This is a genomic window from Pseudomonas fluorescens, from assembly GCF_902497895.1.
Taxonomy (GTDB): Bacteria; Pseudomonadota; Gammaproteobacteria; order Pseudomonadales; family Pseudomonadaceae; genus Aquipseudomonas; species Aquipseudomonas fluorescens_BP.
The window spans coordinates 1-57,671 of record NZ_CABVHQ010000015.1 but is presented as its reverse complement, the minus strand read 5'-3'; the positions used below and the strand labels follow the sequence as shown (position 1 = coordinate 57,671).

Here is a 57,671-nt window from a genome sequence, read left to right as displayed (position 1 = left end):
TTTTGGTGGCGTAGAGGTTTGCACTCTGCTCCTTTACCGCGCCCATGGGGTGGCCGACGATAATGGCGGCGTTTTTCGTTTTCGGGTCGAGGTCTTTCGGGGTGAACAAGTTGCCCGCAACTTTCATCCCGTATTGATTGTTGAAGGTGATCTTTTCCACCGTCACTTTGTCGCTTTTGTAGAAGTTGTCTGCACCGTTTGACATATCGGCCCCCATTGAAGAAAAAGAGGTAACAAGCAGCCCGAAGGCGAGAAAAATACCTTTCACTGGATCGTCCTTTCGGTTGAGTCGTTATTGGCTGGAGTCTTTCGCTTGGCCAGCCAATGTGGCGTTGTCGATCACGAAGCGATACTTGACGTCACCCTTGAGCATCCGCTCGTAGGCGTCGTTGATCTGATCGGCTCGAACCAGTTCGATGTCGGCGACGATGCCGTGCTCGGCGCAGAAATCCAGCATCTCCTGCGTTTCTGGGATGCCGCCGATCATCGAGCCGGCAATCGTCCGGCGCTTCATGATCAGGTTGAACACGTTGGGCGATGGATGCGGCGAGGCGGGCGCACCGACCAGCGTCAGCGCACCGTCGCGCTTGAGCAACACCAGAAAAGCATCCAGATCGTGGGGCGCTGCGACGGTATTGAGGATGAAGTCGAAGCTCTTGGCATGCGCGGCCATCTCCTGCGCGTTACGCGATATCACAACTTCGTCCGCGCCCAACTCCTTCGCCGCTTCGCGCTTGGATTCGGACGTGGTGAACGCCACGACGTAGGCGCCCATCGCATGGGCCAGTTTGATGCCCATGTGGCCCAGCCCACCGATGCCGACCACGCCGATTTTCTTACCTGGCCCGGCGTTCCAGTGACGCAGCGGGGAATACGTGGTGATGCCCGCGCACAGCAGCGGCGCGACGGCGGCCAGTTGGTGCTCGGGATGGCGGATGCGCAGGACGTAACGTTCATGCACCACGATGTTTTGCGAGTAGCCGCCGAGCGTCCAGCCAGGTGCGTCCGGGGTCGGGAAGTTGTAGGTGCCAATCATGCCGTCGCAATAGTTTTCCAGGCCGGTTTCACAGTCGTCACAGTGTTTGCAGCTGTCGACGATGCAACCGACACCAACCAGGTCGCCGACTTTGAAGTCCGCAACATGCGCGCCGACCGCCGATACACGACCCACAATTTCGTGCCCCGGTACGCAGGGAAATTGCGTGCCTGCCCACTCGGCGCGCACCTGGTGCAAATCCGAATGGCAGATACCGCAGAAGGCGATATCAATCTGAACGTCATGAGCGGCGGGGGGGCGGCGACTGATCTGCAAAGGCTCAAGGGGTTTGTCGCCCGCATGAGCGCCATAGGCTTGTACAAGCATGGGAAAGTCCTCGATGGTGTGTCGGATGAGCATTTTCCCGCTCTGACCAGACGCCATACAGTGCATTCCGCTGGATTACTTGCCTGATCCTATGAGTCTGCGTTGTTTTGCAGGACGGTTGCGAGCGGCTGGGGTAGAGTTCGGTGCGGAGGTAGTGAACGTACATGACGACCAAAGACGAAGCCAACACTCAACACCTATCACCCCAGGACGCACTCGCGCAGACCATCGGCGCGCGAGTCTTGAAACCGGGTGACTACGCAACACCGATTGCGGGCCTCGGCTTCTTTCGGCGTGAACACCCGTCGCCGCCCGTCGTTTGCATGGTCGAGCCGAGCATCATTCTCGTCGCCCAAGGCGAGAAACAGCTATGGGTCGGCGGCGAAGGTTATCCGTATGACACGTCGCGCTTTCTGGTCACCTCATTCGACTTGCCCGCCAATTCAGAGGTGCTGGCTGCAAGCCCGGAGCAGCCGTGCCTCGGGCTGACGTTCAAGCTCGATCTGCGCATACTGGCTGAGCTGATTGCGCAGAGTGACCTGCCGCCCACCCGTGAACGACCAGTGATGAAGGGGGTAGGCATCGGTACAGTGACCGCAGCCATGTTGGCGCCGTTCGGGCGATTATTGGCGCTACTCAATGAGCCGGAAGCCATTCCTGTTCTCGCCCCCTTGATCCAACGCGAGATTCACTACCGTCTTTTGCAGAGTGATCAGGCAGGCAGGCTGCGACAAATCACTTCTGTCGATGGCCAGGGTTATCGGATCGCCAAAGCCATCGATTGGCTGAAGTTGAATTACACCTCGGCCCTTCGCGTCGATGAACTTGCGGCCCGGGTACAGATGAGCACGCCGACCTTTCACCACCATTTCCGCCAGCTCACCGCGATGAGCCCGTTGCAGTACCAAAAATGGCTACGGCTAAACGAGGCGAGGCGCTTGATGCTCAACGAGCATCAGGATGTATCGAGCGCGGCGTTCAAAGTCGGCTATGAAAGCCCTTCGCAGTTCAGCCGCGAATACAGCCGACTGTTTGGAGTCGCGCCTAAACGAGATATCGCAGTGTTGCGAGGGGCAGGCTAGCGACATGGTAAGGTCATGGTTACCGATGGCCGACATGGCGTGGATCTTCAAGCGGCCGACGGGCAAGGTCTGGGCGGTTCCGGCTTCCTCGTCGGCTTCACGTACGTCGTCGAGGATTTTTTCGCAGCGTTGCAAGTAGCGTATGCCGGCTTCGGTGAGGGCGAGGCGGCGAGTGGTGCGGTTGATCAGGCGCGTGTGCAAGCGGGCTTCGAGGGCTGAAACGGCTTTGGAGACGTTGGTTGTGGTGGTGTTGAGCAGTTCCGCGGCGGCGGTGAAGCTGCCGCTTTGGGCGACGGCGATGAAAATGCGCATGCTCTGGAAGACGTCCATCTTTTCGTCTCGGGAATCAGGTGGGAAAAGTATAGGGGGCGGCCTCGGGGAGACCGGCCCTTTTTTCGTTGTCACTTTTTACGCGGAATAAAGCCAGGTACGCCGGTCTCGACCACCGAATTAAATCGAATCCGGGTGGTGATTTCTTCCTTGATCTCACGCATCGCCCGGTGCGGCAGTGTCGCAATTTCGAAGTTTTCCTGAATATGGCTTGGCGTAGCCGAAGTCGTCAGGAAAGCTGTGCCACGTTGTACCGCCCACGCCAGCGCCACTTGCGCCGGGGTTTGTTGCACATGCCGGGCGATGCTGGTGATCACCGAGTCTTCCAGTACATTAGGCTCCATCCCATGTCCCAGCGGTGCAAAAGCCAGAACAATGATCCCGTGCTGTTTGCAGAACTCCAACATCTCCCATTCCGGCAAATACGGGTGCGATTCGATTTGCACCACGGAAGGTTTGATCCGTGCAGCAGCGACGATTTCCTTCAGCGCCTCCAGCGTGATGTCCGAGAGACCGATGGACTTGCAGCGGCCTTCATCCACCAGGCTTTCAAGGGCGCGCCAAGTGTCGAGCAACGTGATTTTGCCATCGTAGATGACATGTCCGAGAGCGTCCCGTGGGTCCTGATCGTCACCGGGCTGGAAGGCGAACGGAGTGTGGATCAGGTAGCAATCGATGTAGTCGACCTGCAGCCGTTGGCAGCTCGCTTCGAACGCCGGTTTGACCCGCTCGGGGCGGTGGTTGGTGTTCCACAGTTTGGTGGTGATGAATACGTCCTCCCGGCGGATGCTGCCGGCGGCGAAAACCTGCTGGAATGCCACGCCGATCTTGTCTTCGTTGCGATAACGCTCGGCGCAGTCGAAGTGGCGGAAGCCCACTTCGAGGGCGCATTTGACTGCTTCGGTGGTGGTGCCCAGGTCGCGGAACAGCGTGCCGAATCCCACCGCGGGCATCGAACCCGCACCGTTGTTCAGCGGCAAACGTGTGTCGCGAAGTTCATCGTGAAAGGCTTCGTAGGTCATGTCTGTTCTCCAATGTCGGTCGTTACAGCGGTTGTTGATCAGTGCGATCGCGCGCGGCGAGTTTTTGCTCGAAGATGCCCACGGCATTGCCGCCCAGCGCCACGAACAGCTGCACCGTGTCGAGATAGCGCGCAGTCTTCGCGCGGATCTGCCCAAGCAGCGCCTGCTCGTAGGCGCGTTCGGCTTCGAGCACTTGCAGAATGCTGTTTGCGCCTTGGGCGTAAGCCTGTTGGTTCAAGCGAAAGCTGGTGTCGGCGGCACGCAAGGCGTCGTCCTGCGCCAGGCTTTGCTCAGCACCATGGTTGATCGCCTGCAAGGTGTCCGCGACCTGGCCGAACGACTGAATCACCGTTTGCCGGTAGCGGGCGAGGGAGGCGTGGTAACCGTCGACGGCCGCCTGACGTTCAGCCTTGAGCGTGCCGCCATTGAAGATCGGCGCCGTCAGCCCGGCGGCGAATCCCCAGAGTGCGGCGCTGCCATTACCCGACGCGGCTTGCGCCAGCGAGGCGGATAGTTCGACGCGGGGATAGAGATTGGCCGTCGCCACGCCCACTGCCGCGCTGGCGATGTGCAGTTCGGATTCGGCTTGCAGGATGTCTGGCCGGGTGCGGGCCATCTCGGAGGGCAGGCTGACCGGGATGCTCGACGGCTGGGCGAATTCGTCGAGGGTGAAGTCCGGCGCAATCCAGTCCGCCGGGCCTTTGCCGGCCAGGATCGACAACGCATGCCGCGCCGCATCACGTTGCTGGGCGAGTGGCGGCAGCAGCGTGCGGTCCTGCGCGAGGCGGGTTTCGGCCAGCGACACATCGATCTGGGTCGTAGAGCCGCTCTGACGCGCCCTCTGTACCAGATCGAGGTTTTTCGCGTCGTTGGCCAGCAGCTCCTGCACGGCCTGGATTTGCGCGTTGGCCGACGCGAGCAGCAACGCCTGGCGGGTGACATCGCCGGTCAGGGTCAGGTACGCCGCTTCATAGCGATGCTTTTGCAGATCGGTCAGCGCTTGTTGCCCTTCGACCACGCGTCTGTTGCCGCCGAACGCATCCAGATCGAACGCGACCCGTGGGCCGATGGCGTAGAAGTTCGAGACGCTCGGTTCAGGCCTGGTGTGGGTGCGTTGGCGACCGCCTGTAGCGCCGAAGTCTACCTGCGGATACAGCGCACCTTCCGCCGCCGCGACGGCAGAAGCAGCCTGGCGGATGGTCGCATCGGCGGCCACCAGTTCGAGGTTGCCATCGATGGCACGGTGCATAACCTGATCGAGTTTTGGCGAACGGAACGCCGACCACCAGTCGCCGTTGATCCGTTTGCCAATATCAAAGCGCTGGTTGCCAGGTTGCCGCTCGGCCTGTTGATCGTAGTGCTGTGACGAACTCGCGGCGGGCCGTTCAAATTCGGGGCCGACAGTGCAGGCGGACAGCATCACAACCATCGCCAGCGCAATGAAGGTGCCCGGGAACGCAGAGCGGGTGAAGCGCGTAGACGTTTTCATTTTCCAGACTCCACGAATATCAGTTGGCCGCAACAGGCTTGCGAAGGAACAACACCAGCGGACTCACCACGAGCATCGCCATCATCAGAATCTTGAACTGCCCCATGACCGCGATGAACGCAGCCTGGTGCGTGACCAGATGGTTGAGTCCCTCAAGCGCCGGCAGCGAGGTCGGCAGCGTCATGCGATACGGCGTCAGGTGGCTGACCAGCGCGGAATGCATCGCCTGGGTGTTGTTGAAGAAATAGATCTGCACCACCGCCACGCCGAGGGTGCTGCCGTAGACGCGCATCAGATTGAAGAATCCGCTGGCTTCCGGGCGCAACTTCGGGTCAATCGTGCTGAACGCGACCTTGCTCAGCGCCGGCATCAAAATGCCGAGGCCGACACCCTGGATGAACCCGGTCACCGCCACGGGCGTCCAGTCCATCAGCGGCGAGTAACCGAGCATCAGCCAGTTGGCGTACACCACTAGGGCAATGCCGGCGGCGATGAACACGCGGGTGTCGATCCAGGCAGGCGCACGGCCCATCAGCAGGAACGCGCCCACCAGCCCGATGCCGCGCGCAATGGTCAGGAAACCGGTGGTGTCCGGTGGGTAGCCGAGAATTTCATCGAGCATCGGCGAGGTCAGCGCCATGGTCGACAGCAGCACGAAACCGAGGGCGAAGAACATCACCGTCGACAGCATGAAGTTACGGTCGCCGATCAACCCCTTGCTGAGAAAATGCACCTTGGCGGTCAGCACATGGACGACGAACAGGTACAGCCCCAGCGCACAGGCCAGCGCTTCGATCCAGATTTCCGGCGAGTCGAACCAGTCCAGGCGCTCGCCACGGTCGAGGAGCATTTGCAGGGCGATCATGCCGAGGGTGAAGGTGCCGAAGCCGAAGAAGTCGAACGACGGGCGCTGATCGGCCTTGTTCTCGGCGAGCAGCAACGTCACCACCATGAAGATGTACGCCGTCAGCGGCAGGCTGAGGTAGAACATCGGGCGCCAGTCGAAATACTCGCAGATCCAGCCGCCGATGCTCGGCCCGCTGACGATGCCGAACAGCACCAGCGCCGTCCATTTCGGGCCGAACGCCGGGCGCCGTTCGGCGGGCAGCGTCTCCAGCGCAATGGCCATCGACAGCGGTGCCAGCACGCCACTGGCCAAGCCTTGAAGGATGCGCGCACCGATGAATTCCAGCGGCGTGCCGGCCAGCGTTGCGAGCCACAGACCGAGGGCGAACAACGCAAGCGCGCTCTGATAAACACGCTTCAAACCAAAGCGCCCGGCCAGCCATTGCGCGATGGGCAGGGTGATAGCGCTGGCGGCCAGATAGGCAGTGAAGATCCAGCCGGCCTGATCGTCGGTCATCGAAATACTGCCCTGAATCAGGCGCAGCGCTGCGTTCGGCAACGGCAGATTCACCGATTGCATGTAGGTCGCGAGCAGGGCAACGAACCTTAGCGAGCGCGCGTCGATTGTCTTGGCGTGAGCGGTGGCGTTCATCACGAATTACCTGCGGTCAACAACGACTTGAGCGGATGCCACCACGGCAAGCGGTGGCCGGTATCGACCTTGACCGTGGCGCTGGTGCCGGAGAACAGCGGCAGGGCAGGATCGGCCTCGTCCAGTTCAAGGCGAACCGGAACCCGTTGCACCACCTTCACCCAGTTGCCGGTCGCGTTCTCCGGCGGCAGCAGGGCAAAGTCAGCGCCGGCACCGGGGCTCATGCTGATCACGTGCGCATTGAACTGCCGGTCCGGGTAGGTATCGAGGGTGATGGTCGCTGGCTGACCGGGGCGCATGTGCGTGACTTGCGTCTCGCGGAAGTTGGCCTCGACCCAGATCTCCCGATCGGAGATCAGCGCGAACGCGGCGGCGCCGTTGTTGACGTAGTTGCCGACCTGCAGATCGTCGACCTTGGCGACGATGCCGTTGTCCGGCGCGGTAACTGTCGTGTAGGAGAGGTAGAGCAGCGCTTCGTCGAGCTGAGCCTTGGCCTCGCGCACGGCGGGGTGGCTGTCGATGGCGATGTCCGGGTTGCCGTTGAGGGCGGCGACGGCGCTGGCGATCTGTTGTTCGATTGAGGCGATGCGTTGCCGCGAGACTTTCAGATCGGTTTCGGCGCGCTCGTAGATGGCCCGGGATACGAACTCTGTAGCCATCAACGCTTTTTTGCGGGCGAACTCTTTCTGATCGTAATCGGCCGACGCCTTGGCCGATTGCAGTTCGGCCTGTTGCTGGCGGTAGTTGGCTTTGAGTCCGTCGATGCGCAGGCGCGCGGTGCCCAACCGGGCTTCGGCACGGTCAACGGCGATCTGGAACGGCTTGGGGTCGATGCGGAACAGGATTTGGCCCTTACGCACCTGTTGATTGTCATCGACAGCGATCTCGATCACTTGCCCGGAAATCCGCGCATTGATTGAGGCCTTGGCCACGCGGGCATAGGCGTTGTCAGTGGACACGAACGGCGCGTTCGCCACGTATTGGCTGTAGCCGATGACGGCGAAGAGGGCGGGAACACCTGCCATGAGCAGTGGCCTGCGCTTGTGCTTCAGGGGTTTTTCCGGCGGTGCGTCAGCCAGGTCAGGGGCTGGGTGTACGCTGGCTGGTGTTGCTGAGAGATCGAATTGCTTGGTCATGATCGAATCCACCCTTAACCGGGAAATCGGGCCGACCTGTGCGCGATCGCCTGCGGCCCCGACGTCATTAATTGCTGTGAGTAATCAAATCCGTGCGCGGTGGGGGAGGATCGCTCCGTACCGCTGTTTCGTCGTTGTCAGACCCGATTTGAGCTGCGCTGCCGATCAAGGAACTTCTGGTTCCTTAATTTTGTGCGATGGTGTAAGAATATGAGCGACCCTATCTTCATGCAAGGAATTTGTACGACATGGCACAAAATAAAACGACAGAAGGAAAAGGCCGCGGCCGTCCTCGCGCGTATGACCCGCAGACAGCGCTGCAACAGGCGCTCGGGGTGTTCTGGAGCACCGGCTATTCCGGCGCTTCGCTGGGCAGTATTGCCAGTGCTGCGGGAATGAATCGCCCGAGCCTGTACGCTGCGTTCGGCGATAAACACGCCCTCTATATCAAGGCGCTCGACCAGTATTGGGAAACGGCTCACAGCGCCATGCGGGCCGCGTTAACCGACAGCAGCCTGACACTGGAGCACGCGCTGACCCGTTTTTATGAAGGGCAACTGGCGATCTATTTCTCGGGCGATGGGCAGCCGCGTGGCTGTTTTGCGATTGGCACAGCGACCACTGAGGCCGTCGAGGATCCGGAGATCCGCAATATGCTGTCTGCGCGGCTTGGCCAGCTCGATGCCGATCTCGAAGCGCGCCTGCAAACCGCGATTGATGCCGGCGAACTGAAGCCCGGTACCGATCCGGCAGCACTTGCAGTGCTCGCCTCCTCGCTGCTGCATAGCATTTCGATTCGCGCGCGGGCGGGTAAGTCCCGCGAAGAGTTGAGCGGCCTTGCGCGCAATGCCGTCAACGTCATCTGCGGTTGAGATGGGTCATGGAAGGGCTTGAAGACATTCTGGCTGAAGGTCTGTCAGTGGTTTTTTGCGGGATCAATCCCGGCCTGCTGGCTGCGGCCCGGGGGCATCATTTTGCGGGGCGGGGAAATCGCTTCTGGCGGACGCTGCATCTGGCCGGGTTCACTCCCGAAGAAGTGCGGCCTGAAAACGACCGGTCAATCCTTGAGTACCAATGTGGATTGACCGCCGTGGTCGCACGGCCGACAGCGCGGGCTGATCAATTGTCCGCCCAGGAATTCACCGCAGCCGCTGTGAGTTTTGAGCAAAAGATTGCCCGCTATGCACCGCTCCATGTGGCGTTTCTCGGAAAAGCGGCCTATGTCGGATTGTCCGGGCAGAAGGTTATTCAGTGGGGGCGTCAGGCCCAGACGTTCTGCGGTGCAGCCGTCTGGGTGCTGCCCAACCCCAGTGGGCGAAATCTTGCGTTTGCACTGGAGCAATTGGTGGCGGCGTATCGACAGCTATATCGGGCTGCATGTCTGCAGACGAATCCAGGCTTTGACCCAACGCTGTAGGCTTTGCGGCCCCTGAATGAACGACCGCTATTGGCCGACTGCTGCCTGTCGCGAAGGGCAGCTATCGGCCCACAAGCGTGAAAATCCATCGCTAGTCACTGCGATGCTGCAAGCGATCCAGGTGGCTAAAGATCTAATAAGATGACCTAGTCTCCCGTGCGTGCTGTCTTGTGTTTTTTTGGTGGTTCGCAAGTCTTTGCGTCCTGGCTGAGTTGATAGCTTAAGGTTTTGTCGCGTCGCATTAACGTCACTTTGTGTCACTATCTGGCGAGCATGTAGTTATTTCCGTCGACTTCGAGCACTTTCGCGCCATAAAAAAACGGCCGGTTAAGGCCGTAAAGCGGGATGCAACAGGCGTATTACGTTTAAAGACGATTATTGTGCGCTCGAGATAAAACGGCCATTTGAGTCTTCGCGCTGCCAGCCGCCGCCCAATGCTTTGAATGTGGCCACTGCAGCGCGAGCCGATTCAGTTTGTGCTTGGGCTCTACCATCAGATGCCGCTAAAAGGTTTTCATCGGCGTCCAATACTTCTATCAGACTGACCACGCCTTTTTCATACGCGGTAAACGACGTCGCTCGTGCTTTCGCATAAGCAGACTCGCCCTGGGCTAACTTTTCGGATTGCTGCTCGCGGTTGATCATTGCCGAAAAAGCGGTTTCGACATCCTCGCAGGCTCGCAGTACTGACTGGCGGTAAACGGCTAACGCTTCGGCTTCTTGACCCTTCGCCAAGTCAATTTGGGCGTTGATGCGGCCAAAATCGAATAGCCTCCAGCGTAGTCCCAGGACCGCCGAGGCCTGACTGGCACCGTTGCTGAAAAGATTCCCGCTGGATACCGATGTAGCGCTGCCTAGCAGCGCACCCACAGAAAACTTGGGGTAGTACTCGGAGATGGCTTCGCCGATGCGAGCATTCGATGCCGCCAGTCGACGCTCAGCGACGATCAAATCTGGACGCCGACGCAGCAGATCGGCCGGAGAGCCTATGTCGGCGAGGCTTGGCACATCAGGGATGCGCGCCGACTTAATCAATTGCGCGCTGTAAGTACCCGGCGGTTTGCCTAACAGGACATCCAGCGCGTTCATCGCAGCTGCAAGGCCAGCCTGCAGTACCGGCACGGTTGCCTGTGCTTGATTCAGCGACCCTTGGGTCTGGTTCAACTGTAGTTCAGCAGCTAATCCTTTTGCATACAGGTGCTCGATGGTGGTGAGCAGTTGTTGTCGCGTGTCTACTTGCTTTCGGGCGATTTCCAGGCGTGCTTGCAGGCCACGGATGCTGATGTAAAGGTCTGCAGTCTGCGCTACCACCGCGAGGCGTGTGGCAACCGCTCCGGCTTGGGAGGCCTGATAATCGGCGAAGGCTGCCTCTTTGCCTCGGCGTAGTCCGCCAAATACGTCCAGTTCCCAACCTGCATTCAGATTCGCCTCATAGGCGCTACCGTAGCGATTATAGGATGGGTCTGAACTCAATACTTGGCCCAACGGTGTCTCCACGGACTGCCGGGCTCTGGCCGCTTGGCCATTGACTGTAGCCGATGGCAAAAGCGCTGCGTTAGCTGCCCCCAAACCCGCGTGAGCCTGCTCGATCCTTGCTGTTGCTTGAGCTAAATCGAGATTTTGTTCAAGTGCTCGATTGATCAGCTGACTGAGTACGGGGTCATTGAACGCGTTCCACCAAGCGGCGAGATCAGTTGGTGCTGCATCAACTTGGTGTGCTTTAGGTGTTTGCGCTAAAAAATACTCAGGCAATTCCGCACCGGGCTCTGAATAGTCAGGGCCCACTGCGCAACCCGCAACCATCCCGAACCACAGCAAGACCGCAAAACGAGGAGGGTGCATGTGATACCTTCGGAATGATTGATTTGTGACCATATTACAATTTGGTCACAAGTTGTCAACTACCTTCAGGGTGCGTAAGCTGCTCGCATGAACCAACCATCAGTTTCTACGCCCAGCGCCCGTGGCCCAGCCGATCACGACATCCGAGACCAGATTGTCGCGGCGGCCAACGAACATTTCAGTCAATACGGTTACAGCAAGACAACAGTCTCCGACCTGGCCAAAGCCATCGGTTTTTCCAAGGCTTACATCTACAAGTTCTTTGATTCCAAGCAGGCGATTGGTGAGGCTATTTGTAGAAATTGTCTGTCGGAAATCGTTGCGGCTGTTGAGCAGGCCACCAATGTTGAGGGTATCTCAGCGACTGAGCGCTTTCGACGGTTGGTCAAAACCCTGATCGCCAAGGGTGTAGACCTGTTTTTTAATGACCGAAAACTTTATGACATCGCGGCGTTCGCCGCTTCGGAAAGCTGGCCCAGCTCACGAGTCTATGACGCGCGGATCAAGAGCTTCGTGCTGCAGATCGTGCGAGAGGGGCGGGAACTCGGTGAGTTTGAGCGCAAGACACCGTTGGACGAGACAGTGGAATCGATTCATCTCGCTCTACGGCCCTTCATCAATCCTTTGCTGTTGCAGTACAACCTGGATGTTGTTGAAGAGGCTCCTGGGCTCATTTCCAACCTGATTCTACGCGGTCTGATGCCTTAAAAGGCTTGGCTGCTGGATCCGTTGCGCATCCGCAGCCGCATGCATATCTGAAAAATCAGATCACAAACCCCTCTGTGTTGCTCTGATCAGCAAGGCAACTTTCAATTGCCTGAATAGTGACCATTGACATATTTGGTCACTTGAATAAGCATGGTGCATCCGCTTCCAAGAGGTCTCTATGATCCAGCGCCGCCACATGCGATTCATTTTCATTGGCTTATTGCCGTTTGCCTTAGCCGCATGCAACGAGGCCATACCTCCAGATCCTCGCCTCCAAGTGCCCTTGGTGCGCATCGCGGTGGTTCAACCCTCCGCGCCTGCAGATCGCGTCTTCACCGGTATCGTCGCAGCTCGAGTTCAGAGCGATCTCGGATTTCGAGTTCCTGGGAAAGTGCTGGAACGTTTGGTGGACACTGGGCAGAGCGTCAAGCGCGGGCAGCCACTCATGCGAATCGATGCTAATGATCTGGCGCTGACCGCGCGGGCGCAGCAGGAAGCGGTGCTGGCCGCCATGGCCCGATCCCGGCAGACCTCCGATGATGAGCTTCGCTACCGTGATTTGGTGTCTGTTGGTGCTGTATCTGCTTCAGCTTACGCAGGGATCAAAGCGGCTGCCGACTCGGCGAAAGCGCAGCTTAACGCGGCCAAAGCCCAGGCTGATGTGGCGAGAAACTCCACCGGCTATTCGACGTTGCTGGCTGATGCTGACGGGGTTGTTGTGGACACCTTGGCAGAGCCGGGGCAGGTGATAGGCGCAGGTCAGGTAGTGGTACGTGTTGCCCATTCCGGGCAGCGCGAGGCGGTGATCCAGTTGCCTGAAACGCTACGTCCTGCGTTAGGGTCGTCGGCGACGGTTGAACTTTATGGGCAAAACCAACGTGCAGGCAGCGCGCGTTTACGCCAGTTGTCCGATTCGGCTGACCGGCAAACCCGTACATTTGAGGCGCGCTATGTGTTGGAGGGCGCGCTTGCTAATGCCATCCTGGGTTCGACCATCTCAGTTGCTATAGACGGTACGCCTGTCGCCAATTCCAATGAATTACAAGTGCCTATCGCTGCCCTCTACGACGCGGGTAAAGGTCCTGGTGTCTGGGCCGTTGGAGGCGAGCCTGAGCAGGTGACGTGGCGCCCTGTCACGATCCTCAGCCTAAGCAATGCAGAAACTGCTCGAGTTACGGGCAACCTCCAGATCGACGATCGTATCGTTGCGCTGGGCGCGCATCTGTTAAGTGAAGGGGAGCGGGTCAGGTCTCAAACGGCAGTCAGCGCCCAAGCACCGGTGGCCGAGGTGCGCCGATGATCGGGTTCAATCTGTCCGCACTGGCGGTGCGTGAGCGTTCGATCACGCTGTTTTTGATTCTGCTGATTTCCGTAGGTGGGCTGTATGCCTTCTTCAAACTGGGGCGCGCGGAAGACCCTGCCTTCACCATCAAACAAATGACGGTGGTTACTGCCTGGCCTGGGGCGACTGCTCAGGAGATGCAGGACCAGGTGGTTGAAAAGCTGGAAAAGCGCATGCAGGAACTGCGTTGGTACGACCGGACCGAGACCTTTACCCGGCCAGGCTTGGCTTTCACCACAGTTTATCTGCTCGACGGCACGCCGCCCTCCGCCGTCCCGGAGGAGTTTTACCAGGCGCGCAAGAAAATCCTTGATGAGGAGAAGGGGTTGCCGTCCGGGGTGATCGGCCCGATGGTCAATGATGAGTATGCCGATGTCACCTTCGCTCTATATGCGCTAAAGGCCAAGGGCGAACCGCAGCGCTTGCTGGTGCGCGAGGCCGAGGTCTTGCGCCAGCGTCTGCTGCATGTGGCGGGAGTGAAGAAGGTCAATATCATCGGTGAGCAGTCCGAGCGCATTTTTGTCGAATTTTCATACGAGCGTCTGGCGACACTGGGTGTTTCCGCACGAGATATCTTCAGTGCGATGAACGCGCAGAACATGATGACTCCGGCCGGTTCGGTTGAGGCGAAGGGCCCACAGGTTTTCATCCGACTGGATGGTGCGTTTGATGACTTGCAGAAGATTCGAGATACGCCGTTGGTAGTGCAGGGCAGAACCCTCAAATTATCCGATGTGGCTGAGGTCAAGCGTGGTTATGAGGACCCCTCTACGTTCTCGGTGCGCAACAACGGAGAGCCGGCATTATTGCTCGGCGTAGTGATGCGCGATGGCTGGAACGGCCTTGATTTAGGTAAGGCGCTCGACGCCGAGACAACGTCGATCAATGAGCAAATGCCTTTAGGCATGACGCTGACCAAGGTCACCGATCAGGCGGTGAATATTGGCGGATCCGTCAACGAGTTCATGGTCAAATTTTTCGCGGCGCTAGGGGTGGTGTTGCTGGTGTGCTTCCTCAGCATGGGATGGCGAGTCGGCATCGTCGTCGCTGCGGCGGTGCCGTTGACTCTGGCTGCGGTGTTCATTGTCATGGCTGCCACAGGTAAAGACTTTGACCGGATTACGCTGGGATCGTTGATTCTGGCGCTGGGGCTACTTGTGGACGATGCAATCATTGCCATTGAAATGATGGTGGTGAAGATGGAGGAGGGCTACGACCGCATCAAAGCCTCCGCCTATGCCTGGAGCCATACGGCAGCCCCCATGTTGTCGGGCACGCTGGTCACTGCCATAGGCTTTATGCCCAACGGTTTTGCCAAATCTACGGCCGGTGAATACACCGCCAATATGTTCTGGATCGTCGGCATTGCGCTCATTACCTCCTGGGTGGTGGCAGTGGTGTTCACACCTTACCTGGGCGTCAAACTGCTGCCGCAGATCAAGGTGCCTGAGGGGGGGCATGCAGCGATTTACGGTACACCGAATTACCTGCGTTTCAGGCGTCTGTTGGGGGCGGTCATTCGCCGTAAAGGCCTTGTGGCGATATCCGTCGTGGCCTTGTTCATTGTGGCGATTCTTGGCATGGGCTTGGTGAAGAAACAGTTCTTCCCTACATCAGACCGGCCCGAGGTGCTGGTTGAGGTGCAGATGCCGTACGGGACGTCGATCGAGCAAACCGATGCGGCGGCGGCCAAGGTCGAGGCGTGGTTGGCAAAACAACCGGAGGCTCGGATAGTTACCGCCTACATTGGTCAGGGCGCGCCACGCTTCTATCTGGCGATGGCACCTGAGTTACCCGATCCTTCGTTTGCAAAAATCGTCGTGCTGACGGCGAGCCAGGAAGAGCGCGAGGCGCTCAAAATCCGGCTGCGGCAAGCCGCGGCTGATGGTTTGGCGCCTGAAGCACGGGTGCGTGTAACACAGTTGGTGTTCGGTCCTTATTCGCCGTACCCGGTGGCCTTTCGTGTTATGGGAGCGGACCGGACAGTGTTGCGCGATATCGCCGCACAGGTGCGCGAGGTCATGGCTGCTAGTCCGATGATGAGAACCGTCAACACAGACATGGGCGAGCGCGCTCCGGCACTCCATCTCACACTGGATCAGGACCGTTTGCAGGCATTTGGCTTGACCTCCACTGATGTTGCTCAGCAGCTGCAGTTCCTGTTGACCGGAGCGCCTGTCACCCAAGTGCGTGAAGACATCCGTTCGGTCCAGGTGGTCGCTCGGTCTGCGGGAAACACACGTCTGGATCCTTCAAAAATTGACGCCTTCACGCTGACCGGTGCTCAGGGTCAACGGGTATCGCTGTCTCAGGTTGGGACGGTGGATGCACGCATGGAAGAGCCCATTCTGCGGCGGCGTGACCGTACTCCGACCATCACCGTACGCGGTGATGTGGCTGAAGGTCTTCAGCCACCAGATGTCTCCAGCGCCGTGATGAAGCAACTGCAACCGGTCATTGAACAGTTGCCTGTGGGCTACCGGATTGAGTTGGCAGGCGCGATCGAGGAGTCGGGTAAAGCGAACAAGGCATTGCTGCCGTTGTTCCCGATCATGATCGCGCTGATGTTGCTGACCATCATTATTCAGGTGCGCTCGATGTCGGCGATGATCATGGTTTTCGCCACCGCGCCTCTGGGGCTGATTGGTGTGGTGCCGATTCTTCTGCTGTTCCAACAGCCGTTCGGGATCAACGCCTTGGTGGGACTGATTGCGTTGTCAGGGATTCTGATGCGCAACGCGCTGATCCTTATCGGTCAGATTCATTCCAATGAGCAAGCCGGTCTGGCGCCTTATGACGCATTGGTCGAAGCCACTGTACAGCGGGCGCGGCCGGTGATCCTCACGGCGATGGCAGCGATGTTGGCTTTCATTCCGCTGACCCATTCGGTGTTCTGGGGCACGCTGGCGTACACGCTGATTGGCGGTACGTTTGCCGGCACAGTGCTGACATTGGTGTTCCTGCCAGCGATGTACTCCCTCTGGTTCAAGATCAGACCGGAGTCTGCAAGTGATGTGGATGCGCGTACTCAATCCGCATGAGCAATGCGAGCCAGGACCGTTTCGAGACGCAGAGGAGAACTGAGATGACTTCGTTGGCCCGGCTGGTGGAACAATTTGATCCCGGTGAGCCATTTGAGGCTCCTGCTTATTGGTTGCAGGGTGGAACGGTATTTAACGGGCTATCTGCGGCGCTATCGCTGCAAGCAATCTTGCACCGAAGTGCAGGGGGGCTGCCGCCCCTCAAGTCCGCTCAGGTTACTTTTATAAGCCCTGTGACACAGGCGCAGACGTTCAACAGCCGCGTGTTCCGACATCGCCGATCGGAGGTTTCGGTAACGGTGGATTGCATGTCTGGCGATGATTTGGCACTGCGCACCACCATGCTGTTCGCCGAGCCGCGTGTCAGGCAAGCGACTCTTGAGCCATTGGAATATCGGTCATACAAAGTGCCTTCGCATTGCCAAGCGCAGGAGCTGGATAGGCAGGTTGTAACCGCTTGCGGGTGCCACTTCGAAATGCGTCCAGCGGGAGGGTCGCTGACAGTGTCAGGTGCTGAAAATCCAGAACTCCTGATGTGGGTGCGTCATCAGGACGCGCAGGGTGTTGACCCCGCTGTCGCATTGATCGCGCTGGCAGACAGTTTACTGCTTGCTGACACGAATGCCTTTATCGACCCCGCCGCCATTACCTCAGCGTCTTGGACCATTGACTTGCTGCAGCCTGCTGCTGGCGGCCAATGGTTCCTGATTAACGCATTCAATCAACAGGCCCGCGAGGGCTCACCCATACGTCTCCCTCACGAAGAAGTCCGAGTGCCAGAATGAGATCTTGGTTTACCATCCATTCGGTATCGTGATCCCCATTGAAACTATTCAGAAGTACGAGTTCCGTGCCCACCGAAGGCTCGTCTTCATTGAATAAGTACTCATCAGCGGGCTTGTAACGGCCGTCTTTGAAGGCATAGGGGCTGGGGTCATGGATAGGCCGATGTCATCCCAACTTAGGCGCTCTCCTATGGCGCGTTGACCGGCATGCACCGCGAGCGAACCTACGCTCAGCGATTCACTGAAGTACCCCGGTTGGCCGTACATCCCACGCTCCGCCAAGGTCTCGCACTGGCGCAGTGGAATCCAAATCCCGGCGGCCAAGCGCCGGCGCCTAACGTCAGCCATTTGGAACCATTCCGAGGGCTGATTTCCGATCATTGGGTGCTCCTTGCAAACAAAAGTATCCTCTTAGAATATCTGTTTTCGCTGACCGGGACCCTTTGGGCGACTTTCAATCGTCAGCGGGAGCACGGTTTCTAATCAGCGCCATCGTCAGTCCGAGGATCTTCTCAGAGGCCTCGGAAATCGCCGGGTTATTGGACGCCTTAGCTGCATCTGCCAGCGTCTGCCTAACCGAAGTTAAGATGCGCAAGAGCCCTTTGCTGTCATAGGCGCCGATTGAATCTTCCTTTGGGAACAAAGCTGATGCCGGAGGAGGCTGGTCAGGCTCAATATTCAGGTATAGAAGATATCGATCGAAGACCGTATCAAATTCCGTCGACAACGGTACGGGGACTCTTTTTTTCGGGTGATATTCCAGCCATCTACCATCAGCCCCTCGGGTGAATTGATCTAAACAGCCTGGACTTGATGCAGTACCAAGGACATTCCACATAGGCTGGTCTGAATACCTGGCTATCGTCAGATACATTTCAATTATGCGGAATCTATGCGTATCTAACAGGCTAGGAAGCTTTTCGAAGATCCAGGCCATCTCGGCGTCTGAAATTACCCCCCCGTGCCTGTGACGCTTTGAAAACCAGGGATTCCAGTTTTCCTGAGGCGACGTTTCGCCGGGTGGATCCTACGTCCTTGAGGTAAAAGTCCAGGAACTGAGTGACGCACCTGATTTCGCGCTTCCAAACGTTTTTGTCGATTTCAGAACTTGAGTCAGCAGCACGAGCTCGCTGAAAAAGCTTCCAGTGAGGATTGATTGGCCAATCTCTGTAATCCATGCCGGGGCTTACGATGAATCGAGGCTGCTTGCCAGCGATGGCCCAATCATCGGCAGGGCTTCTGATGAAGTCTGCGTAGCTTTCATAATCAGCGCGAGTCCAATCCAGCAGTGAGAGATTGTTGGCAAAGCTCCAGTTGATCATTTTCTCCAAGCCATGAATGCAGCTGTAGTACTGGAGCTGGGGGTTCTGGTAGTTCCAGTTGTGGGCAATCCAATTTATGTAGCGGTGAGCGTACCAAGTACTAATGAACGGGAGGCACGATGGATCAATTTTGCTCAGTCGAGCTGCGACATGAATATTTGTCGGGAAATGATTTTCCTGGTTTGGTCGCCAGTAAGCGTACGGAGGGAAAATCGGAAATGGGATGAACTGCCGCGTCATAGGAGAACGGGCGAGCTAGAATGTCGGAGTGTTAACTATAGATTTAGCAGATAGATCCTCAGGCAGCCAATCGCTGGTTTGAGCAGCAGGCCGAACCGGAGATTTGTGAAACCGCGGTGTGAGACTGGGAATAAGGAGAGTCGCTCAAGCCTCTGAGTTTTCAGGGAACGGAGGTGGAGGGAGCGCCGGAGGTTAGTGGAATTGGACAGCTCATGAACATCTATGACATGACCTGACGTTTAACTTATGGGCGATGACCGATGTTCATAAGCGGCTGTAACCCTGGATTCTGAGACCCGTTAGCCAGAAATCAGGTTAGAGTGTTCATCAATGTCTGTTCATAAGGTCCCTCCATTCGATTCGCGTAGTCGCGCCAAGCGGTTCCAGCGAACGAACCGGGCAAAAAAAACCGTATATCAATCGTTATGTGAAGAATGAATCGTCCGCTGTTTGTTTCTCTAGATGGGCCCAAGGGAACCGGCAAAACCACACTGTTGGAGGCCGTTACGAAAGTACTGAGGGCAGACAACAAAAAGGTGATCCGACTTTGCGAGAAAAAAAGCGATCCCTATAGGGGTGAAACAATGGCCCTCGTTAACAAGCTCGTCAGAAATCCCACCCGGGATTTGGAGTTGGGGGTTTGTGAGCGCTTTGCTGATAGCCGCACCTGGATTTCCCAGCACGTGCTGGCTAAACAGCCACCAGACAGCATCATCTTGATCGATCGCTGGTACCCGTCTGATGCCGCGTTTCGCCGGATAATCCCGTTTGCCGAGATTCTACAGTTGAACATTGATCGAAACGTGCGAGTGCCAGACCTGCATGTCGGGGTTGTCACCGCCCCTGAAATTTCATGGGCGAGGGCAGCGGCGCGCCAGCGCGGGCTGAGCAGTACTGTGATCCATAAGCTGGAAGAACATGTCGCGTGTACCAAGGCGTTCGAGCGAGCGATTGCAGATCACGGCTGGGTTTTATGCCGTAATGAAGGAACGATCGAAGACGCAACGATGCAGGTGATTTCGCAGATCTATAGCGTCCTTCGATGCCCCGTAGGCGAAGTTCGCTGCGGCGGTCTTGATGCGGTTGAGATAGCCGTGGATACAGATAGTTAGCAGGATCGAACAGGTAATTTGTCGCCGCAGCGGTGGCCGGCTGACGCTTTGATCTGGGTGCCTGTCAACGCTCGCCCCTGAACTAGAGTTCCGCCAATGGCCTGATATCGGTAACCCGGCAGAGGTGCCCTATCTGCCAACCTTTCCTCTAAAGGAAATTTATAAAACGCATGAGGCATTCCTGAGTAAGGGGTTCATTGGGAAGCTCATTCTCACCATTCCGGAGATCGATCAATGAAAATTACTGAAGTCCATTTGTGTTGCCGCTGACCGAAAACTGACCCAGTAAAGGCTGTTCTGCCGACTGAAAACTGACCCAGGTGTTCAACTGCTTCTGCTCACTTTCCGAGCAGGAGAACACAGGGTGATCAGCATGGAAATGTTGGGGAAAATTCGGCGCATGTACTTTCGCGACAAGCTGTCGCTGCATCAGATAGCCAAGCGTACCGGGCTGTCGAGAAACACCATTCGAAAATGGGTCAGAGCGCCCGAAGCCACTCAGCCGGCGTACCCGCGGTGCGCAGCCTTCAACAAACTCAGTCCATTTCACCAGACGCTGGAGCAGGCGCTCAAGGCCGATTCGTTTCGGGCAAAGCACAACCGCAGGAGCGCCAAAGCACTCTTCGAACAGATCAAGGCGGAGGGTTACGACGGCGGCTACAGCCAGCTCACCGCCTTCATACGCGCGTGGCGCGGCGAGCAAGGCAAGTCTTTACGGGCCTTTGTACCGCTGACGTTTGCACTCGGCTAGGCCTTTCAATTCGACTGGAGCGAAGAAGGTCTGCTGATCGGCGGCCTGTTCCGACGCATCCAGGTCTCGCATATGAAGCTGTGTGCCAGTCGCGCATTTTGGTTGGTTGCGTATCCCAGCCAAGGCCACGAGATGTTGTTTGATGCCCATACCCGCTCGTTTGGCGCGTTAGGTGGGGTGCCGCGTCGCGGCATCTACGACAACATGAAGACCGCTGTCGACAAGGTCAACAAGGGTAAGGGCCGCACGGTCAATGCCCGGTTTGCCGTGATGTGTGCCCACTACCTGTTCGACCCGGACTTCTGCAACGTGGCCTCCGGCTGGGAAAAAGGCATCGTTGAAAAGAACGTCCAAGACAGCCGACGGCGCATCTGGCTCGATGCTCAAAACTGCATGTTCCACACCTTCGAGGAACTGAATGCCTGGCTCGGCCAACGCTGCCGTGCGCTCTGGGGTGAGCTGCTGCACCCGCAGTACAACGGGCTGACAGTGGCAGACGTCCTGGAGCTGGAACGCGCTGAATTGATGCCGATGCCGACCGCCTTTGATGGTTACGTTGAACGTACGGTAAGAGTTTCCAGCACCTGTTTGATCAGCGTGGCGCGAAATCGCTACTCGGTGCCGTGTGAGCGGGTCGGCCAGTGGGTCAGCAGCCGTCTGTATCCTTCACGGATTGTAGTCATCGCCGATGAAACGATGATTGCCAGTCACGAGCGCCTCTTTGATCGAGATCAGGTCAGTTTTGACTGGCAGCATTACATCCCGCTCATCGAACGCAAGCCCGGAGCGCTGCGCAATGGCGCTCCGTTTGCTGATCTGCCGAAGCCGTTGCAACTGCTAAAACGCGGTCTGAGGCGTCACACCAACGGTGATCGAATCATGACGCAGGTACTGGCGGCTGTTCCCATCGCCGGGCTCGATGCCGTGTTGGTGGCGGTGGAGTTGGTACTTGAATCAGGCAGCTTCAGCGCTGACCACATCCTGAATGTCCTGGCTCGACTGACATCGACAGCAGCCCCTCCGTCCGCCGAAACCAGCCTTCAACTCAAGATAGCGCCTGTCGCCAATACGGCGCGCTACGACCGGCTCCGTACCACCGATGAGGAGACTCGCAATGCGTGATCTTATGGCGGAACTCAACGAACTGCGTCTGCATGGCATGGCCAGCGCCAGGGAAGAACTGGCTTCCCAAGGAGAAGCTTCGACGGCGTCGTCGAAATGGCTGCTCGAACATCTGCTTCAACAGGAACATGCAGATCGCGCCGTACGGTCTGTGAATCATCAGATGAACATGGCCAAACTCCCCATGCATCGTGATTTGGCAGGCTTCGACTTCAGCGCTTCCAGCGCAGACGCCCGCTTGGTCAGGGATCTGTCCAACCTGGAGTTCACCGATACCGCGCAGAATGTCGTGTTCATCGGCGGGCCTGGAACGGGCAAAACAAATTTGGGCAGCGCCCTGGCCGTGTCCGGAACCACGACGCATAACAAACGCGTGCGCTTCTTTTCCACAGTGGATCTGGTCAATCTGCTGGAGCGTGAAAGTACGACGGCAAGAGTGGCCTGATCGCTCAAGGGCTGCTTCGCACAGACCTGGTGATACTCGATGAACTGGGGTATTTGCCCTTCAGCCAGAGCGGCGGCGCGCTGTTATTTCACCTGCTGTCCAAGCTGTACGAGCACACCAGCGTGGTCATCACCACCAACCTCAGCTTCTCGGAATGGTCGAGTGTGTTCGGCGACGCCAAGATGACCACAGCGTTGCTGGATCGGTTGACACACCATTGCCACATCGTCGAAACGGGCAACGAGTCCTACCGCCTGCAACACAGCACTCTGGCCGCGCAACCAAGATCAAATCACGTGAACGAAAGCGCAAGGACGAAGATGGTATCGAGGACGATGAACCGTTTTGATCTGCACCATAAACACCCTGCCGCATGCCTTTATGCGGTGGGGCTTGATGACCGTTCAACCGGGACACTGCTGCTAAGCTTATCCACAATTGCTGGGGCAAAAAATCAGCAATCCGCCCTGGGTCAATTTTCAATCGGCAGGGTGGGTCAGTTTTCAATCAGCGCCAACAGGCGATATCCAGGAGTTCAAAACATCCTACAAAAATGGATGGTCACCTGTTTAGTAGGCGTTTTCATCGTCTAAAAAGCCACTATCTCTTGACCCACATAGCCGCCATTCAATTCCTAAATGACAGAATGCCAGTGCGCGCAGATTTGGGCTTGCGCCCAAGTCTGGAGCGTTCCGGAGCGGTTTAGAGCCGAGGCGACAACGGATCGACTCATCACTCGAGTAGTCATCCTTTCAGCCAAGATCACGCAGTTCCCGACGCAAAACCTTGCCGACGGTGGATTTCGGTAAATGGTCCATGAAGACGACGATCTTCGGAACCTTATAGGCGGTCATTCCACGGCGGCAATGGGATTTCACTTCATCCGCGGTCAGGAGGTTGCCTGGGTGTGCTCGACCTGTAAGCGTGCCAGCTCGTCACCGCGAAAACCCCGCCAGAACCCGATCAGCACCAAGGCGATGTCGCGCCGGTGCTTCATCACACTTCTGAAGTCGCCACGCTCGGCCGCAAGAGCCGCTTCGCGCTCAAGCCAACCGACAGCTTGTTCGAGGTGCAGTAGAAGGAGAGGGGCTGCCTGTTTCTCTTGGGCCGGATGCAAGGTGCGGATGCCCTTGATCATTTGCCGAACGTTGAGCGTCTTGGTTGGATCGGGAAAGCCCTGGGTGATGTGCCACTGAGCCAGGGCGGCCAGCCGCTGCTTGAGGGTGCTGATGGCGTGCTGATCGGCGTACTCCGCGAGGTAGCGCACGATGCTGTCGCCGGTCGCCGGCAGAAACCCGCCCCAGGTCACTTTTGTACGCTGCTACGTAAAATCTGAGTCCTGATCCTTCTGCGCGTAGTGCGGATTTCAATCTCAGATGCGTTCTTTTCTGACCTGAAAACCGAAGCCGACTTTTTCAACACAATCGGCCGTTTTCTGCCCTTCACCCACTGAGGAAGGGAGCCAACTGCCTAAGCAGATGCGGATGCGGAAGTGAGCCGCCACGGCTAAGTGTGTTCCGGAACAATGTCCCCTCACAAAAAAACCTTCGGTGGGCTTTTTTTCGCCTACTGGACACCAGCCCCCCGGAGGCCGGCCTACCATTGCCATAGTGAGTGGTTTTACGCGCACTCAGCCCTTGTCGTTCATTGCAAAAGGACTGCTTTTGAATGTCCGTGACCTACCTGCCGCTGGAAGCGTGGAACAAACACTGGAAACTCGACGGCCTACTGGTGCGCTGTCGGTTGTGTGGCAGTGCCCAGGGCCTCACGGACGCTGGTGCTTTTAGTCATGCGCTCGGCTGTAAAGCGCGGAGCGTGAAAGCCCAATATCCCAGTCAGGAACTGGCTTCCATCCTGCACCAAAAAATTCAATCGGGGTTGTTCTGATGCACGCCGGGATTCAAGACGGGCGTGATAGGACGGGTTAACTGAAAGTTTGAAAGGAAATGGTGGATTCGATGCATGGTCAGCACGTCTTCAAAACGCGCTTAATATTGTGAATGTTGAATAGGCGTGCTTGTTCAATATTTACTGAGTCTGAATTCGGAAACCGATAAAGTAAGAACTATTGCGACTGAGGGCCAATGGCAATTTTCAGGCGCCCATCCCGGTCAAGGTGGTAACGTTCTAGATCACGCGCCAGGATTAACTCGCCGGTGAAATATGCCGCTGCTTCCTCGCGGATATCTCCAATGAACGGGCTTCGCTCGGGATTAGATTGATAGCGTGCACTGAAGTGGGTAAGAACCAGATTTGGAATGCGGGCCGACTCGGCAAAACGCGCCACGGTGGCGGCACTGCTATGTCCATAAGTCTCGCGAGTACGATCGATTAGTGACTGAGTGAAGGTTGCCTCGTGCACAAGCACATCTGCACCAGAAACCACCTCGGCTAGCAGTTCGGGAGTATCGTTATCGCCACAGATGATGATGCGTTGACCGGGTCGCGCAGGACGTAAATATTGCTCCCCACGAAATAGACGTCCGGCATGCTCAACCTCACGTCCATGCGCCAACTCACCCCAAAGCGGGCCGCGAGGAATACCCTCGGCTTCCAGACGTTGCACATCCAGCCGCGGATCAGGATTTGATTCGGAAAATACAAAACCATAACAAGGCACGCGATGAGAGAGAGTAACGATGTTGACCTGAACATTGCCGTTTCGCCAGCCATTGAAGGTTTCTGTCGCATGCAAATGCAACTCGAAGGGCAGGCAGGACTTGCTGACGTTCAGGCTGAGGCGCACCCAGTCATGTAACGCAACCGGCAACACTATATCGAGCGGTTCGAGGCGCCCTGACATGCCGGCAGTGGCCAGCAGGCCGGGTAAGCCGAAGCAATGATCACCGTGTACATGCGTTATAAAGCACCCGCGAAGCTGTTGTAAAGACAACGGGGTGCGTAGAAGTTGGTGCTGGGTGGCTTCACCGCAATCCACCAGATACCAACCCCTGCCTAAGGATTCGATCAGGGCGATGCCGCTCACGTTTCGATTTCGGCTCGGAACGGCTGATGAAGTACCCAGAAATACGAGATCCATGACCGATCCTTCATTCAATTGATCTGATAATCAGGCAGCGAGCGAAGCGCCGAAAAAATCCTTTTTCCCCACCCTCATGTCTTCGACAGGCTGAATGGGCATTTGGCTCTGTGTTCTTCAGTTCCGGTGGTTACTGAAGCGGATATCTATACCGCTTGTCCCTTGCGCTGCACTTGGATGCACCGGGTTACTCCAAATAAGACCCACTACACCGCATTGGAAACCGCTATGAAACCGCATTCAACCAGCACTCAAAATTTGCCCGAAAACGACCCGAGCCATCCGAATGATGATGGCTGCATTTTGGGCACTGCCGGTCGCGACGAAGATCCAAATGCGACGACAGACTGGGATCACGAAAGCGACTCTGCGGGCAATGTGCTGACTCCGGAAGATGCGCGGCTTGCCCGGATACCCGAGTGATTCAGAAAATGATCAGGCACCCTCGATACCGTCGACGCGGCCGAACGGTGAAACGGAAACGGGTATTGAAACACCGGAACAGAACAATGACCGCGTTGATTGAGCGGCAGTAGTCGCATTTGAAGAGACATTTTTCACTGAGGCGGCGAGTAATACCCGTTGGTCGTGCCAGTGGGACGAAGCTCATGGTGCCGCCTCAAATGAAGGTAACTATTTTTTGCTTGAAGGAGATCAGCCATGACCAAACGACAAGAACCGCATCACGGCTTTTCCGATGACCCTCAAAAAGTCAAAGAGGCGGGGCGCAAAAGCGAGCCTAATGCCAATCTCGCAACTGACAAGGCAGAGAAAGCTCGAATCGGCGGACAACATAGCCATGGCGGGACGCGCGGAGAACGGTGATAAATAGCTGACCTGCTGACATGCCTACGTCAGCAGGTCGGTATCCTCATAAAGCAGTGGCGAGACGACGAACCAGAGCAGGATCACCGAGATCAGTTGAATGAGCATGACGTCGGTGAGGGGCTGACGGACGACGAGCGCGTCAGCAGCGAAGAGGAATCGGCGGGTGACGGAGCTAGGGTTACGCCGGGCCCAGCAGATGAAGAACGACGACCCAATCAGTAATACACTGCCTTGGAGGATATGCGGATGAGCATTTGGTCATCAAGCCTCGAGTCTTTTCGAAACAAAATTGCGGCCGATACTTCGGTACCAAGCTGTGGTGCCACGTCATGCGTCTGTGCCAGCTTCGGGCTTGCGCTTCTCCTCATGGCACTACGAAAATCCGCTGCCCGCGACCAGGAGGACGAGCGGAAAAAGACCATCTATGAGGTGGAGCAACTGATGGCCGTCATGAAGGCCCATGCCGATAATGATGTTCGGGCGTTCAGTGCTTTTATCAAAGAGCCACTGGTTGACTCTCAAGGTCACAGTCAGCAGCGAACACTGGAAATTACCTTAGGTGCACTCGCAGCTGCGAGATGCTGCCTTCAGGGCATCGAACTTGCGGAGAGGGGCTTACCAGGTGTGAAGTCATTCTTGCAATGCGATGTGGTCGCCGCCGTCTTAACCATGCACGCAAGCCTCTCGGCGCTATTGCTGAATGTCGATTCGGACGTTGATCAGCTCGTACCGTCAGCTAGGAGAACTGATCTGGTACATAGCCGCTCCGACCTTCAGCGAAAAGCCGATGAAGCGCTAGCTCGCGTCTGGCGTCAGCACAAACCGCTCCTGACGTGAGCTCGCAGCCAAAACGCATGATCAAATCGATACAGAGCCTCGACAGCTGGCGAGATCGACGAGAACAGGGGTGAGGTCAACGAGCTGCTAGGTGAGATTTAGAAGCCCTGGTAGGGCCCGAGCCCCCTTGAAATGAAAAAAAGCGAGGGAGTTCTTATATTTGATACCAAAAAAAAAAGCAGGGATCTCCATCAAATCGCTTTTTTCAGATTGCCACAGACTTTAGGGCAATCGACTCGATTGCTTCGCCGATGCTTTCGCCTTTGTCTTGCCTTTAGGAAATTTAGAAAGAAGTAAATGACAGGGAAGGGCGGCAGGGCGGCTTTGCCCGCAGGGCTGGGGGATCGCTTCTTTGCGACGTCAGTCGCGGCTATTTTTGATTTCAAAGCCACCCGAATTTTGACAAAAAAAACCTGGGTGGTTTATGTGTAGCGATGAGCAAGACAACGGGTATGCGCACCTAAGCATGGCTTGGGCTCAAAAACCCTGGAGAGGATGAACAGTAGGGGGTGATTCGCAGGCTGGTCATGGATATGGTTGGACGACTGGGGCTCATTTAACTACTGCCATTTTTCACTTGGCGGCCTCAGTTTTTCTTGGCTGACGTTCAGACGCAGGCGGCTGCGATACACTGATCAACAACTTTTTGGTCACGGAAAGACGCATGACGCAGGAATGGGCTCCATCGGACTGGGGGCGGCGCATTACGATGTCGTCGCAATGGCGATTACGTCTAGGCGACGAACAGTTGGAACTGAGGGTACTGGAGCAGGTGCAAGAAATCCCAATTGAGGATCTTCCGCTGCTACGAATACACCAAGGTCTGTTCTGGACGGATCTGACATTTCGCGCAGGTCAGCCAAATAGTACCCGAGTGGATGGTCTGCCCAACGCACAAACACCGGCATTGCAGGAAGCTCTACGACAGCTACTTGTTGACTCCCGTCAACGGCGGTTCGATTCCTACTACGCACAAATTTGCAGTTGGTTAGCTGACGCTATTCAATTGATCGATACGGTGCGTGTCAAACACCACTGGATTACTCATCTGGCACAGCAGGCAGTACTGAGTAACCGCCCTAATTTGCGAATCAGCAACGATGCGTTGTGGGAGTTATTCAGAACACCTGAGGTGCAGGTAGCCGTCTCTGATCGAGCCGGTGTGATCGAGCGAGATTTAAAGCGCTGGCAATACGATTGGCCTGCCGTTTGGACGCGAGAAAATGAGCAGCATGTTCTGAACGAACTCGTCGAGTGCCAAGACCTATTCGACCGAGTGGAAAGCAAGCCGCTAACGGAGCAGCAGGCGCGGGCTGTAATCTGCTTCGATAACCGTGTTCAAGCGATTGCTTCTGCTGGGTCTGGAAAGACGTCGACGATGGTCGCCAAGGCTGCCTACGGCATTCACCGTGGTTATATCGAGCCAGCTTCGATTGTAATGCTCGCGTTCAACGACGCAGCGTCGAAGGAGCTGGAGGAACGGGCTGCGTTGTCGTTCAAGCGCCTGGGAATGGACAATGTCTCCGTCCAAGGGCTGACTTTTCATAAGCTAGGTCTTTTGATCATCGGCAAGGCGAAAGGGAGGCGGCCGAATGTGCCAACCTGGGCGGTAAAAGATTCGGCATGCACGGAAAAACTGTCCGATCTTGTTGACCAGCTTAAGGATCGATCAGAGGAATTTCGAACGAACTGGGATCTCTTTCGGCTGGTATTCAATCGCGACATACCTCCCATGGGGCAAAGACCGATAGCTGACGTATGGGACAAAGAGGGTATAGGTCAATTGCTCACTCTTCATGGGGAGCACGTCGCCAGTCAAGAAGAGTGCATGATCGCGAATTGGCTGTTCTACAATGGTGTTGAGTACCAATACGAACGACCATACGAGCACGATACGGTTACGGCAGATCATCGTCAGTATCACCCCGATTTTTTCTACCCTGGGATCTCCCTCTATCACGAACACTTGGCATTGAATGCTGATGGTCAGCCCCCGGCACATTTCGAGAACTACCTAGAGGGGGTCGCTTGGAAACGCGATCAGCATCGGCTGCGCGGCACGGAACTTATTGAAACTACCTCACACCAGATGAGGACTGAAGAACCCTTCAAGCATTTAAGAACTGCTCTGACGGATCGAGGGATCCAGCTAGATCCAAATCCTGATCGACCTATTCCAAAGAATGGCCGCAAGCCAATGGAAAATGGCGAGCTCATCGGCTTGATACGTACATTCATACGTCACGCCAAGAGCAATAGCTTGAGTGCTGGCATGATGACTAACCGGTTGGAGGCAATTTCAAGCCAGGGGTTTAAATATCGTTATCAGATGTTTTTGGAGATTGCGTTGCCCGTGATCAGTGCATGGGATGCCGCCCTGAAGTTGGAGGAGGGGATTGATTTTGAGGATATGATTAACGAAGCCGCCGAATGTCTAGAGCAAGGATATGAGGCGCCGTATGACCTTGTGATGGCCGATGAGTATCAGGACGCCTCTCGTGCACGCGCTCGCTTTTGCCGCGCCTTGGTGGCGAAGCCTGGTAGGTACTTTTTTGCTGTAGGCGATGATTGGCAGTCGATCAACCGGTTTGCAGGGGCCGACGTTTCTGTAATGACAAATTTTCTCGAATGGTATGGGCATGGCCAGGTTCTGCGATTGGAGCAGACTTTCCGTTGCACTCAAGAAATCTGCGATATCTCTAGTCAGTTCATATCCAAGAATCCAGCTCAGCTAAAGAAAGTCGTACGGTCTGACACCCCTCCAATTGGGCCAGCCATACAGGCATTCCAAGTTGATGGAAGGGGGCAATTGAGCGGTGCCATCAGCCGCTACCTAGCAGACCTGTACATTGGACTTGTAAATGGCAGTATTCCTCTTGGTCGAGGTGGAAAAGTTTCCATTTTCATCCTCGGACGTTACAACAACGATGTGGTTTATGTCCCAGAGGGGTGGAAGCAGCGATATGGCGATCGCATCGATCTGACATTCAAGTCGATTCATAAGTCTAAAGGCGCCGAGGCCGACTATGTGATCCTACCTGCAATGCTTCAGCGTGGGTTTCCGAATCTTCGGGAGGATGACCCTGTGCTCATGTTGGCCATGCCCGAGGGGGACACATACCACCACAGCGAAGAAAGACGTTTGTTTTATGTTGCGCTAACGCGGGCTCGAAGGTCGGTAGCCATGTTTACTGTCATGGGTTATTGCTCGCCATTTCTTGATGAGTTGGTGGAAGAACACACTGTCCAAGTCTTCGACACTGAAGGGGAGGTTGTTCAAGAGGATCGGTGTCCAGCATGCAAGTCAGGAGTGATCATCATGCGAAATGGCAGCTACGGGGAGTTCCGCTCCTGCTCCAGCTTCCCTAAATGTAGCTACAAACCAAAAGCTCGCCAGCCACATAGAGCTGCAAAAATTGACCGATGAAAGACTAGCCCGGCTCCTTAGGGTTGGGCTGTATCAATATCTTAGGCAGAGTCAGATGGCGAACCACAAGGGTAGGGGATGCATCGGCCAGACGTTCCCCCGCACGTTATTGAAAGCATGCGTCAGGGACGGTCATATACCTCAGTTAGGTCTTCAGATCTGATGTACCACCAGTCAACCACCCTATTGGCTTGTGCCTGTCCCAATAGGATTGGCATGGATTCGGGAAAGGTTTTGACAAAGAGACGGATGTGATGCGCCAACACCATGTTTGTGGCGCCGATGATCGAGGATGCGAGCATTTGCTGATCACTTAGCTCTTGTGCATCGGTGATCTGTATCACGCTCATGAAGCTAGAATGGGCGTGGCCGCATACGTAGGAATACACATTCCGGAAGTAGGCAGAATGAAACCCGGCTAACTCGGCGAGGTCATGCCATTGCAGACCACCTCGCCACTCACCTTTTTCCAGCTTTTTTTGGCGGTAATTTGGCTCTGCTTGGAAATGAACAGACCGCTCCAACTCACTCCATAGTGCATCGACCTGTTGCTGGCTGGAGAGCTGTTTTTCTCGACTTTCTTCAGTAGTCGTTATCAGTTTGATGCGATCTTTTAGGCCGGCTAGACACCAAAGCTTGAATCGATATTCGCTGACAGATTCACTATCGGGGCTGAATAGGTAGTGACATACCAGATGTGTCTCAATAGCGGCACGGGCCAGCACCTGCACAGAACTGAAATCGTAGTATCCCGCGAGCAAGCGGCCATCCTTTTCTATTACGCATCCATCTGCCGCTGTGTACATCGAAATAAGATGACGGAAGAGCTTGATTGAAAGAGTTTGAGCGCGCGTTAACCTCTCGCTGCCAGAAATGGTTCGGCGACCATTGTTCGATTCGATCAGCAAGGTGAGCAAATCAATGAGAACGTGAAAATCAGCACGATAGTCCATTAGATTTCCTTTCTAAGCCGTGGAAGCATGCGCCAGCGATACGATGATCTGATTTCGCAGATTGAATACATCAGAGCACTGGCTGCTGATAGGTGACGATCAAAACCTATCCTGGTTCACCGCCAACCAGATGATTGCGTCTAGCTCCGCCAAGTTTTTTGCTGGATAGTCTTTTGCTCGTTTTAGTGCAGCCCGAAGCAGTCGTGCCGAGTGGATGTACTTGACTCCTTTGCTGGCACCTCGTGGCTTGGATGCTCCTGTGGCTTTTAGCCAATCGGAGACCGGTTTGTCTTTTAGGTGATAGCGCTTGGGGAAAAACTGGCAGAGCATCTCTGAGAAAAGTGCTCCTCGCGTGGTCACTCCTTCATCGGCGAGCCGATCGATCTCGCCTGTTACCACTTCATCCCGGGCAGGTTCTTCAGCATCAAGGACGCGAGTGAGGCTCGTTGCAAGCTCCTTAAAGTTGCTCCCCTTACCCTGTCGCTCCCAGCCAGCTCCCTGAAAACGACTTCCCTCATCACCGAAAAACCAGAGGCTTTTTAACTCGTGGTAAAAAACCATGTTCCGCTCATCATTCCAAAGACGGGCGCGAGAAGCTTTTCTGATGAGATTTTCTAGCGCTTCTTTAACCTTCCGAAAGTGGCGCATTTGCTGTCTGCGACCAGTTAGCGTGTCGTTCAAACCTTTCAGCTTGTTTGCTGGGGGGAGACCGAGATCAAACACAGAGTCATCCGCATTGGCCGCCCCCGGTTTTGTCGGCTTCTTAGGTTGAATGGCTTCGCGATATAGAGCCAACCAGCTATGGTCAAGAGTGACGCAACCTTCCTCCATACTCTGGATCCAGGCTTTTGCGGCGTCGAAAGAGCTCAGTGAAATTTTCGAGTAGCCGTTGGCTTCATGGTTTGTCGAGAACGCAGCCTTGGACAAATTTGAAGAGCCAACCAAGGCATATGCTGCACCATCCAGCTCGCGCCATATCATCGCCTTAGGATGGAATCCGTCGATGGACTCGGCAGCCAAGAACTGCGCTTTCCGGTTCTTCGGTAGCCACTTGATGACTTTTTCACAGGCAGCTTTGCGCGTGATTCCGAAGTCCTTGCCGACAATGAAAAGAAACGACCTGCACTGCTGGCCGAGGGGCTCTTCTATGCCCCAATCGGTTAGGTAAGCACTGACAATATAGAGCTCAACCGACTCGCTCAGTGCTCTGTGATAGATGTCTTTGAGGTTGGGGCCAGTGCTGTTTGGGAGCAGTACGAGATCCATGCAATATCCTATGCAGAAAGGGGGGAACGTGGGGTGCGCGATATAATGGTGACTCTCGTCGAGTCACCCAGGTGCGGTAACTCTTTTGAATGTCGTTCACAGAAATCGACAAAGACGTCCAGGTCAATTGCGTCATGGTTGTAACGGTGCCTTCCAAGTTGATGGGTGTAATTCATATTCAGCCCTTGATCCCGATGGGGCCGAAAATCTACATCGCTATCACCTGTATCGACCCTAGTTTCGTAGACACATCAAACCTCTCGGATTTTACTGCCCACGACTGAAAATCAGGCTCCTGGTAAAAGCGCGTGTATAGTGAAAATGCTCTTTGCTCGACGGCAATTTCAAAACTCTTGGTGCGTTCGAAGCTCCAGCAGCGGTCACCAGTCCCTTTTGCTGGTAGGCAGTTTATCCCTAACTGGGCCTGGTCAAGCTCTATAGCACTGGACTCCAACAACCTCAACGACCTGAGCTCCCGTGCTTCCCTCGTCAGCAGATCTTCAGAGTCTATTTCTGGCACCAAATGCAGTTTCTTGGCCGGCGCCAATGCACCGTCACTCCGGTTGTCGCTGCTACCCCAGGCACGAATATTCCCTATGCAGTTGCCGATCACGTAAGGCTTTCTCATGAACTCGAGAATCCGTGTGCCCTTGGCATAACCCGTCCAGTCGCCCCAATGCAGATGAGGGACGATATGGTCGTAGTCGTAAGGGGTGTCTTCGTCACGCCCGGCCACTGGATCACCATCCATACCCGCCACATAGCTGCGTTGAAGCCATAACAGTAAGGGATAGCGGTGGCTCGATGAAGTGCACCAGTGCTGCCAGAAGTCGCAGAGCTGCTTATCGGCCTCATCTTCTGGCAGTGGATTAAACCGGTTCACCCCGATGATTTCATTCGCGTGGCTAACTCGCGAGTCCGTCAGACCTGGTCGGGCCTCAAGCAGGGAAGGGTTTGGCATGGCCAGTGCCAGGCCTTCTCTTAGGATGGCGTCCATCATGCGATATCCAAGAGTATCGCCCAAGTGCTCGTCCCGGATGGATTGGGACACCACCAGATAGGCCTTCTTGCTCGCCCTGCGGTTGTCTTTGATACACAGCCACCATTGGAGGACGAATCGTAACGCATCGCAACGCCTGGATTCGTTTTGCACGGAGTCTGGGCCCGCCAAGTAGCCCACTTGCGCGAGCCTCAGTAAAACTTGCACTAGCGACCTAGAAAGATGGGGTAGGGCATGCCTTGGCAAGCCAGAATCAATCCCGCCACGGTAATCCAAGAACCCAAGAACCTGGTCGAAGCACTGGTGCATGACATCGCGAGTGAGCACTGGGAGAAAGGATCGATCAAGGAACCCATCCGTTTTGATCAGCTTGTGAAACTCTTCCTTTTCTGGGTTTTCCGGATCCGTTTTTATCTCAAGGTCGGTAGCGCAAGCCAATCGCAGAGCCGTCAGGGCCAGGTCGGTAGGGGACATTAAGCTGGCCACACTGCCATGGCCGTCACCGGAGTCATGATCATGCAACGCAGTGACCATCTGGTGCACCTCTGGACGCAGATGCTTGAGAATGGCGTAGACGTAGTCGTTATCTGACAGCTTGGTGGAGTTAGAGCCTATGCGGTTGAACAGTAGCGCCAGTGGAGGCTCAGTGCTGTCGGAAGCACTGGTGTCGAAAAGGCGCTCGTCGACGCGCAGCAAGGGGATCTGGGCTTCATCGATGCGCTCCAAGCCTGTGGCCAGAATCCCGATACGCTCGATAACCAGCTGTTGATGCTCTGATTCGAGAGCCTCCCACGCAGAAGTGGCCTGTGTAGCAGCCGTCTGCGACGGAGAAGGCGATTGCAAGACAGACAATACCTTTTGCTGCCAAACTGCAGATTGACCGTCACAGGCCTGCCACCACTGGATAAGCTCACGCAAATCTAAAGGTAAGGACTTTCTGTTGCTCCAGGGGAGTGTTTTTAGGAAGTCCGGGTACGAAGAGCTCTCAAGGTTGGTGCCTCTGACCTGATTCTCCCAGGCGGAGAGGGCTTTTCTGCGGTCGGAAAGAGGTAGCTTTACATTCGGCTTATCGCGGGAATACCCAAATGGCTGATTGCGCGTCGTAATCCGAAGAGTAAGTAGTTCACCCTTGCGTGGGGCGTCTGCAAAGTCGACCCAAATGCGATGCGAGATCGGCGTTTGGCTGGGTAGTGGCCACCCGGCCAGCATGGCAAGCGTACGCTGCTGGCCATCGACTAAACCAAGGCGCCCGTAAACTTGATCTTCATCAGGCTGAGCGCTGCCAACCAAGGCGATGCTCTTGGCGTTTTCAGGGAGCTCGCTGATTAGCAGGGCGCCGAATGGCAACCCCTGAAAGAGGGTGTCCCAGAGTTGGATGATTTGCGAAGGCTTCCAAACGAATCCGCGCTGAATCATCGGTAGGGAGACTTGCCACTCATCAGGCCTATTGCCGGCAGCCCAGTCGAGCCACTCGCGCAATCTTGAGACGCGGATGTTCTTTTGTGCATTGGCGGGGTCAAAAAAAATCATGATGGGCTTCCTTGCATTCAAAGTAGTTAAACTCAGCGATCCTATTTCTTTTAAGCCGGGGACACTTCACCAGAGGTTTTGAAAGCTCGGCCCGTCCGAAACTGGAGGCTGTGAAGGCCGACTAATCTGGATAGTCACAGGGGTCGGAAAGTCGACACCGACCATTGCCACCTCGCCTTGCTTGAGGTTAGGCAGGAATGCTGCAGCCGAACGATCTATCTCGCCACAGGCTCGTTCGACGACTTCACGGTCGCGATCATTGGTTAACCGGTGAACCAACAGCGTCCCCATCTGGCTGAGGACGCCTTCGGTGATATCCCGTGGTCGTTGCGTCGCCAAACAAATGTTCAAACCGTATTCATCGCATCTTGCCACAGCTTCCACATGCTCGGCCCACCAGCATCGCCGAGTGAGGTGCCGCTTCCTGCGAAGAATCCGAGGTTGGGAACTTGCAGGGAGGAAGAGAACATGTCGGTAAGGGCTGCGCGGTTAGAACGCATTAGAGAGTCATCTTCCGGCTCAACCCCTCTTATTGCCGCGTATGCCTCGACGGTCAAAGGCAGCCAATCAGTGGCTCCAGGTGGAAGGTATGCCTGCTGCCCTTTGTGTGTATCAGGCAATGGGGCTGGTGGTGGTGGTGGTGGAGGAGGAGGGATTTCAACTGGCATAGAGCACGATGCTGTGTTCAATATAATGGCTATACATTTTTAGCGGTTTGGCATACGTCACGGGAGGGCGTAGTCCATGCAAATCGCCGATCTGACATCATAGCGCCACTACGCAGCTAAAGCTCAGGATCATGACCGTTGTAAGGCCATGGTTGTCCAGCGAGCGTGCTAATAACGCTTTCAATGCGTACAGAAAATGACCGCCATGAATTCTGAAGCAGAGCTCCGGCGTCTTGAAACAAAGCGGTGGAATCACTCTGGACACTTGCCGGCATCCTCCAGGAGAGAGGGAAATTGCTTGAAGTTCTGGAGCATCAGTCTGGTGATAGCCGGAGGTCTTGAGCGTCGCCCACCCGAGTGCTGGGGGGCGACGCTCAACGATAGCCGCTCGCTAGTCGTAACAGTCGCGGGCACTTGTCCAACCCGTTGGCGGAGAGGTGATGATTTCTTCGGGTGCGAGGTTGGCGAGCTCAATGGCTGGCCTTCGATCAAGATCAAAGATCCGAGACCTTTCCTGCACGAACCACGAAAGCGATAAAAACTCGGTCGAGATGCGCTGGAACAGGCACTCGCTGATTCTGTATGCGCCCTTCATGAGATCGTCGGGATCTAGGCAGATTTGCATCGAGTGAGTGCCATCCATGAGCCAAGTGCAGTGAATTGCCTCCTCTTGGAACAGTTTTTTTGCCACGTCCAGATCGATCAGAACTACGACAGCGATTGCCTCCTGCATAAACAAAACGGCGTTCTGTGGCGACATGGATAGAGTGAATGGGTATGCGGGAAGCCAAGAAAGATCCGGCACTACACTTCAAGGAAGCGCATTACGCCTGCCTTATTTCACCTCGGCGTTGCCAAGCTGTCCGCTATCCCAGGCTTCAGTGAGCTCGTCTATTCGATCCGCGATTTGAGGTGTTTTTGATAGGACAAGGCAGCGCGTGTTGCCGACAAATTCTTCTATCAGGTACACAGCGTCGCCGACATCCAGCTCGAGTTCCTGCAGCGCTTCGTCCGGAATCCGAATTGCACCGTCACCATCCCATTCTTCGATCATTATTTTCATAGGTGGCTTTCTCACGTGTGGACTCCATTGCTTTGAGCTGGCAATGGTAGCGTGCTTTTGCGTCCAGGCTTATAGGGCAGCGAGCAAACGTTCGAGCTGTTCACGCTTCGAGGCACTCAATAGGTCGACAGGATCGGCTCCGTCACTCTGGCAGAACCCAAGTGTCCCGACTCAGCCATCAGGCGACCTGCAGTACACGCAGTAGTCTAGGGTGTCACAGTCATTGAAGAGGGTGAGTCGCAAGCCATCAATCTCCACAGGCATAAGGCCGTGATAGATCTCATTCCATGACTGGATGGAGCTTCGCATCATGATGCGTTTGCCAAGCGCGACGTCCATCAGCACCTGGCAGACCTTGCGGGTGGAGAGAGGAGAGGTTGTGTTCAAAGTAGTCTCTGCATGAATCATGGCACGTAGATAGCTGCTGCCCGGAGTTGGCAGTCACTCCAAGGGGCCTAGGCCGACTGAAGGCTTTCTAATCGAGGCTTTTACTCAGAGCACCCAGTTATCGGTTTTCAGTCACACGATGCATCGAACCTAGGGAGGCAATTCACAGTCCGCAATGGTCGGCCTACGTTGACTAGTCATCAAGAGTCGTTTCGAAGAAGTGCCAGGGCAGCTTTGCATATTTGTTTTGTCTGGGACTTGTAGCTCGTCCCTGATGGGGACACACCACGCTCCAATTTTGCTCGGGTAAGAATCGATTTCAGATCGTCATCCGGCACTGCTGGGCGGTCAAGCAAAACGCCGGTATACCTCGAGGTAAGATAGTGGCTCTCCCCCCGAGCTTTTGCCGCAGCATTGTCCTTGAAGGCCTTGTCTCCGAGTGGCGTCCTTACACCCGCGTAGACTAGATTTCTGGTAACTGGGGTTACGCCACTCTCAAACATACCCATAGAGAGAACTGCGTCGGCCTCGTCCTTTGTGCACCCCTGATCCCAATACAAAAAATCATGGATTATCGCGGGTGCCATAGAGCGATCGATTGGTGCTTCCCACCACCAGAGTGTCCGAGGAATGCTAGCGAGGTCGGTGATGAACCCCCGGGGCACCCTGATTTTGTAGTTCGTGTTCATCAGTTGATAGCCAAGCGGTATGGTCACGACGAAGACCTCGTCCCCCAATCGGGCGACAGAGGGGGGAGTAGGGGTCGCACAGGACGCCAGCAAGGTTGAAATTACCAGAAGGCTGAAACGGATGGGGCGGTAAGGTGTGAGCATCATGACTCCAGGGCGGATGGCGATAGGTTGATCAAGCGCAACGTTTGCAGGCGTGTTTATGATCTACAGCTGTGACAAAAGGCGGGATGGGGCATGGAGTCCAGAGTAGCTACGTATAGGTATTTGTTTATTTGGCCGCATAAATAGAGTGTTGAGTTATTGGCCTTTCGAGATGGCGATAATCGGTAACCAGCCTCCCGCAGCGCGCTTTACCCTTTGGCGTTGATTGGACGTTTAGTGGTGTAAGCATGGAATATCCGTTTTTCCTGCCGTTTCCGATCTGAGGTCTGATCGCGTTTTCAGCTCTATTGGCCCGTACCTAAACCTAAGGTGCGATTGCTGGCTAATATGTAGGTGCCTACATAACTATTGAGCTGATATGCAGAAGCGAAATGCCGAGCACGATTGTTCGACGTGATCAAGTGATCTAAGCTGATTTTCAGTAGAAAGCCATGTCGAGATCGAAATGGAAACTGACAAAACTGATGAGCAGAAATTTCTTGAAGAGCTCGAAGAGGTAGTTTATAGCTATCTATCAAAGGAAACAGCAGCAAGCTTTAAGCTGCTGCGGCAGTTCATCATGACCCTCAATGAGGAAAGTGACAGAGGGGCTGCGCTAGTCGCAGCAGAAGTACTTAGCGATGCATTGGGTAGTTTGATTAAGTCTAAATTGGTATCTGATAAGAAGCTTATACAAGTTGCATTTTCTACGGCGGGAGCTTTTGGGTCATTTTCAGCAAGGATTGATCACGCATTCTTGCAGGGTTTGCTGCCTGAAGCGTTAAGGAAAGACCTTCATCTTCTCCGAAAAATCAGAAATGAATTTGCTCATAGCACCGACCTCAAGAGCTTTGAGACTCATAGCATTAAGTCGCGATGCATGGAGTTGAATTATTATGGCATAGGTGCAAAGAATTCCGCGCCGCGAATAGTTTTCCAGCGGTCAATGGGTCTTATCTTTCGAATGATCGTCTTGAAAATAACTGAGACACAGCACGCCTCCGTACCGCCTAACCCTGAAACAAAGGAAACTGAAGAGTTTGTGAGGCGATTGGTAGAAGGAATTAAGCAAACTGACTTAGATCTTTCAATTGTTTTCAAAGATGCAGATCTTTTCTAGTCGATAAATAACGCCTCGAGCGACAATCCGCTCCCACCCACTCAGTGCCATAGCGCTGCCAGGTTTCAAGAGCGCCGACACGACCGTCAGGAAACATACTCGCAGTAGTCCAGGCTGTCGCAATCATTGAGAATCGCCAGATGCCAGCCATCGATCTCGACAGATATGTAGTTGCTGTAGCTTTCGCTCCAGGGCTCGCTGCTGGCTCTGGTCATGACGCGCGTGTCGAGCGCGACGTCCTTCAGCACTTTGGTAGATCTCGCGGGCCGTGAGATGGGAGGTTGTGTTCAAATCATTCTGCGCTTGAGTCATTGCTTGCCAACGCTAAGTTGCGGTGTGGAGTGGCGTCAATGAAGAGGTCGCTCCTTCGGGCCAAAAGAGGCCGGGCCTGGAAGATCGATCATTGCAGGCCCATAGTCTGCTTTCTGAACGCGCCAAGGTTCGCCACCCAATTACGCGAGATCATGTGAAGCTTATTGGCAAGGTCACGGCAGCACTCTGGTGTGAAGAATGGCGGCAAATCATCTTGGGCACGGACATACTCAAGAATGTTGCCGTGGCACAGGGTGTGCCGAACCCTGACGAGTTCAACGTTCTGGCGGGTAGGCAGATTGGCTTCGAAATCTTGCTCACCTGGAAATGCTAAGGCATCGATTGACATGCCATTGGCCCTAGCTTGACGCAGCAGTGAGTTACTGAGCAGCGAGATATCGTCAACGTTGTCGATTCGTGCAGGGATCTTCACTTGAGCCATCGTATTGCGAAGCGAGCCCTCGATTCCGGTGAGAAATCCAGTGCAAGCTGGCAGGTAGAGCTCATGCTTCAGCGCGTCATACGCTTGGATGAAAAGCCAATGACTTTCTGCGCCCAGCGAATGTTGAAGCCAATAGCTGCGCTCGTCGAAGTCCGCACGCTGTCTTCGCAGAAAGTCCTCAAGCTGATATTCATCGCCAGACAGTTCATGGGGGGCAGTCACAATGGTTAGCTCATTACAGCAGACTAGAAAGATGGCGGGGCCTGAAGCCCCGCAGCAGAGCTAGAAATCCACACCAGACGCTCGGGACAGGACATCATAGAGTGTTTGCGTTGGAAATCCATTGCAGTACCTCGTCGACACCTGCGCGATTAGCCTTCGCAAGCAGGGTCTTGCCAATCTTAAATGGCGCTTCCTCTCTACAGCGTTCTGCAAACCGAACGAAATTCTTATCCGCCGATATGATGACTTCCGCGTCAACCAAGTGCGTCGCCAGGCGAGAGTCGCCCGGCGTGCCGGTGGTGACCTTGTGCCATGCTTGAAGAAACTCGAACGACCCGCGTAGCCATTGCCGCGGAACCGCTGCGGGATCGAGTTCATGCAGCCATAGCCGATTCATCGACTCGGTTGATGAAAGCATGGCGGGCACGTCGATCTCGCTGTCGAGCGACTCTCTGATCGCACTCTCGTAAATCTGCAGTTCGGACTTGAACATATGCAGGCTGGGCACGCGCCAGTAGTGCACAGGCTTTCCCGTCCAGCCTGGCGTGCCGGTTTCTGGGATGTGTCCGACATGCTGTAGATGTGTCTCACTGCCAGGCTTGATTTTCTTCAGCCGTTCTCTGATGCCGAATGACTGCTCGACAGCCAGGCTCTCTTCTTGCTTCCGTCGAACGCTTTCATTCGTTGGAGGGGAATCAATCTCCCGGCGTGCACGATCCCAGAAGCCACCGGTACGCCTTACCCAGTCATATCTGACCCGATTGAACTCCTTCATGTTCGGCTTGGCTATGACCCATTCCGGCCGCAGCCTGATTATCTCTCCTTTGACCTCAGCGCATTCGCTGAACACCTCAGGCATCAGGCGCTTCCAGTCCTTTTCTGTCAGTAGCTGGATTACCTTACGGCGGGCTTCCGGCACTGGCAGCTGCTGAACTTCATCCACCACCGCAGGAGATACAACAATTTCAACACCTACTGCCCTGGCGCGCATGGCAAGTTCGCCGCCAGCATCTTCATTTGCGATGTAACTCCAGATGTTTGTATCCAAAAAAAATCGCATCAACGCTGTCTCAATCCTGAAAAGTAGTAAGCGTATTACGCTGTGAAGGCCGTCAGATTTTGGATCACCCTACGTCAAACATCCATTGGAATCCTTCGACTGCACCTTGCTTTCCGAAAGCAGGTTTGCGTCGCCTAATCACCTAGCTGAAGCCAGGCCCTGTGCCACTTGTCTCTTCAGTACATCCGTCAAACAATTCATGTCGTTGGTAGTGAGTTTCACAGAAGATCGACCTCGTCGGGCTTGAGCCATCCTGCCTCGATTACTCGCTGCTTAGCTATCCCAGGCTGAGCGGTGTAAACCACAATCGCGAGACTTTCTTCGGCCCGGCTGCACGTGACATACAGCAGGCGACGAGTGCGAGCCAAGGAATCATCTTTGCCCTCGTGTTGATTTTTTACGTCGCTGTCAGAAGCTGGTTTGACACCCAAGAGCTTGTCGTAACTGAAAAGGAAACCACCTGCCTCTTCGTCATTGAGGATGACCATGACTCTGGGGAACTCCAGCCCCTTTACACCCTGGTGCGTGTCGAAGGGGGAAAGCCCATCGGTATAACCAGCGAACGCAGCCATTTCCGAGAAGGGACGCCCTAGTAGAGTCTGGTATGCATGGGTTTCTAATGCATCACGATCCGATGTGTCTGGAGGGGCATCAGTCGTAGCGCCCAGCGATAGAGCTGCTACAAGTCGGTCTGGGAGATCCAGCAGGCCTGTTTGGAGTAGGACTTGAGCGACGTCTCCTATCAGGGGGTCGTTGTCATTGAATAGTTCACACAGCGATTCAGTAGCGTCTCCTGCTTTCTCAAGCAAGGCTAACTGGTCAGGCACCTCTTTCATGGATTTAGGGTCGAGAAGCGGCGACTGAAGCCGCACAGCTTCCATGAGACTGAAATCGTTCGTTTTGGCAGCTTGAAGAATAGGGGCCACCCGTTCGAAAAACAGTTTCAAGATTGGCAGTGTTCCGTCCAGCAGCCCGGTTCGCAGGTGCTCAACCCCATACAAAGGTGTGAACACACCCTCGAACCCCATTCGACGTCCGGCCATCTTGTGTTCAAGGATGAGGGTCTTTCTTCCATCCTTACCAGCTGCCCACTGAGCATCGCCGGTGATGGCTGCCATGCGCTGTGCTATGTCTTCCTCCAACCCGAAGCTTTGACCTGGTGTCTGTTGGGTGCAAAACATTCGAACCGTGCCTTCTATGGCGTCCGGCTTTGGCTTCTGCTGATGATTGTCTGCGCTCGCACGGATTACATTGATAAGATCAACAACCCTTGTTGGGCAGCGACGGTTCATACGTTTTTCGGGCACCGCCCAATCTGGAGGGATCGCTTCCTCCAAGCGCACCTTCCCATCGTTGTAGATGCGTTGCATGGTATCGCCGAGAAGCCCGAGACAGAAACGGTCAGGGATGAGGGATTGTGCTCGCAGAAAAGCATCCATGAGAGGCCCATAGGTATCCTGGCTCTCATCGATCAAGAGTACAGGGTGCAAATCCGCCATAATATTCAGCAATGGAGGCAACTGGATAAAAGCAGCTGCCATTTGAATGACTTCACTATGGTTTAGGGCTTGCCTACCGCGATTGTCGCCGGTAGGGCTGTAAATGAATGTTGATATCTCATCCAGGGAATCGAGGCGACGAGCTTTGCTATCCCTTGAAGCTTGATTTGCTAGAAATGTCTTGTTTTGCCCTCGAGCCTTTCCAAGCTTCTCATTGAGCTCACCAATGTCTTGGGTGAGCTTGACCCGAAGCCACTCACGAATGTCATCATTGAAGCCCTGAATCATCCGCCAAGAGAAGGCGTGAATGGTTGACACAACCACCAGTGGGTCGTGTTCAAGACGGCGGGTAATTTCCTCGGACGCCGCTTTGGTATAGGTGATGATCGCGATTTGGCGTCCTTCAAAAGTCAGTCGTTGCCGTTCCCTATTCTTTAGAATTTTCACGGCTTCGACTAACGAATGGGTTTTTCCAGAACCAGCGCCGGCGTATAGGAAAAAACTCTTCGGATGGTCGAGATTCAGACAGTCCTGAATGATCTGATCGGCATCTGGAACATCATCCATAGCAGCTTCCGGCTGCCGGCTCATGATGTCACCTCGACAATCGCTGAAGGGATGACCAGTAGCTCTTTGCTTTTTCTTTCGAGCTTGGACTGCAACCACGCCAAGCCTTCATGGATGTAAGTAGGCACCGTCAACTTGGCGAAATCAGAATCGCCGAGAACGTGTAGTGCGAACTCAGCCTTATCACCATCCTTGAGCTTGGTGAACAGCTCTGTGCCAAGCTCTAAGGATGTTTCTGCTTCACGTAGCGCCTTGGCGAAAGATCGCATCAGCCCGCGTCCCGCTTTGTTAGCAAAATGCTCTGTGTTGCTCAAGACAAGGCTGTCTTCAAAGGTATTTGGTAATGCTTCGACCTCTAGCCCAGTTTTGGGTAAGCGGACAGTAATGGGCGTCTGATAAGCGATCCTGATCGAAAACAGCTCGTCAATTTGCTGAGCTTTACTGTCGGAGGTTAGATCCAGTAATGAGTCCACATCATGTCCAAGGCCTGCTGCTCGCATCCAATGGCGCACGGTTGGGTTGTTAGTGGTTTGGCCTTTCTTCCGCTCGACAGGTTTGCCGATCTGTAGGAGACCCGCGTCCAAGTCAGTTATCACCAGAGTGACAATACCCAACGCATCGATCAGGGGCCGGAGCCGATGCGCGTGGCTTCCCCCAATATCCAAAATGGTGATGTAGCACTGGTCTAGGAAACGAAAGTGCTGCCTCAAAAAATGTGGAAGCATCATGCGCTCAGCGGCCCCCTCAACAAGGATCACCGCATCCGCAAAGAACAGGTCGGCATGTTGGGCCCGAAGGTAACGGGTAACGAATTCCTTCGTTTGATTGGACTCGCCGAACACTGTACTTAGGTTCGAAACGGTAGAGACTGGGATTGATATCCCGGCCATGCCGGACGGAAGTCTGCGGAAGTATCTCAAGTTTTCGTAGTCAATCTCATGAGCTACGTGGCTGGAATGGGAACTCACCATCAGCTGTGTCCTGAGGTTCGGATACTTCACTAGCAATGGGTCGCTGCACAGCACATGGTAGGCGTGTTTTATGAATGCTTGCTGAACCTGGACGTGTAGGTGGGCCTCCGGTTCTTCGATTAGAACCAAATGTATAGGCTCAACACCAGTAGCGCTTTGCTCTTCAGGGCTTCTGTACTTCTTCAGCCATTCATCTCGAAATGCCATCAATCGGAATATCATTGAGATGAGGTTCTGGTAGCCGAGCCCGTTGGACGTCTCCGGAAGCCTAAGAGGCGGTGCTCCAGGGGCTCCTCCAACGGAATCCAATTCAAACAGCACAGCTGCTTCGTGGTTCATCCCGTCCGTAGGGGCGAGGCGGGTGGAAACTCGGATGGATGGGTCGGAATTATTCGGATAGCCCAAGCCGGCGACTTCCTTGAGCGCAGGCGCGAAGCTCGTGCTCAAGCGAGTGTCAAAGGCGGTTTGAGCTGCCTCAATTGCTCTGAGTGCCTCCAAATCTGAAATATCTGGGCTATCGCCTGGATCGAGATGCCTGCTGTAGTACGCTCGCAATTGTTCCGAGAGCTTCCTGCCCGATCCATGTCCTCCCTCTAGGACGCCTTCGTCAGCGCTGTCACCAAAGCCGCGTTGAGCATTGATCTCGTGGACTCGAATCAGGTCTGTTAGGGGATTGCGCTCGAGTGGCGTTGCAGTGGCCGCAAGCGGTTGCTGGTTAGCTTTACGAGTTGCAGGATCTGGAGCTTTTAGCTGGCCTGGATCAAGTCGGTACCATCGGATCTTGAAGGTTTTACCGATTCGCCGATTCAGGTAGTCATGCAAGCTCTGCGGCCAGAGCGGAAGCGATGGTGGCTGCGTACCTAGCGCTGCCTGTTTTTGAATTTCCTGCTGAAGCTCCCTCACTCGTGCTCGCTCTTTGCAGTAATCGACAAACAGCGTTGGCATATCATCTGGCTCCAGCCGGAACCGCATACCGACATGGCCGCCTTTCCAGGCGAAGTTCGGTATGAGATCTCGGATGTGATGAAGCTCGCCCTGAGCTGCTTCAAGCCAAATATCTAGCGTTGGCAACCAGTCAGCCCATTCATTTGCGACTGGGATGGGGAAGCTATCATCTGCAGCCTCCCAAGCTTCACCAATGGCATCGATTGTGGCGAGATGGCTCAGAGTAAGATCTTGCAATCTGAAAATCGACGCTTTCGAAAGTAGGAACTTGCGCAAGGCCAGCATCGCAGATGATTTGCCACTGTTGTTGGCTCCAACGAGGAGTGTGGTCTCGGCTGCGAGGTCGACTCGTACGGATAGGAGCTTGCGGAAGTTCGCGATTTCCAGATGCTGAATTTGCATAGTCTCTTCCCTGATGACTGCTCAACAACGGAGCGTCCGGCTGATAGATGCTGGAACTCTAGCTTAGCCGGCCCGGCACTCCAACCGCCGTGATGGGATTTCGCCATCATTGATGCGTCTGCGTGCAGTGGAAACAAGCTCGTGGACTGAGTGATGGCACTGAGCTATGGTCGCTAGCATGATGTGCGTGAAGGCGCGCGATGACTTAGGAAGGAACGGAAACGATGATTTACCAATGCAACGGATGCAACAGGACTACCTTCGAGACAGCATGCCCGTGGTGCATGAGCTCCCAAGTTTCGCCGTCATCAGAGCTCACGTTGCGGCACCTCACTCCACTGGATCCTTCGTTTTATCCCGACTTTCAATACAGATCCAAAGGCTTGATTCAAGACTTCTTCGGTAAGAAGAAAGAGCAAGCCCAACTGAACGATCTTCTGAACAACGTATTGAGAAAATACGCGGAGCTGAAGCAGCCATACTTTACGAACTTCATTCACACGACTCGCGAAAGCGCAGGTAGCAGCGATGACGCAGGCGTGCCCGGCCCACGTTTGGATGGTGTGTACAGCGAGAGAGAGCTGTTCAGGGAGGTCTTGATTCGCAAAGGTTTTGACGAGCTTGAAGGGCTTCCATCTCTTTTGGACAAGCTGCTGCAAACCACAGCATTCAACTCTGCCTACCTGGGCTTCTCGAGAGAGTTGACCCGCCACATCCGAGCTGATCTTGCCGACACCTTACGTTCCTGGATTGAAGAGGCCGGGACAACGTTCAGGTCTGACCTGGCCTTGTTCTACTACCACCTCTGGGAAAATGACGTTCCATTTCCCAATGTCCAATTCAATCCCCAAGCAGCCTCCACATCTGGCGTACCGCTGCTTCCGCTACAGTCTTTTCGGAATGGCTTGAGCCTGTGCGAGGAGATTTATTTCGATATCCTCGTTGAGCGGCTGGGATCACAGCTCGAGCATTTCAATCCGAACCAGTTCATCACTATGTACCTGGTGGATGCGATGGACGGTTTTCAGTTCGAAGCCTTCCTGGTCGAGATCTTTCAAACCATTGGCTATGACGTTAAAGAGACCAAAAAGACTGCTGATCAAGGTGCCGATCTTTTCGTTAGCCGCTTCGGCAAAAACATGGTGATCCAGGCAAAGAATTATGCCGGGTCAGTAGGTAACGCAGCTGTCCAGCAAGCCATTTCTGCCAAGGCCTTCTACGGATGCGACGAGGCCATGGTGGTTACCAACTCGTACTACACGAAGTCTGCAAAGGAATTGGCCAGCACAGCTGGCGTGCGGCTGATCGACCGGGATGGTCTTCAGAGCTACCTGGATGACTACAATCAGAAGCTCATCGAAATCTTCCAGGCCGAGGAAGAAATTGACTAGAGTTGCCGTTATAGGTGCGCCGTGGAAATGATTATTTTCCATTCGGCGACAGAACGGTTTGTGAGCGCGAGCCATCTGGGCCCACTTGAGGGCCAGCTTTCCAGGTAACATCGTCTGGATGCCTGTATAGCAGGTACTTGTCTGAGCTGGATCGCGTGCTTCACTTGATAGTGATAACTGAGGTTGATTGTTGCTATCGCTCCTTCGGGCCCACGAGGCCCGGCTCACCTAGTCAGCTGAGCATCTCCTTAATGATAGACGCAACATTTCGAGCATCGTCTATGCCTCGGTGATAGGTACCTTTCCAATCCAGGCCCATCGACTCTACCGTTTGCTTAAGTGATTTCGGTCGATTGTCATACAAGCCTGCATGCCATTTCCTGGCATTGAAATGGGGCAAGCCTTCGAGTAGGGAAGGGCACGCAGCAAACCCTGCGTCTCGCTCAAGCTGCCTTGCATCATAGTCACCCCACGATGCCCAAGCAGCGTTTGGATATCGCGCAATAAACGCTCCTAGCTCCTGGCCAACCTCCACATAGGTTCGTGCACTATCCACGTCCGCTTGTTGAATGGACGTAAGCTTTTTACAGAAATCGGTCAGGACAGGATTGATCTGAGGCCGAACGAAGCGCTGGAATTCATCGACGATCTCAAGCGTTTCCAAATCGATTACCACCAAGCCAACTTCGATCGTTTCCATCTGATCGGGGACGACCGCGAGCGGCCTTTTCGATCCAGACTCATCAACCTCATCACACGTTGCCTCAAGGTCTACGCAATAGAGGTAGCGGTATGGCGCGAGGAGGTTTTGGATGGCTTGGAGATAATGAAGTTTTGCTTCGATACTCATGGCAAGGTCGCCCTCCTGATTATGCAAGCTGTTCAATCTATGAATTGAGGGCGGTTGGTTTTACAGATCTGGATAATCATTAAGCCTAAGACTAAGGGGCGCCGCGTCTTCCGGCTCGCCCTTAGGCGCACGTATCACTCCGGCTTCAGCGTCTGCACGCATCTGCTCGAGCTCCTTGTGAAATGCCTTGTCCTGAACCGTGGGCTTGCTCGCGTAAGGTTTGCGCTCTGGTTCAGGCTTGGCTGCATAGGTCGTTACCGCGTCTGGGTCGTGCTGCAGCTTTTCTTGAACTTGCGATGCCAGCATTGTACGGAGCGCGTCTTTGTCGGGACGGTTCAACAAGTTGTTACTCCTATTCGGAAGCCAGGCACTAGCTATTCGATTGGTACATTGAGCAGTTGGTGAGGGCAGGGCTGTTATATTAGTGGTTGCATCGCAGATTGGCAGGTTACCTGGAGTGCAGGTTAAAAATCCTGGTAAGCCTACCAAGCCTTGGCGGCAACCGTTTGTGATGAAAATGATGTCATAGCTACAGTCTTGAATGCAGCTTTCGAGATGACTGAAGTGGCCAAACATTCGCCTGCCGTTTTGCATGCATGCTCAGAGCCCAGCGAGCAGCCGCTCAAGCTGTTCTCGCTCCCAGGTGCTCAATAGCTCGACAGGATCAGCTCCGTCGCGTTGCCAGGGGTCAAGTGTACCGACTCGGCCATCAGGCGATCTGCAGTACTCGCAGTAGTCCAGGGTGTCACAGTCATTGAAAAGCGTGAGCTGCCAGCCACCAGTCTCCACGGGCATGAGGCCGTGGTAGATCTCATTCCATGATTGGATGGAGCTTCGCGTTATGAAGCGTTTGCCGAGCGCGACGTCCGTCAGTACTTGGCAGACCTCGAGGGCGGTGAGAGGGGCGGTTGTGTACAAATCAGTTGCATCCCAATGATTGCTTGCCTATCGCCTTAGCTTTGCCGAAAAAAAGGTAATTCTGACAAGGCAGCACCGTAGGATGTCGACGTTTGGCTTTCCACAGTAAGATGTTCTCTTCGAACGATGCCAGAGAAGGGACGCCATGGAACTCCAAGACCTGCTTGCGAAAGGCTACTTTCCCGTCCAGCTTCCTACCGGGTTCAGCACTAAACAGCTTGCGGCCAATTTGAGTCATATCCAAGCGCCCTGGGACGCCGAGTTGGCCAAAAAAAATTCTGTGCTGTCACTAGGCGAGCGCTTCTCGGTTGCTAGATCGTCGTACAGCAGACGTATCACATCCATCATCAATCCGGTCAATTTTTATGGACTGGCTAGAGATATTTGTGAGTACTGGCCCCGCATACAAGAACATTACGAAACGAGCGAAATATCCCGCAGCATCCCAGGGTCAGGGGGTAGCTTGCGGGCGATTGATCTGACCAAGTTCACAGACCTCTACGAGGAGCGCGTTCGGCAATCCGCAGGTGCTCGCTACGCTCTTGTCACGGACATCTCAAGCTATTTTCCTACGGTGTACACCCACACCATTCCTTGGGCTCTTCACACCAAAGCCGTCGCGAAGACGAATAAGAAGAAGACCGCACAACACTTCGGCAACATCCTCGACGGTCGATGCATGGGGACTCAGGACGGGCAAACTGTCGGGCTTCCTATCGGCCCCGATACCTCTCACATCATTGCCGAAATCATCGGCGTTTCCATCGATAAGGCGATCCACGAGGAACTCGGAGCTTGGCCGAAGGGCTTTCGGTACGTCGACGATTTCACGTTTTTCTTCAACCGGCGGGAAGAAGCGGAGAGGGCGCTTGCGGTAATCATAAAATGCGTCAGTTCGTTTGAGCTGCAGATCAATGCGTCCAAGACACGAATTGTGGAGGTGCGCGAGCTGGTGCAGGAGTCATGGAAATACAGTCTGAAAAAGCTCCAGATTTCCGCGATGATCAGGCAGCAAAAGGATGACATCCATTATTACTTTGAGATGCTGTTCTCCTTGGAGTCGAGATTTAAAGATGAAAGCTTGGTGAAGTACGGCCTCAAACAGCTGTCATCCACCATCATCAAGATCCCGAACTGGCCCATTGCCGAAGCCTATTTACTGAAGTGCGGCTACGGCTTTCCGAATACCTTGCAGGTGATTACCCAGATCCTCGCGACCTACCATCATCACGGATATCCGCTGAACCTCATCGCAATCACCGATTTCTGCAGCAACCTTTTGGAATCCGCCTCAGCGGCGAATCACCACAGTGAAACCGCGTGGCTTCTGTGGTTGAGTAAGGAAATCGGAATCACGCTCAAAGCATCGCTAATTGAGCAAGTCTTGCGGGTTGAGAGTTCAGTATGTTCTCTCATCGCTCTTGACCTGTATCACAGTGGCTATGTAGATAACCTAATTGATGTATCAAGCCTGCAAGCCCTCGTGTCCCCCGAAGCCCTTTATGGAACCCATTGGCTGATGGCGTACGAGGGCGGACGAAGGCGATGGCTTGGCAATACCGATTTGTCGTTTATCCAGGGGCACCCATGCTTCGGTGTGCTGCTGGCCGCAGGTGTCGGATTTTACAGTCAAGAAGCCAAGATTCCGCCCATCTTCGTTCTCAAAGCAACCGCGCACGGTGAAGCCCGGTTTAACACGGACGAGGAAATCGATGACAACTTCGAATTCGATAACATGGACGAGGAATATTTCGATTCAACAAGTCGGGACGAGGAGGATGGGGTCGAACATGAGATAGAAGAGGCTGGCGAGGACGACGATCCACTAGAAGATCCCGATGATCTCTATTGAAATCATCGAGCGAGTCGTTGCGTCTGATTTCGAAGATTGACGCTACGCTTAAGTTAAGCCGTCGATGGGGGGGCGCCCCTTCGGGCCAACGAGGCCCGGCTAGTCTAACAAGCTCGAAACCTACTCACTCCGGCGACATCAGCACCGCAAACGTCATGTTTATGAACTCTTCATTCTTGCTCATTGTGGCCAAAGCACCGCGTACATTGCCGGCGACATCTGCTGATCCGCGCTGCTCGACCCAGAGCGTGAGTTCCATGATCGCGGCTTCGAGGGCGAGTTGGTTTTGATTGATCTTGAAGAGCAGGGAAGGGAGCAGGTCTGTGCTGGACATTGTGAATCCTCCGTGGAAGAGGGCAGCGTAGCAAAAGGTTTGAAACAGTCGCGCGGTTTCGACACCGGCTGAGTGATTTCGGTTTGAGTACAAAGGGTCAATACGCCTGAGCAAAGGGTCTGTCAGCACGCAATCTAGCTCCGACTGACAATCGGACAGGGTGTACCGTCAAAAGAAGACGATTTCAAGAATGAAACGTACTTCAGCTGAGACAATTTATGACAGCGTTCAAAGCCGTTTTGCCAGATTTTTATCGTGAGGTAGGACGCGTCAAAGGGAGAAGCACTACCCAAGATCCGACGGATACGGAAAGATCTCGTCATGGTTTTTCTCGGTAGTCGCTTGACGGCATGTAGGAACTCAGATCCTAGCCCAGTGACACGTTATGGCCTCGCCTGACTTTCTTGGATGGCACTCTGGTATCATTTTCCCGGTTGGCAAATTTGCATCACTTGCTGTATTAGGAGGCTTTGTGCAGGTTATGGATAACACAGAATCAAATACGGTTCATGACGCGTCGCCAGCCGCCTTGGGATTTTACTATCAGAGCCAGTTTGCATTGCTGACGCTGTTGTCTCAGACCGCTGATGACGCCGCCGTGGCCGTGGAGAGACTGGACGATGTAGAGCTCAAGGCCAACGGGCAGAAGCTGCTCTTTCAGCTCAAGCATTCCGTCCAGGAAAACCCTCCTCCTGTCAGTCTGGCATCCGTAGCGTTGTGGAAGACAATCAGAGTGTGGATCGATGCCTTGCCGTTGGTGTCACTCGCCGATACGACCTTCCATCTTGTTTCGGTGGGGAAGGTGCCGGACAACTCACCACTGCAGGCCCTGTGCGACACGCACGCTGATCGCGATGTGCTACTCAAGGCACTAGTTGAAGAGGCTGCCAGAGTGGTCGAGGAGCGTGCTAGCGCAAAGTCTGCTGGTGACAAAGTTCCTCATGGGCCACGTGCCGCTGGCTGTGAAGCGTTTCTTGCTCTCGATGCTTCGGTCAGACTGAGTCTGCTCCGACGAATTCACATTCAGCAGGACAGCGTCACCATCGGGCAAATCCCTGACGTGGTTTCTAAAAGATTGCACATCCTTCCCAAGGAGCAACGACTTAAGGCAGCCGAACGTTTGCTGGCATGGTGGGATCAGCAAGTCATCTATACCCTTTGCGGTAAGCGTGAGCGGGTCATCCAGCGCAGTGAGATGGAACATTGTATTTCCTCAATCATTGCGCAGTTGGAGGAGGAGAAACTTGTAGCCGAGTTCGATCTGGTCAGCCACCCCGAGGACTATGAAGCTGACGGAATGCTGTACCGCCAGATTGCCTTGGTCGATGGAAAGGGATCCGACGTGTCCAGGGCTGTTCGCGAGCAATGGCGAGCGAAGGAGCAGCGATCAAAATGGATCGTCGATAATCCGCAGATGCGCTCGAAGATCGCAGGCTACGACGCCAAGCTCGCCGAGCACTGGTCAGATCGGCATGTTCAGATGGCCGAGGACTGCGAGGATCTCAGCGCCTCCCAAGTGCGAGCCAAGGGTTTGGAGCTTCTGCGCTGGACTCACGAATTTGCCCCAAATCAAGTTGAGCCCATCGCCCCCAGTTGGCAGGGACACTACTACGTTCGAGGCACCTTTCAGGTACTGGCCATCGACCTTCAGGTTGGATGGCACGCGGACTATCGCAAGCTTCTCAAGGACTAGAGCATGGTCATCGCCCATGACATTTTTGCCGAAACCAATCCGGCTTATTGCGCCGCGCTACTGGCCACGTTTGTGGGCGCCTATCGTTCCCAATGCGACACCGATCCGGACATCGTTTTGTGTTACGCAGCCCTGCCTCTGGCGTTGTCTGGTGATCTCGCAGCCACGTTCGACCGTACCAACAGCCGTACTGGCCTGCTGGAGTGGCTTCATCGTAGCCCGGTCATTCAGATCCGGCTCGCTGGTCGGGTGAATGGCTCACTGGATATCGTGACGGAAGCAATCCGATTTGCCTGCTTCAGCAACCTCCTCGTGGTCAACGCCGAAGGCCGATTAGTCCCTGGTGCCTCTAGCGTGCCGAAAGGCCTTACGAAACAGCTTGGCGAAAACACCCAGCAAACTTTCAAACACATTGAACGCCTGGGCTGCTGGCTGGCCTTGGCAGGCTCGACAAGGACGGTATTCGACATGATGGGGCTGGAGTTATGAGCCGTTGGAACATTTCAGACATCTTTTTTATTGGCGAAGGCGGGCGTGTTCGCATCCTCGACCTGAAGCCTGGAGAGGTCAATATTTTCACCGGGGCATCCGGCACAGGTAAGTCGACGTTGATCAAGGCGATCGACTATTGCCTTGGCTCCAGCAAATGTGAGCTCGCAGCTCATGTGAAGCGTCACAGCCTTACCATAAGCTAACGAATGGAAAGCAGGACTCATCTACAGCTTCAAGCCGAGCTCGCAGTTCGTTATTCTCCGGAAATTGAGCCAAGCCAGATGGTCGCCACTGGGCGTACGGGCAAAACATCGGAAAAGGGACAAACGGTGACACCATGCGGACACCAGCATCGTAAGATCATTAATAGAGTTTCGAATATTGTAGACGCTGGCGAAATGCGTCACCGGGCGACACTGATTAATGAGTGCCAGCGTCAGGTCAAGGCGGGGCATTCTTGGCTAAGTCGTTGATATTCAACCCGACACAGGTTCATGAAAAACCGACACAGAATGGTGAAAATGAACAGCTGATGAACATATCTAACATAGCACCTCGTTTAACATAATATACATTATGCGTAGTACTAGATATTCCCCGTGGGCCTTCCCCAGGGTGCTTTTCAAGCAGCCATCTTGGCTATTCACCCTTTGAGCCTTCAGGACCCACTCCATGCACGAATCGGCCAATCACATAGCTCTACGAACGTTTCGCTCTGGCATGGGATCGTCGGCGTGCCGATCGGTTTATCGAGCGCCATGGGTTCGAACGTTTTCATCAGGCTATGGGTGGTCGTGGATCTGTTCTGGATCTGGGCTGTGGATCCGGTGAACCTGTCGCTCGGTATGTGATCGAGCTCGGACATAACGTCACGGGTGTTGACGCTTCGGATTCGCTGGTCCGTTTATGCCGCCAGCGTTTTGCACAGCAGCGTTGGCTGACGGCTGATAGGCGAAATCTGCAGCTGGGTGAAAAGTTCGCCGGTATCCTGGCCTGGAACAGCTTCTTTCATTTATCGCAGGCAGACCAGCGATGCATGTTTGCAGTGGTTCAGGGCTCATTCCCAATTGAGATCAATGTTGATGTTCACCAGCGGTCCCGCATTGAGCGAAGCCATTGGCAGTTTTCAGGGAGAGCCGCTTTACCATTCGAGTCTGAGCCCCTAGGAATACGAGATGCTGTTGCAGACTCATGGTTTTGAAGTCGTCCGCCACGTAAGTGAAGATGCCACTGTGGCGGATTGACGGTCTGGTTGGCACGCTGAGTGAACATTGCGCTGTCTCGCGCTGGAGCGAAAATCAGTAAGGTGATGGGCGACTAAAAAGCCACAGCTACACAGTAATTGCACTCACTGGACAAAACTTGCGAACCTGGTACACGGACATTTCCAGATTTACGACGCAGCTGAACTGATGGATTACCTGGAAAAAGCCCAAACAGAGTGAGATTTTCGGGTGTGAAAAGACCTGAATAATAGGGAAAACCCTCTTGTGCCCTGCTCTCTCTTTAAGATGATTTAGTTATAACTCAACTAAATGACTGTTTAGTTGAGTTATAATTTATCAGCCCTGTAAAAATGAATTTCACTACTCCGACCTCGAGATAAATAAATCGAATTCGCTTCCAGTGTCCTGCATTTCTTACCATCAACACTCTGTTCGCTTCGTTCCTTGAAGATACTTTAGACCGCCTTGTTCGACCGACCGCCAGGCTAAGACTGAGGCGAGTGCGCAATCCCGAATTACATACCTGCACCTGCGCTACCGTGGCGGCGTTTGACTACCCTGCCCCTAAGTTTTTTATATGTATCAATGAGTTGCAGCTAACTCATGACGTAATACCTCTATAATGCTCCTTTGGGCTGGGCCGGCACTCCGGTGTTGGCCAAAGAGACACGCAATAAAGACAAAACAGCCGTTACCGCAGGCATGGATATGTATACCGACCATAAGCCAAGATCAAAAGATCGCAGCCTTCGGCAGCTCCTACATTGGGATTGGGTACATCCGTGAGGGATAGGTCGACTGTCAGGCCGCCATCGCGAGCAGGCTCGCTCCCACCATGGATCGATGTACATCCGCGAGAGAGTGGTCAGGCCACCCCTCACACTATGGCGCAACCCTCGCCCTGCACTCCCGCAGCGGCGACAATCAGGCGATTTCTGCCCTGGGTTTTTGCCGAGTAAAGAGCGCGGTCTGCACGGTCGATCAGCGCCTTTTCATCCTGGTCGCTGTCGTAGGCGACATAAGTCGCCAGCCCCAGACTGGCGGTCACGATACCGAAAGGACTCGCCAGGTGCTCGGCAGCGATAGCGCGCAGAATCACCTCGGCAACCGTGCGGGCTCCCGATTCATCCGTATTGGGCATTACCACGGCGATTTCTTCTCCACCATAGCGGGCCGTCATGTCACCTGGACGGCCCACACAGTGTTTGATCGACTGACAGATGACCCGCAGGCATTCGTCTCCGGCCAGATGCCCATAGTGGTCGTTGTAACCTTTGAAAAAATCCACGTCGATCAAGATAAGTGACAGCGGGCTTGCAAGTCGCTTGGCGCGTTTGAATTCGATATCCAGAAACTGATCGAAATGCCGGCGGTTGGCGAGACCGGTGAGCTTGTCCTCACTGGCGAGGATCTCCAGCCGGTGGTTAAGCTCGATCAGCGCGGTCTGGGTGGTTCGCAGTTCTTTCTCGGCTCGAATACGACGATTGATGTGGGTAATCAATCTGCGCCCCAGCGCAACCAGAAGGCCCAACAGCAGCGCCACCACGGCGGCGGATTGCTTTGTCTGGCTCCACCAGGCTTGCATGGCCTCGGTCTGGCCTACCGCTACAGTCGTTACGACGGGATATTGAGCGCTTTTCTTGAACCCATAGATGCGATGGATGCCATCGACTTTTGAATTAAAACCCAAGGTGCCTGACGAAGTGTTGCGCAGGAACTCGGAAAATATTGGAGCAGCAGACAGATCACGACCGATGTCCTGCTCGTTGAAGGGATACCTCACCAGAAGACGCCCTTCGGCTGAGGTCAGGCTGATCGCGCCGAACTGCCCCACGCGAATGGTTCGATACAGCTTGAGGAAGTGCTCCAGGCTGATGGTTGCGACTATCACCCCGGCAAAACCTCCATCTGGATGATCAATACGTCGACTGACTGAAATCACCCAGGCGCCGGTGGCACGACTGAGAATCGCCGGGCCTATGAATAGGCCGCGGCCTGGACTGTCGCGGTGATGCTGGAAAAATGTACGATCAGCGTTGTTGCTATCGAGTGAAGCAAGATTGTTGGTCGAGAACGTCCAGTTCCCCTGGGCGTCATACAGCACCACGCTGTTCAACTGCGAAAGCGTTTGCATCTCCTGAGCGACCAGCAATCTCAGACGTTCGAGCTGCTGCGGGCCGGTCCCGTCTTTCTCGATCCTTTCTGTCAGATCCAGCAGTACGATTTCACTTTGCTTGAAGGTACCGTCGGTGTAAGTGTTGAGCGCATTGGTCAAATTCAATGTGTCGGTTTCGATGTCATTCAAGGTGTTCTGGCGGGCGGTCCAAATCTGCCAGACAGTCAGCAGCACCACGGATACACACACCAGGAAAGTCAGCAAAGTGGCAAGTCGAAGATCGCGCTTCAAAGGGGTACCGAGGCAGTTGAATGAACATGGGTCAAAGGTCGCGCAGTATAAACGCCTTCGAACCGCGCTAATGACTGCAATGACAGCTATGGAAGACGCAAGAGCACCCAGAGGCTCCTCCATATGGCCAACGCCTGTGACAATCGGATTCGATTGATGAGCACACCTCATAACTCTATGCGGCTTATTGGCCTTAATCGATTTATCAAACCTTTCTAGTATGTGAAGGATGAGTTCTCCGTTTCTCAAGAGGGTTGTCGATGAAAACTGTTGGTTATGCCGCTCAATCCCCCGAGACGCCGCTGGCGCCCTTCACTTTTGCCCGTCGCGAACTTCGCAGCAACGATGTCGCCATGGAGGTCCTGGGTAGGTTCCCCTGCCTACTTTGCCGACCGTTCGCTGCCCGGGACACCTCGCGATCTGACGGCGCATCAATGCAATAACCTGCGACTGCCCACCAATGGCGGCTTGTATGCCTGGGAGTTTAAAAAAGGCGAGGAAAGCCTGAAAGTTCGAGTGTCTGGCCAGGTCACGTTCAACGGTGTGTACCAGCTTCTCGACGCAGCGCTGGACGGATTCGGTTTGAGTTACATCCCTGAGGACCTTCTCGCGCCACACATTGCAGATGGCCGCCTGGTACAGGTGCTTGAGGACTGGTGCGCGCCATTTGCCGGCTTCCATCTCTACTACCCCAGCCGTCGCCAGGCCTCCCCCGCCTTTGCTTTGCTGCTGGACGCCCTGCGGTATCGGGGTTGAAAGCTGTGCCCTGCGACCATCCATAAACACCGCAGATCTGTATGGGAGCGGGCTTGCCCCAATGCCAGTCAGTTAAGCGAAATCGTGCGAGGAACGCTTCAGATTGTTCGCCAGGCTCAAGAACCACCCCTCTCCCTAACCTTCTCCCCAGGGGGCATAGGTATCTACACATCTTTTAAGGGCTGCCGAATACTGTGGCGAGGGGGCTTGCCCCCGCTGGGTCGCGAAGCGGCCCTAAAACCGGCAATCGCAGTTTTCCAGGTAGAACGCATCCGCTGGTTTTACGACTGCTGCGCAGCCGAGCGGGGCGGTGCGGCGTTCCGACAAGCCCCC

Annotated in this window: 47 protein-coding genes and 5 pseudogenes (1 of these 52 running past the window's edge); 24 read left to right on the top strand and 28 right to left on the bottom strand. The window is 54.9% G+C overall.

The window, feature by feature from the left end; translation table 11 throughout:
* Together F8N21_RS10095 and F8N21_RS10090 are read right to left on the bottom strand one after the other, a co-directional pair.
* On the bottom strand, positions 1-205 hold the start of the coding sequence (locus F8N21_RS10095) for an alpha/beta hydrolase (RefSeq protein ID WP_412071629.1). The gene continues 755 nt to the left of window position 1, outside the view; only the first 205 of its 960 coding nucleotides appear in the window; its start codon is at positions 203-205; the stop codon falls past the left edge of the window.
* A gap of 87 nt (positions 206-292) precedes the next feature.
* Positions 293-1,363 carry an NAD(P)-dependent alcohol dehydrogenase gene (locus tag F8N21_RS10090; protein ID WP_150641981.1) on the bottom strand — a complete coding sequence of 357 codons (1,071 nt, stop codon included), beginning with the start codon at positions 1,361-1,363 and terminating at the stop codon, positions 293-295.
* 164 nt (positions 1,364-1,527) lie between these two features.
* Between F8N21_RS10090 and F8N21_RS10085 the strand changes: the two genes are divergently transcribed.
* On the top strand, positions 1,528-2,445 hold the full coding sequence (locus F8N21_RS10085; RefSeq protein ID WP_150641980.1) for an AraC family transcriptional regulator: 918 nt from the start codon (positions 1,528-1,530) through the stop codon (positions 2,443-2,445).
* Here the strand turns inward: F8N21_RS10085 and F8N21_RS10080 are convergent.
* The 5 genes and pseudogenes from F8N21_RS10080 to F8N21_RS10060 form a co-directional block, all read right to left on the bottom strand.
* A pseudogene (locus tag F8N21_RS10080) lies at positions 2,440-2,775 on the bottom strand (LysR family transcriptional regulator); the annotation flags it as partial. The gene F8N21_RS10085 and the pseudogene F8N21_RS10080 sit on opposite strands and share 6 nt — an antisense overlap.
* Before the next feature lie 71 nt (positions 2,776-2,846).
* Positions 2,847-3,797: an aldo/keto reductase gene (locus F8N21_RS10075; protein WP_150641979.1), complete on the bottom strand. Its 951-nt coding sequence runs from the start codon at positions 3,795-3,797 to the stop codon at positions 2,847-2,849.
* Between the two features lie 22 nt (positions 3,798-3,819).
* On the bottom strand, positions 3,820-5,286 hold the full coding sequence (locus F8N21_RS10070) for an efflux transporter outer membrane subunit (protein WP_150641978.1): 1,467 nt from the start codon (positions 5,284-5,286) through the stop codon (positions 3,820-3,822).
* A 19-nt stretch (positions 5,287-5,305) separates the two neighbouring features.
* A complete protein-coding gene (locus tag F8N21_RS10065) occupies positions 5,306-6,784 on the bottom strand; it encodes a DHA2 family efflux MFS transporter permease subunit (protein ID WP_150641977.1) in 1,479 nt (492 codons plus the stop codon).
* Complete coding sequence (locus F8N21_RS10060) at positions 6,784-7,920, bottom strand: HlyD family secretion protein (protein ID WP_150641976.1); 1,137 nt, start codon at positions 7,918-7,920, stop codon at positions 6,784-6,786. Before F8N21_RS10060 ends, F8N21_RS10065 begins: the two co-directional genes overlap by 1 nt.
* A gap of 248 nt (positions 7,921-8,168) precedes the next feature.
* Between F8N21_RS10060 and F8N21_RS10055 the strand changes: the two genes are divergently transcribed.
* Positions 8,169-8,792, top strand: coding sequence for a TetR/AcrR family transcriptional regulator (locus F8N21_RS10055; protein ID WP_150641975.1), 624 nt, complete (start codon positions 8,169-8,171; stop codon positions 8,790-8,792).
* A gap of 8 nt (positions 8,793-8,800) precedes the next feature.
* A complete protein-coding gene (gene mug, locus F8N21_RS10050) occupies positions 8,801-9,337 on the top strand; it encodes a G/U mismatch-specific DNA glycosylase (protein ID WP_150641974.1) in 537 nt (178 codons plus the stop codon).
* Between the two features lie 375 nt (positions 9,338-9,712).
* Here the strand turns inward: mug and F8N21_RS10045 are convergent, their stop codons facing one another.
* A complete protein-coding gene (locus tag F8N21_RS10045; RefSeq protein ID WP_150641973.1) occupies positions 9,713-11,179 on the bottom strand; it encodes an efflux transporter outer membrane subunit in 1,467 nt (488 codons plus the stop codon).
* 87 nt (positions 11,180-11,266) lie between these two features.
* On the opposite strand from F8N21_RS10045, the gene F8N21_RS10040 reads away from it, so the two are divergent.
* The 4 genes from F8N21_RS10040 to F8N21_RS10025 all read left to right on the top strand — a co-directional run bounded on the left by F8N21_RS10040 (position 11,267) and on the right by F8N21_RS10025 (position 17,055).
* Entirely contained in the window at positions 11,267-11,887 is a 621-nt protein-coding gene (locus tag F8N21_RS10040) for a TetR/AcrR family transcriptional regulator (RefSeq protein ID WP_150641972.1), read from the top strand.
* A 178-nt stretch (positions 11,888-12,065) separates the two neighbouring features.
* Positions 12,066-13,187 carry an efflux RND transporter periplasmic adaptor subunit gene (locus F8N21_RS10035; RefSeq protein WP_150641971.1) on the top strand — a complete coding sequence of 374 codons (1,122 nt, stop codon included), beginning with the start codon at positions 12,066-12,068 and terminating at the stop codon, positions 13,185-13,187.
* Positions 13,184-16,270, top strand: coding sequence for an efflux RND transporter permease subunit (locus F8N21_RS10030; RefSeq protein ID WP_150641970.1), 3,087 nt, complete (start codon positions 13,184-13,186; stop codon positions 16,268-16,270). Before F8N21_RS10035 ends, F8N21_RS10030 begins: the two co-directional genes overlap by 4 nt.
* 44 nt (positions 16,271-16,314) lie before the next feature.
* Positions 16,315-17,055 carry a thioesterase family protein gene (locus tag F8N21_RS10025; RefSeq protein ID WP_150641969.1) on the top strand — a complete coding sequence of 247 codons (741 nt, stop codon included), beginning with the start codon at positions 16,315-16,317 and terminating at the stop codon, positions 17,053-17,055.
* Between the two features lie 454 nt (positions 17,056-17,509).
* Here F8N21_RS10025 and F8N21_RS30820 read toward each other — a convergent pair whose 3' ends face one another.
* Both F8N21_RS30820 and F8N21_RS30815 read right to left on the bottom strand, forming a co-directional pair.
* Positions 17,510-17,992: a hypothetical protein gene (locus tag F8N21_RS30820; protein ID WP_224788197.1), complete on the bottom strand. Its 483-nt coding sequence runs from the start codon at positions 17,990-17,992 to the stop codon at positions 17,510-17,512.
* Positions 17,964-18,377 (bottom strand): hypothetical protein, encoded by a 414-nt coding sequence (locus F8N21_RS30815; RefSeq protein WP_224788196.1) that lies wholly within the window; start codon positions 18,375-18,377, stop codon positions 17,964-17,966. Before F8N21_RS30815 ends, F8N21_RS30820 begins: the two co-directional genes overlap by 29 nt.
* 674 nt (positions 18,378-19,051) lie before the next feature.
* Here F8N21_RS30815 and F8N21_RS10015 point away from each other — a divergent pair.
* The 4 genes and pseudogenes from F8N21_RS10015 to F8N21_RS10000 all read left to right on the top strand — a co-directional run bounded on the left by F8N21_RS10015 (position 19,052) and on the right by F8N21_RS10000 (position 22,640).
* Positions 19,052-19,729, top strand: coding sequence for a dTMP kinase (locus F8N21_RS10015; protein WP_150641968.1), 678 nt, complete (start codon positions 19,052-19,054; stop codon positions 19,727-19,729).
* A 373-nt stretch (positions 19,730-20,102) separates the two neighbouring features.
* Positions 20,103-21,602 (top strand): annotated as a pseudogene (gene istA / locus F8N21_RS10010) (IS21 family transposase).
* Positions 21,595-22,396 (top strand): annotated as a pseudogene (istB, locus tag F8N21_RS10005) (IS21-like element helper ATPase IstB). The pseudogenes istA and istB overlap by 8 nt, the downstream one beginning before the upstream one ends.
* Positions 22,383-22,640: a hypothetical protein gene (locus tag F8N21_RS10000; protein ID WP_150641967.1), complete on the top strand. Its 258-nt coding sequence runs from the start codon at positions 22,383-22,385 to the stop codon at positions 22,638-22,640. Before istB ends, F8N21_RS10000 begins: the two are co-directional and overlap by 14 nt.
* Before the next feature lie 159 nt (positions 22,641-22,799).
* On the opposite strand, the pseudogene F8N21_RS09995 reads toward F8N21_RS10000, so the two are convergent.
* Both F8N21_RS09995 and F8N21_RS09990 read right to left on the bottom strand, forming a co-directional pair.
* Positions 22,800-22,952: pseudogene (locus F8N21_RS09995) on the bottom strand (AMP-binding enzyme); the annotation flags it as partial.
* Positions 22,937-23,356: a hypothetical protein gene (locus F8N21_RS09990; protein ID WP_150641966.1), complete on the bottom strand. Its 420-nt coding sequence runs from the start codon at positions 23,354-23,356 to the stop codon at positions 22,937-22,939. The pseudogene F8N21_RS09995 and the gene F8N21_RS09990, both read right to left, overlap by 16 nt.
* A 359-nt stretch (positions 23,357-23,715) precedes the next feature.
* Here F8N21_RS09990 and F8N21_RS09985 point away from each other — a divergent pair, with 359 nt between their 5' ends.
* Positions 23,716-23,934: a hypothetical protein gene (locus F8N21_RS09985; protein WP_150641965.1), complete on the top strand. Its 219-nt coding sequence runs from the start codon at positions 23,716-23,718 to the stop codon at positions 23,932-23,934.
* Positions 23,935-24,112: 178 nt separating this feature from the next.
* Here the strand turns inward: F8N21_RS09985 and F8N21_RS09980 are convergent, their stop codons facing one another.
* The gene (locus tag F8N21_RS09980) at positions 24,113-25,087 is read right to left on the bottom strand and encodes a ribonuclease Z (RefSeq protein ID WP_150641964.1); all 975 of its coding nucleotides are present in this window, start codon (positions 25,085-25,087) and stop codon (positions 24,113-24,115) included.
* 228 nt (positions 25,088-25,315) lie between these two features.
* Between F8N21_RS09980 and F8N21_RS09975 the strand changes: the two genes are divergently transcribed.
* From F8N21_RS09975 to F8N21_RS09960, 4 genes are all read left to right on the top strand, one after another.
* A complete protein-coding gene (locus tag F8N21_RS09975) occupies positions 25,316-25,510 on the top strand; it encodes a hypothetical protein (RefSeq protein ID WP_191624281.1) in 195 nt (64 codons plus the stop codon).
* 237 nt (positions 25,511-25,747) lie between these two features.
* On the top strand, positions 25,748-25,912 hold the full coding sequence (locus F8N21_RS09970) for a general stress protein (RefSeq protein ID WP_150641963.1): 165 nt from the start codon (positions 25,748-25,750) through the stop codon (positions 25,910-25,912).
* 249 nt (positions 25,913-26,161) lie between these two features.
* Positions 26,162-26,752, top strand: coding sequence for a cyclodeaminase/cyclohydrolase family protein (locus F8N21_RS09965; RefSeq protein ID WP_191624273.1), 591 nt, complete (start codon positions 26,162-26,164; stop codon positions 26,750-26,752).
* A 664-nt stretch (positions 26,753-27,416) separates the two neighbouring features.
* Positions 27,417-30,179: a UvrD-helicase domain-containing protein gene (locus F8N21_RS09960; protein WP_150641961.1), complete on the top strand. Its 2,763-nt coding sequence runs from the start codon at positions 27,417-27,419 to the stop codon at positions 30,177-30,179.
* A 122-nt stretch (positions 30,180-30,301) separates the two neighbouring features.
* Here the strand turns inward: F8N21_RS09960 and F8N21_RS09955 are convergent, their stop codons facing one another.
* From F8N21_RS09955 to F8N21_RS31450, 6 genes are all read right to left on the bottom strand, one after another.
* Positions 30,302-31,132 (bottom strand): DUF5677 domain-containing protein, encoded by an 831-nt coding sequence (locus F8N21_RS09955; RefSeq protein ID WP_150641960.1) that lies wholly within the window; start codon positions 31,130-31,132, stop codon positions 30,302-30,304.
* A gap of 99 nt (positions 31,133-31,231) precedes the next feature.
* Positions 31,232-32,398, bottom strand: coding sequence for a hypothetical protein (locus tag F8N21_RS09950; RefSeq protein WP_150641959.1), 1,167 nt, complete (start codon positions 32,396-32,398; stop codon positions 31,232-31,234).
* Positions 32,399-32,606: 208 nt separating this feature from the next.
* Positions 32,607-34,928: a DUF262 domain-containing protein gene (locus F8N21_RS09945; RefSeq protein WP_150641958.1), complete on the bottom strand. Its 2,322-nt coding sequence runs from the start codon at positions 34,926-34,928 to the stop codon at positions 32,607-32,609.
* Between the two features lie 1,059 nt (positions 34,929-35,987).
* The gene (locus F8N21_RS09935) at positions 35,988-36,356 is read right to left on the bottom strand and encodes a hypothetical protein (protein ID WP_150641957.1); all 369 of its coding nucleotides are present in this window, start codon (positions 36,354-36,356) and stop codon (positions 35,988-35,990) included.
* Positions 36,357-36,431: 75 nt separating this feature from the next.
* Complete coding sequence (locus tag F8N21_RS09930) at positions 36,432-36,659, bottom strand: AbrB/MazE/SpoVT family DNA-binding domain-containing protein (protein WP_224788195.1); 228 nt, start codon at positions 36,657-36,659, stop codon at positions 36,432-36,434.
* 587 nt (positions 36,660-37,246) lie between these two features.
* Entirely contained in the window at positions 37,247-37,879 is a 633-nt protein-coding gene (locus F8N21_RS31450; RefSeq protein WP_191624271.1) for a DUF1353 domain-containing protein, read from the bottom strand.
* Positions 37,880-38,345: 466 nt separating this feature from the next.
* Here F8N21_RS31450 and F8N21_RS09915 point away from each other — a divergent pair, with 466 nt between their 5' ends.
* Positions 38,346-38,999 (top strand): hypothetical protein, encoded by a 654-nt coding sequence (locus tag F8N21_RS09915; RefSeq protein ID WP_150641954.1) that lies wholly within the window; start codon positions 38,346-38,348, stop codon positions 38,997-38,999.
* An 86-nt stretch (positions 39,000-39,085) separates the two neighbouring features.
* Here the strand turns inward: F8N21_RS09915 and F8N21_RS31285 are convergent, their stop codons facing one another.
* The 5 genes from F8N21_RS31285 to F8N21_RS09890 all read right to left on the bottom strand — a co-directional run bounded on the left by F8N21_RS31285 (position 39,086) and on the right by F8N21_RS09890 (position 45,419).
* Complete coding sequence (locus F8N21_RS31285; protein ID WP_263597298.1) at positions 39,086-39,214, bottom strand: hypothetical protein; 129 nt, start codon at positions 39,212-39,214, stop codon at positions 39,086-39,088.
* Positions 39,215-39,399: 185 nt separating this feature from the next.
* The gene (locus F8N21_RS09905; RefSeq protein WP_150641953.1) at positions 39,400-39,975 is read right to left on the bottom strand and encodes a hypothetical protein; all 576 of its coding nucleotides are present in this window, start codon (positions 39,973-39,975) and stop codon (positions 39,400-39,402) included.
* Between the two features lie 94 nt (positions 39,976-40,069).
* Positions 40,070-41,035: a type II toxin-antitoxin system VapC family toxin gene (locus F8N21_RS09900; RefSeq protein WP_150641952.1), complete on the bottom strand. Its 966-nt coding sequence runs from the start codon at positions 41,033-41,035 to the stop codon at positions 40,070-40,072.
* 218 nt (positions 41,036-41,253) lie between these two features.
* A complete protein-coding gene (locus F8N21_RS09895) occupies positions 41,254-43,125 on the bottom strand; it encodes a UvrD-helicase domain-containing protein (RefSeq protein WP_150641951.1) in 1,872 nt (623 codons plus the stop codon).
* The gene (locus F8N21_RS09890) at positions 43,122-45,419 is read right to left on the bottom strand and encodes an AAA family ATPase (RefSeq protein WP_150641950.1); all 2,298 of its coding nucleotides are present in this window, start codon (positions 45,417-45,419) and stop codon (positions 43,122-43,124) included. Before F8N21_RS09890 ends, F8N21_RS09895 begins: the two co-directional genes overlap by 4 nt.
* Positions 45,420-45,643: 224 nt before the next feature.
* Between F8N21_RS09890 and F8N21_RS09885 the strand changes: the two genes are divergently transcribed.
* Entirely contained in the window at positions 45,644-46,810 is a 1,167-nt protein-coding gene (locus F8N21_RS09885) for a restriction endonuclease (protein WP_150641949.1), read from the top strand.
* A gap of 232 nt (positions 46,811-47,042) precedes the next feature.
* Here the strand turns inward: F8N21_RS09885 and F8N21_RS09880 are convergent, their stop codons facing one another.
* Positions 47,043-47,660, bottom strand: a complete 618-nt coding sequence (locus F8N21_RS09880; protein WP_150641948.1) for a 3'-5' exonuclease — start codon at positions 47,658-47,660, stop codon at positions 47,043-47,045.
* Positions 47,661-47,720: 60 nt separating this feature from the next.
* Positions 47,721-48,002, bottom strand: a complete 282-nt coding sequence (locus tag F8N21_RS09875; RefSeq protein ID WP_150641947.1) for a hypothetical protein — start codon at positions 48,000-48,002, stop codon at positions 47,721-47,723.
* Between the two features lie 721 nt (positions 48,003-48,723).
* Between F8N21_RS09875 and F8N21_RS09865 the strand changes: the two genes are divergently transcribed.
* Entirely contained in the window at positions 48,724-50,430 is a 1,707-nt protein-coding gene (locus F8N21_RS09865) for an RNA-directed DNA polymerase (RefSeq protein WP_150641945.1), read from the top strand.
* A gap of 124 nt (positions 50,431-50,554) precedes the next feature.
* On the opposite strand, the gene F8N21_RS09860 is transcribed toward F8N21_RS09865, so the two are convergent.
* Entirely contained in the window at positions 50,555-50,764 is a 210-nt protein-coding gene (locus F8N21_RS09860) for a hypothetical protein (protein WP_150641944.1), read from the bottom strand.
* A 385-nt stretch (positions 50,765-51,149) separates the two neighbouring features.
* Here F8N21_RS09860 and F8N21_RS09855 point away from each other — a divergent pair, with 385 nt between their 5' ends.
* From F8N21_RS09855 to F8N21_RS09840, 4 genes are all read left to right on the top strand, one after another.
* The gene (locus tag F8N21_RS09855; protein WP_224788194.1) at positions 51,150-52,457 is read left to right on the top strand and encodes an ABC-three component system protein; all 1,308 of its coding nucleotides are present in this window, start codon (positions 51,150-51,152) and stop codon (positions 52,455-52,457) included.
* Between the two features lie 3 nt (positions 52,458-52,460).
* Complete coding sequence (locus tag F8N21_RS09850) at positions 52,461-52,946, top strand: three component ABC system middle component (RefSeq protein ID WP_150641943.1); 486 nt, start codon at positions 52,461-52,463, stop codon at positions 52,944-52,946.
* Entirely contained in the window at positions 52,943-53,152 is a 210-nt protein-coding gene (locus tag F8N21_RS09845) for an ABC transporter ATP-binding protein (RefSeq protein ID WP_224788193.1), read from the top strand. Before F8N21_RS09850 ends, F8N21_RS09845 begins: the two co-directional genes overlap by 4 nt.
* A 581-nt stretch (positions 53,153-53,733) precedes the next feature.
* The gene (locus F8N21_RS09840; protein ID WP_263597297.1) at positions 53,734-54,150 is read left to right on the top strand and encodes a class I SAM-dependent methyltransferase; all 417 of its coding nucleotides are present in this window, start codon (positions 53,734-53,736) and stop codon (positions 54,148-54,150) included.
* A gap of 902 nt (positions 54,151-55,052) precedes the next feature.
* On the opposite strand, the gene F8N21_RS09835 is transcribed toward F8N21_RS09840, so the two are convergent.
* Complete coding sequence (locus F8N21_RS09835) at positions 55,053-56,582, bottom strand: sensor domain-containing diguanylate cyclase (protein ID WP_191624280.1); 1,530 nt, start codon at positions 56,580-56,582, stop codon at positions 55,053-55,055.
* Positions 56,583-56,948: 366 nt separating this feature from the next.
* Between F8N21_RS09835 and F8N21_RS09825 the strand changes: the two are divergent.
* Positions 56,949-57,338: pseudogene (locus tag F8N21_RS09825) on the top strand (LysR substrate-binding domain-containing protein); the annotation flags it as partial.
* Positions 57,339-57,671: the final 333 nt, after the last annotated feature.

What these genes read in the sequence shown, in the direction of transcription:
- F8N21_RS10040 (WP_150641972.1), top strand. Translation starts at nt 11,267, where the DNA reads ATGAACCAACCATCAGTTTCTACGCCCAGCGCCCGTGGCCCAGCCGAT.
- F8N21_RS09945 (WP_150641958.1), bottom strand. Translation starts at nt 34,928, where the DNA reads ATGATTTTTTTTGACCCCGCCAATGCACAAAAGAACATCCGCGTCTCA.
- F8N21_RS09950 (WP_150641959.1), bottom strand. Translation starts at nt 32,398, where the DNA reads ATGGATCTCGTACTGCTCCCAAACAGCACTGGCCCCAACCTCAAAGAC.
- F8N21_RS10045 (WP_150641973.1), bottom strand. Translation starts at nt 11,179, where the DNA reads ATGCACCCTCCTCGTTTTGCGGTCTTGCTGTGGTTCGGGATGGTTGCG.
- F8N21_RS09860 (WP_150641944.1), bottom strand. Translation starts at nt 50,764, where the DNA reads ATGTCCAGCACAGACCTGCTCCCTTCCCTGCTCTTCAAGATCAATCAA.
- F8N21_RS09880 (WP_150641948.1), bottom strand. Translation starts at nt 47,660, where the DNA reads ATGAGTATCGAAGCAAAACTTCATTATCTCCAAGCCATCCAAAACCTC.
- F8N21_RS10025 (WP_150641969.1), top strand. Translation starts at nt 16,315, where the DNA reads ATGACTTCGTTGGCCCGGCTGGTGGAACAATTTGATCCCGGTGAGCCA.
- F8N21_RS09865 (WP_150641945.1), top strand. Translation starts at nt 48,724, where the DNA reads ATGGAACTCCAAGACCTGCTTGCGAAAGGCTACTTTCCCGTCCAGCTT.
- F8N21_RS09965 (WP_191624273.1), top strand. Translation starts at nt 26,162, where the DNA reads ATGAGCATTTGGTCATCAAGCCTCGAGTCTTTTCGAAACAAAATTGCG.
- F8N21_RS10090 (WP_150641981.1), bottom strand. Translation starts at nt 1,363, where the DNA reads ATGCTTGTACAAGCCTATGGCGCTCATGCGGGCGACAAACCCCTTGAG.
- F8N21_RS09980 (WP_150641964.1), bottom strand. Translation starts at nt 25,087, where the DNA reads ATGGATCTCGTATTTCTGGGTACTTCATCAGCCGTTCCGAGCCGAAAT.
- F8N21_RS09935 (WP_150641957.1), bottom strand. Translation starts at nt 36,356, where the DNA reads ATGTCGCCACAGAACGCCGTTTTGTTTATGCAGGAGGCAATCGCTGTC.
- F8N21_RS10085 (WP_150641980.1), top strand. Translation starts at nt 1,528, where the DNA reads ATGACGACCAAAGACGAAGCCAACACTCAACACCTATCACCCCAGGAC.
- F8N21_RS09840 (WP_263597297.1), top strand. Translation starts at nt 53,734, where the DNA reads ATGGGTGGTCGTGGATCTGTTCTGGATCTGGGCTGTGGATCCGGTGAA.
- F8N21_RS10035 (WP_150641971.1), top strand. Translation starts at nt 12,066, where the DNA reads ATGATCCAGCGCCGCCACATGCGATTCATTTTCATTGGCTTATTGCCG.
- F8N21_RS10055 (WP_150641975.1), top strand. Translation starts at nt 8,169, where the DNA reads ATGGCACAAAATAAAACGACAGAAGGAAAAGGCCGCGGCCGTCCTCGC.
- F8N21_RS09915 (WP_150641954.1), top strand. Translation starts at nt 38,346, where the DNA reads ATGGAAACTGACAAAACTGATGAGCAGAAATTTCTTGAAGAGCTCGAA.
- F8N21_RS09845 (WP_224788193.1), top strand. Translation starts at nt 52,943, where the DNA reads ATGAGCCGTTGGAACATTTCAGACATCTTTTTTATTGGCGAAGGCGGG.
- F8N21_RS10065 (WP_150641977.1), bottom strand. Translation starts at nt 6,784, where the DNA reads ATGAACGCCACCGCTCACGCCAAGACAATCGACGCGCGCTCGCTAAGG.
- F8N21_RS09895 (WP_150641951.1), bottom strand. Translation starts at nt 43,125, where the DNA reads ATGAGCCGGCAGCCGGAAGCTGCTATGGATGATGTTCCAGATGCCGAT.
- F8N21_RS09955 (WP_150641960.1), bottom strand. Translation starts at nt 31,132, where the DNA reads ATGGACTATCGTGCTGATTTTCACGTTCTCATTGATTTGCTCACCTTG.
- F8N21_RS30815 (WP_224788196.1), bottom strand. Translation starts at nt 18,377, where the DNA reads ATGATCAACTGGAGCTTTGCCAACAATCTCTCACTGCTGGATTGGACT.
- F8N21_RS09960 (WP_150641961.1), top strand. Translation starts at nt 27,417, where the DNA reads ATGACGCAGGAATGGGCTCCATCGGACTGGGGGCGGCGCATTACGATG.
- F8N21_RS10060 (WP_150641976.1), bottom strand. Translation starts at nt 7,920, where the DNA reads ATGACCAAGCAATTCGATCTCTCAGCAACACCAGCCAGCGTACACCCA.
- F8N21_RS10000 (WP_150641967.1), top strand. Translation starts at nt 22,383, where the DNA reads ATGAACCGTTTTGATCTGCACCATAAACACCCTGCCGCATGCCTTTAT.
- F8N21_RS09900 (WP_150641952.1), bottom strand. Translation starts at nt 41,035, where the DNA reads ATGCGATTTTTTTTGGATACAAACATCTGGAGTTACATCGCAAATGAA.
- F8N21_RS10075 (WP_150641979.1), bottom strand. Translation starts at nt 3,797, where the DNA reads ATGACCTACGAAGCCTTTCACGATGAACTTCGCGACACACGTTTGCCG.
- F8N21_RS09975 (WP_191624281.1), top strand. Translation starts at nt 25,316, where the DNA reads ATGAAACCGCATTCAACCAGCACTCAAAATTTGCCCGAAAACGACCCG.
- F8N21_RS31285 (WP_263597298.1), bottom strand. Translation starts at nt 39,214, where the DNA reads ATGACCAGAGCCAGCAGCGAGCCCTGGAGCGAAAGCTACAGCAACTAC.
- F8N21_RS09890 (WP_150641950.1), bottom strand. Translation starts at nt 45,419, where the DNA reads ATGCAAATTCAGCATCTGGAAATCGCGAACTTCCGCAAGCTCCTATCC.
- F8N21_RS09930 (WP_224788195.1), bottom strand. Translation starts at nt 36,659, where the DNA reads ATGAAAATAATGATCGAAGAATGGGATGGTGACGGTGCAATTCGGATT.
- F8N21_RS30820 (WP_224788197.1), bottom strand. Translation starts at nt 17,992, where the DNA reads ATGGCCTGGATCTTCGAAAAGCTTCCTAGCCTGTTAGATACGCATAGA.
- F8N21_RS31450 (WP_191624271.1), bottom strand. Translation starts at nt 37,879, where the DNA reads ATGCTCACACCTTACCGCCCCATCCGTTTCAGCCTTCTGGTAATTTCA.
- F8N21_RS10070 (WP_150641978.1), bottom strand. Translation starts at nt 5,286, where the DNA reads ATGAAAACGTCTACGCGCTTCACCCGCTCTGCGTTCCCGGGCACCTTC.
- F8N21_RS09855 (WP_224788194.1), top strand. Translation starts at nt 51,150, where the DNA reads ATGGCCTCGCCTGACTTTCTTGGATGGCACTCTGGTATCATTTTCCCG.
- F8N21_RS09985 (WP_150641965.1), top strand. Translation starts at nt 23,716, where the DNA reads ATGTCCGTGACCTACCTGCCGCTGGAAGCGTGGAACAAACACTGGAAA.
- F8N21_RS09970 (WP_150641963.1), top strand. Translation starts at nt 25,748, where the DNA reads ATGACCAAACGACAAGAACCGCATCACGGCTTTTCCGATGACCCTCAA.
- F8N21_RS09850 (WP_150641943.1), top strand. Translation starts at nt 52,461, where the DNA reads ATGGTCATCGCCCATGACATTTTTGCCGAAACCAATCCGGCTTATTGC.
- mug (WP_150641974.1), top strand. Translation starts at nt 8,801, where the DNA reads ATGGAAGGGCTTGAAGACATTCTGGCTGAAGGTCTGTCAGTGGTTTTT.
- F8N21_RS10015 (WP_150641968.1), top strand. Translation starts at nt 19,052, where the DNA reads ATGAATCGTCCGCTGTTTGTTTCTCTAGATGGGCCCAAGGGAACCGGC.
- F8N21_RS10030 (WP_150641970.1), top strand. Translation starts at nt 13,184, where the DNA reads ATGATCGGGTTCAATCTGTCCGCACTGGCGGTGCGTGAGCGTTCGATC.
- F8N21_RS09885 (WP_150641949.1), top strand. Translation starts at nt 45,644, where the DNA reads ATGATTTACCAATGCAACGGATGCAACAGGACTACCTTCGAGACAGCA.